We start from the raw sequence: 57671 nt of genomic DNA on the forward strand, positions 1-57671 counted from the left end.
GGGTGGGGTAGGGCGGAACTACAGCGGCATTGCCCACATGGAGCTCGAGCGTTCCTTGAATGCGGTGCAGTTCGCTTGTTGTCTGCTGGCCCGTTGGTAGAAGGTCTGCAGCGGCGAGGTCGGTTCGACCGGCTCCGGTGCGGGTGCAACCGGAAGGTCGCTCAATTCGAGCGCGGCGTCGAGAGCTTCCTCGGCCTCGACGCGTCGGGTGCGCGCCAGGTTGGACAGGGCGAGCTGGTGGATCGTCACGCGGTCACCGGACTTGCTGTCCACCGTGGCCTGCCGGGCGACGGAGGCGTCGAGTTCGTACACCTTCGAGGCCAGCTGATAGATGCTGGGACGCTCGAGCTCGGCGTCCACCAGAGCCGGCTCGGCCACGATGCGTGCAGCCGGCGGTGCGGTCTCCTCGGCGATTCGCAATGCGTGTCGTGCACCGGATTTATGGGGCTCGGCCGACGGCCGCTCGAGGAGTTGTTCGAGCTCGGCGACCTCTCGATCTGCTGCCGGATCCTTGGCCGGCGGTGCGACGAAGGGGACGATCGGCTCGAACGCGATCTTCTCCGACGACGCCGTCGCAGTCTTGGCCGGGATGAGCAGCGCCACGATTACGGTGCCGACGCCGAACATCACGGCGGCAACGACACTCGTGTGCACCACTGCGTCACCGAACGCCGCGACGGCATTGGCTTCGAGATTGTCGGCGAACCCGCTGAGGAATGCATTCTGGTCGCGGATGACGTCGGAGACGATCACCGCACCGGCCAGCGAATCCTGAGACGCGGCAAGCGCTTCCGCCGCCTGCCCGGTGTACTGTCCGTTCGGTTGCTTGCCGGGGAAGGTCTGCAGAAACCCTTCGATTCCCTGACGGTAGGACGCGGCGAGCACCGATCCGAGCACAGCGATGCCGAGCGATCCGCCGAGTTCGAGGGCGGTGTCGTTGAGGCCGCCGCCGACCCCGAGCTTGCTGTCCGGGAACTCGCCCATGATGGAGTCGGTGCAGGGCGAGACGGACAGGCCGATTGCGAGACCGAGCAGCGTCAGTACGGGAAGGAAGTCGGAGTACGTCGCCGTCGCGTCGATCCCGATGAGCGAGACGACCGACAGCGTTCCCACGACCATGCCTGCGGTGACGGTGATGCGGGGTCCCAGTTTCGGCGTGAGCCACATCGTGATTCCGGATCCGACGAAGACTGCCCCGGCCAAAGGCAGGAGGTGAATGCCGGTGGACACCGGACCGAAACCGAGAGCGAACTGGAGGTATTGCGCGACGAAGTAGATGGCACCGAAGGTGACGAGGAAGAAGATCAGCACCGCCAGGGTGGCTCCGCTGAGGACGCGGGACGAGAACATTCGGACGTCGAGCAACGGATTGGGATGGCGCAGTTCCCATCCCACGAAGCCCAGGACCGACAGCAGCCCGACGAGCGCGAAGTACAACGGCCCGACCGTCCAGCCGAAGTGCATCCCCTCGATGATGGCGTACACGATGGTCGACACGGCCAGCACCGACAGCAGACCACCGATCCAGTCGATCGCACCCGGGTCGACGGCCCGTGACGGCGGGACCAGTACGACGGCTCCGACGATGGCGGCCAACGCGATCGGAACATTGATCAGGAACGTCGAATGCCAGGTGTAGCTTTCGAGAAGCCAGCCCGCCAACAGCGGCCCTGCCGCGATCGCGAGTCCCGAGGTGGCCGCCCACACGGTGACCGCGGTGGCGCGCTCCCGCTTCGGGAAGGTCGCCACCAGCAACGACAGTGTGGCGGGCATGACGATGGCAGCGGCCACACCCATGACGATGCGGGCCAGGATCACCCCGAGGGTGGCATCGGTGAGCGCCCCGGCCACCGAACCGGCGACGAAGATGATGAGACCGATGATCAGAGCGCCACGGCGGCTGTAGCGATCTCCGATCACACCGCACAGCAACATCAACGACGCGTAGGGGACGGTGTAGCCGTCGATCACCCACTGCAGGTCGCTGCTCGTCAGGCTCAGGTCGAGTGTCATCGCCGGTGCGGCGACCAGCAGTGACGTGTTGGCCATGACCACGATCAGCAGGCTCAGGCACAGCACCACCAGCGCCGACCAGCGTCGCGGGTACGGCTTGTGCATGTCTTGGACAGGCGTCATCGCAAGCAGTGTCATCGTGTGTTCCCCCCCCGTTGGCAAAGTGCGAGACACACCTTGCACAGTGCTGTGCAGTTTAGGAAGCATCGGCTAGGATCGGCAATCTTTTGTGGCGGCAGCCACACTGGCCGCCCGCGATCGTGCTAGATGTTGTCCTGTGCGCAAGACGACGGAGTCGAGTTCGATTGCACGGGACGCAGCAGCGCCGCCCGTGCAACGCCGTGACGCCCGGTCCAACCGAGCGCGAATTCTGCACGTTGCGCAAGGGGTCCTGGCAGACAATCCCGATGCGACCATCAACGATGTCGCCGCTGCTGCAGGAGTAGTCCGGCGAACCGTGTACGCCCACTTCGCCTCTCGCGAAGCTCTGATCGACGGTATCGCCCTGGAGGCAGCGGACAGCATCTCGGCCGCACTCGGCCGGGTTCCCGCCGCGGACGAATCGGCCGTCACGGTGTTCGTCCGGCAGACACTCGCTCTGACACGCGTCGGCGATCAGTACCGACTGCTACTCGCCGTTGCGCGAACAGATCTGGGACACAACAGTATTCACGATCTCCTCGGACCGATGAGAGAATCGGCCGCCGCCGTCATCCGGCGCGGCCAGCGCGAGGGTGTGTTCTCCTCGTATCTCGCCGCAGAAGTACTGATCCTCAACATCGAGGCGATCGCACTGTCGATCCTCGATGCCACCAACGCCGGTGCGATCGGCGACCCGGCGGGAGCGACGACGACGTCGAGCCTGGTGCTGCTGGGAATCGCGCCGGACGACGCCGAACGCATCGTCGCCGACATTCGGTCGTCCGACTCGTCGGCCCGCGCCCGCTGAGAGCCTCACCTACCCCGCGAACGGCGAAGGCCCCGTTCGCACAACACATCGCGCGAACGGGGCCTTCGGCCGAAACCAGGTGGAGCTAGGGAGCCGGGACGAATCCTGCGCCGAGTCCGTTGCCCTGATCGACGTTGCGAAGGATCGCGTCGAAGTTGGTGCCGACCTCGGGTCCGAAGCACGCCACGCCGAGGTAGGCGTTGACCATGCCGACGAGGGTGTTGCCGACGACGACCGGGCTGCCCGAGTCACCTTCGACGACACACAGCTGAGCCCAGGTCTCCTGCGACTGCAGAATGTCGCCGTACGCGAGTCCGCAGGTGTTGCCGGTGGTACGGCCTTCCTTGCAGACGATGTTCGGGAACGCCGTCGGCGGGCCGACCTGAGAGATGGTCACATTGCCGACGCGGTTGATCGGTGCGACCTTGTCACGCTGGAATTCGATGAGGGCGTAGTCGTATTCCGGGTTCGAGAACGCGATGCGGCCGACCTCGCCGAGGGAGGTGTCGTATTCGGGAACGATGGAGGCACCCGCCTGGCCGCAGTGGCCGGCGGTGAAGCCGACCAGGTTTCCGTTGCGGTCGTTTCCGATCGTCGTCAGCGTGCACTCGGCCTGGCCTCCGACGATGATTCCCGAGCCGCCGCCGAGAGCAGCTGGAGCGGCCGCGGATGCGGTCCCCACGCCGACGCTGGCTACGATTGCAGCCGCCCCCACGACGACGAGCATGAATTTCTTGAACATGTACTCCCTCTCAGCGGTGTCGGCAGAACCCTAGCAACAACAGGTGTACGAACACGAGTGAGTCGTTCATACGTCCTGCTCGAGGGCGGCAAGCGTCGTGCGCGCCTCTTCGAGTTGCCGGCTCAGTTCTGCAACGCGCCGTGCGGCCTCCTCGCGCGCGTGGGAGATGACTGCCTCGACTGCGTCGCGTGCCGTGGGATCGCCCAACTCCCGAACAGCGCGGCTTACCGACTCCGGGCTCACCGGTTGCGCTTTGGTGGGCCGCTTCGCACCCTGGGTCACCGTGACCGACCAATCGTTGTCGGCCCCGGCATGAATGGTGACGCTGATTCCGCCCGGTGGCTTCTTGACTCGACGGGAAGAAGAACTCTGCGGCGACGCAGTCTTCGGTTGTTCCACCGCCTTGGGCTGTACCGGTTCTGCCTTGGGCGCCACCGCCGCGGGCGCGGGTTGCGGCTCGGCTCTTCTCACCGGCGGAGCCGCCGAGGTCTTCTTGGCAGGTACGCGCTTGGCCGGCGCAGGCGGAGTTGCCGCGTTGCGGGTGATGCGCAGTTCCTCGGCTTCGTAGGGCAATTCGTCGTTGACGCCCTTCGGGCTGATCGTGACCGTGTTGCCGTCGATCGACACGACCTTCGCCGAGGTGCCGTCGGGCAGCCCAAGGCTCGGGTTCGGTTCACGGAGATAGACGGTGGCACGACGCCCCTCGGCCAGCGCCGCCGCCAGTGTCGTCAGATTCTCGGGGGTCAACGAATCGTTCACGGCGCGCCCACGGGGTGGCATTCGACTACCGACCTTTCTCGAAAGTGTTTGCGAATACTGTCGCACAGATGCAGGTGAGATGCGGCCGGGCAGCGCAGAGCGCGTCGGATCGACGCATCGAGAGGCAATTTGTCTGTTAATCCAAGTAACTGTAACCACAAGTAACTGTTACTTGGATTAACACTTAGATTGAGGGTGACCGAGAAGGTCGATGCCTCCGACCCTATACGACAGCCGTCGCGCGCGCCGCCCGAGCACACTCCAGGTGTCGTCGACCCTCACCGAGTACCGGCCGGTAGCTGCCCGACTCTCGGGGAGATCGGCGTCCGGGAACCACCCTCGCCGAACCACCCTCGCGCGCGGTTTCTGCCGCGTAGCCTGGCGGCGTGCCTTCTTGCGGAGGTGCGGAACAGGAGTCTCGATGTACCACCTCGACGCGGACGAACAGTCGCTCAGCGACGGTCCGCACGTGTATTTGCTCGACGCCAAATCCACCCTCGAGGTGCAGGCTCTGAATCAGTGGATCGACGCCACCACACCGGACGGCGAGCCCCGTCCGCCCTCGGTTGTGCTCTCGGGTGAGGCGAGAACGTCACTGTCGGACAGTGTTCGCGGGTACGCCGACGATCCGCTGCTCATCCCGCTGCGGGTCACGTTGTCCGATCGCAAGAACGGCATTCTGCACCGCATCTTCGCGCCCCGTGGTCGGTCCAAGCCCACCCAGGTATGGCAGCGATGGGTGGCAGGCGACGACCCCGACCACTCCGCGGTACTGGTCGGGGAACCCGCGACACTCAGTGATCTGCGAGAACGGTTCGAACGCGGTGGCGGCACGTCCCTGTCGTCGTTCATTCTGCGTCAGGCCAGTCTGGCATTGGACAAGGCCGAGCGCGGCGTCATCGGCTCCGAGTACAAGATCCCGCGCTTCGTCGTCGAGGACATGACGGAGCAGAAGAAGTTCCGCGACGGGATCACCGAGCTCGCGGAAGAGGTCGGCCAGGATCGCGAGGCCGTCGACAAGCGCGTCCAGGACATCCTGGGCGAGATGGTGGCAACCGAGACCCGTCGTGCAGTCGAGATGTGGGGAACCCTCGGGGCGTACTTCTCGCGGGCGTACAAGGTGGACGTGGACCGCGATCAACTGCAGAAGGTGCGCGAGCTCAACAAGAACTATCCGTTGGTGTTCCTTCCCAACCACCGTTCCTATCTCGACCCGCTCGTGCTGCGTCCGGCGCTGCTGGCCGAAGGTCTGCCGCTCAACCACGTCATGGGCGGCATCAACGTCGGCTTCTGGCCGCTGGGTCCGATCGCCAAACGCAGTGGCGTGGTGCTCATCCAGCGGAAGTTCTCGGACGCGATCTACAAGTGGACGCTGCGCCAGTACATGAGCTTCCTGCTGAGCAAGCGGTTCAACCTCGAGTGGTACATCGAAGGCGGCCGCAGCCGCACCGGAAAGCTCCGCCCGCCGCGGTTCGGGTTGTTGACCTATCTGGTCGACGCACTCGAGACCAGCGATGCCGAGGACGTCTACCTGGTTCCGACGTCCATCACCTACGACCGCCTCCACGAGGTCGGTGCGATGGCCGAGGAGTCGCACGGAGCGAAGAAGCAGGCCGAGGGCATTCGCATGGCCATCGGCTACATCCGGGCGCAGGGCACGTTGCGCGGCAACGTGTACCTGAACTTCGGCGAGCCGATGTCGGTGGCGTCGATCGTCGCCGACAATCCCGACAAGCGGGTGGCGGTGCAGAAGATCGCGCTCGGCGTCTCCCACGCGATCAACGACGCGACTCCGGTGACGCCGGCGGCGTTGGTCACCATGGCCCTGCTCGGCATCGAGGATCGCGCTCTCAACGTCAACGAGATGTGGGCGATCATCGCCCCGCTCGCGCGCTACATCAAACGCCGCAACCTGCCCACCGCGGGCGGCGTGGACATCGCCGACGTCGATGTCGTGCGCTCGGCCGTCATCGCACAGGTCAACGCCAACGTCGTCAAGCGTTTCGACGACGGCCCCGAGCCGCTGTTCTACCTGGCCCAGGACAAGCACCTGGTGGCAGCGTTCTTCCGCAACAACGCCATCCACTTCTTCGTCATGCGCGCCATCGGCGAGTTGGTGGTGCTCCCGACCGGCGGCGATTCGACGCCGTTGACCCAGGAATCTCTGTGGCAGTCGGCACTGCAGTTGCGCGATCTGCTCAAGTTCGAGTTCTTCTTCGGCGACAAGAAGGACTTCGGCGAACGGCTCGAATCCGAGGTCGATCTCATCGATCCGGACTGGCGCACCCACATCAGCGACCCCGATTACGCTGCGCGACAACTTCAGTCGCAGGATCTGCATCTGGCGCACCGTGTGTTGCAGCCGATCTTCGAGGCCTACCAGGTGGTTGCCGATCAGCTGATGTTGCTGCCCCAGAGCGGTGAGTTCGACAAGCCGAAGTTCATCACCGAATGCCTCGGTGCTGCTCAGGCCAGACGGCTTCGTCAGCAGCTCGATCACAGCGAGTCGATCTCCGGCGAATTGTTCGACACGGCACTGCAATTGGCGGAGAATCGCGACCTGGTCGATTCGAGCGCAGACGGTATCGCCCGCCGCCGCAGGGCATTCGCGCTCGAGATCGACGAGTGGGCACGCAAGGTGCGGACGATCCGCGACATGGCGCACCGCATGCTGCGCGAGGTGGATCCGATCTCGGCCCCCGAGGAGAACAATTCATGACCGAATTCGACGATCGACTCATCGCGATCGCCGCCGCTCCACCCGGCCGAGACACCGTGGCATTCTTCGATCTCGACGGCACTCTGATCAACGGGTTCTCGGCCCGCGCAGTGTTTCTCGAACGACTCAAGACCCTGGACGTGACGGTCAAGGAACTGTGGGAGATATCGAGCGCCGTCGTCGAGATGCGGATGCGTAACTCTCCGGTCGACAACCTGATGGGCAAGGCAGTCCGCGGCCTCGAGGGCCGTCGGGAAGAAGACCTGATGGAGCAGGCGTACACGCTGTTCCGCAACGAGATCGCGCCGATGATCTACCCACAGGCCCGCGCGCTCGTCGAAGCTCATCGCCATGCCGGGCACCGATTGGTGATGGCCACCTCGGCCACGCCGTATCAGGCTCTGCCCGTGCAGCAGGACATGATGTTCGAGACTCTGCTCTGCACCACTCCGGTGGTCACCGACGGGATACTCACCGGCGAACTGGTCGGCGATTCGTTGTGGGGTCCGCGCAAGGCACAGGCCGCGATCGACTACGCCGAGCGGGAGGGCATCGCACTGGCCGGCTGCTTCGCCTACTCCAACGGCGGCGAGGACGTGCCGCTGCTCGAGGCCGTCGGGCGACCCGTCGCTCTCAATCCGGACCCGGAACTACAGCGGTACGCGGCGAAGAAGAAGTGGCCGTCGCTGACGCTGGAGAGCCCCAAGCGCGGCACCGACCTCACCTCGGCCGTACGCAGCACCGCCGCTCTCGGTTCGGTGCTGGCCAGCGCATCGATCGGACTGGGACTGGGACTGCTGACGCGCAGTCGCCGCAACGGAGCGAACATCACCAGCACCATCGCGCCGGACATCGCGTTGACCATCGCCGGCGTCAAGCTCGACGTGACCGGCACCGAGAACGCGTGGTCGGCACGCCCGGCAGTCTTCATGTTCAACCACCAGAGCACCGCCGACTCGATCATCGTCACCTCCATTCTCCGACGCGACATCACCGCGGTCGCCAAGCGAGAACTCGAACGCGACCCGCGATTCGCATTGCTGGGCAGGATCTTCGACGTCGCCTACGTCGACCGCGGCGATCCCGCTCAGGCCCGCGAGGCGATGCGCCCGGCCATCGAGAAGCTGCACAGTGGCATCTCGGTCGCCATCGCGCCCGAGGGCACGCGGATGCCGACGTCGCGTCTCGGCCGATTCAAGAAGGGCGGATTTCACCTGGCGATGCAGGCTGGAGTGCCCATCGTTCCGATCGTCATCCACAATGCGGGCGACGTGATGTGGAAAAAGGATTTCACCGTCCATTCCGGTACCGTCAAGGTCACCGTCGGCGAGCCCATTCCCACCACGGACTGGGAGCCCGAGAAGATCGACTCGTACGTCGACGATGTCCGTTCCTATTTCGACAGAACGTTGGGATATGCCTGAGAACCAGATCAACTCGGTGGTGCAAGCGGAGATCGAACGCAATCTCCTGGGGGGCACGCCGAAGTACAACCGTTCCGACATCGTCAGCAAGTCGGGGCTGCCGCTCGAGCGGGTCATCGCACTGTGGATCGGCATGGGCTTTCCCATCCACACCGACACCGAGGCCGTCGTCTACACCGACGCAGACCTCGAGGCACTGAAGCTGATCACCGGACTCACCGAACAGAAGGTCATCAAGCCCGAGATGGAAGTCGCGATTGCGCGCACTCTCGGCCAGTCGATGTCCAGGCTCGCCGAATGGCAAGTGGGCGTGGTGAACTCTCACATCCTCGAGCGCATCACCAGTAACGACGAGGACAAGAACGACATCGACGCCATCCGGCGCAACGCCAGGGACATCGCGGCCGAGACTGTGCCCACCCTCGAAGCGCTCCAGGGTTACACCTGGCGTCGGCATCTGGCCGCAGCAGCGGGCCGGTCCATCGCCGCTCCCGACGACGCCACCGACAGCCCCGTCATGGCCGTCGGCTTCGCGGATATGGTCGGCTACACCAGCCTGACGCGTCGACTCGACATCGGCGAACTGACGACACTGCTCGAGGAGTTCGAGTCGCTCGCCACCAATATCATTGCGCGCGGGCGTGGTTCGGTGATCAAGAACGTCGGCGACGAAGTGATGTTCAGCGCACAGACGCCCGAGGACGCCGCCCACATCGCCCTCGACCTGCAGGACGCGTTCGCCGAGCAGGAAGACATGCCGGACCTGCGCGTCGGGTTGGCCTGGGGACCGGTTCTCGCCCGCTACGGCGACCTGTACGGCTCGGTGGTCAACATCGCTGCGCGCCTGACCAGTTCGGCCAATCCCGGAACGACTCTCGTCGACACAGTCATGACCGAAGAGCTGCGTCACGATTCCGAGTTCTTCCTCAAATCGATTCGCTCACTACGGGTCAAGGGGTTCCACAAGCTCAAGCCCCACGGACTCAGGCGCAACAAGCGCAACGGTCAGCGCAGCGAGGAATAGAACTCGAGGTGTCGACGCGCGGCCTCGTCCCACGTCAGGCTGCGCGCCAGCGTCAGACCGGGTGACGGGTCCTGCGGGGTCGCGAGCGCACGTTCCAGTTCGGCCGCCATGGTCGCTGCCGTGGACGCGTAGGTAACACTGTCTCCGAACACTTCCCGCAGTACCGGCAGATCTCGCGCGACGACGGGAGTCGACGCCGCGAGAGCCTCCATGGCCGCCAGCCCGAAACCCTCCTTGGTGGAGAAGAACGGCAGCACAGCGGCCTGCGCCACGAGGTGCGGCAACTCGTCGTCGTCGACGGTACCGAGTATCACCGGCTCGATACCGAGTTCTGCTGCGCGCCGGTCGAACTCGGAACGGTAGTCGCGGTAGTCGAACAGCGTCTCGCCGCCGGCGAAGACCAGGCGCAGATCGTGCGCAGCAAGCCGGGCGAAGGCGTCGAGCAGATCGAGACTGCCCTTGCGTGGTTCTATACCCCCGACTGCGAGCACGTAGCGGCCGAGCTTCTCGCGCCAGTGCGATCGACCCGATTGCGCAGCCGCAGTGAACCTCTCGGCGTCGACGCCGTTGGGTATGACCGTAGGCTCGAATCCCCAACCGCGGCGAACATCGCTCGCCACTGCCGCCGACACACAGATACGCGCATACGGCGCAGTGATCGCGCGTTCGTGGCATGCGGCCAGCTCGGGCGTGGTGAACTCGTCCAGGTGATGGATGGTCCTGATGCAGCGGCCGACGGCATTGGCGGAAATGCAGTCCTGCGCGTGGACGATGTCGTACTCGTCCGGTGTGAACGCCTGCCGCAGAACATCTATCGACCGCAGAATTCGTTCTCCGACGTTCTCTTCGTCCCGGTGCTCGAACGGGACCATTCTGATGTCGACTGCGGGGTCGACGGCACGAAAGAACGTGCTGTCTCCACCGCGGCCGAGAGACCACACCGAGACGTCCTGACCGGCGCGCGCCAGTGCCTCCGCCAACGCCAGCGTGTGCACCACTCCGCCGCGCGGCTTGGACGAGTACGTCAACAGGCTGATCTTCACTGGCCCGGCTTCTCCTGCAACAGATTCGGATAGGCATCCACCCGGCGTTCCGCCAGGTGATGCAGTCCCCGGCGGGCTCGGTCGACCTCGGCGTCGACATCGATCTCGTGCACCGCGAGCCCGCCCTTGGACCAGGTCCGCGCCAATACGTCACCACCGGGACCGACGATCTTCGCCTGACCCAGAAAGCGGAGGGACCCCATCACCCCGGTCTGATTGGACGAGACCAGCACCACCTGGTTCTCGGCCGCTCGGGCTGCGTCGTACAGATCGAACAGCCGGGACTGCCGATCGTTCGGCAGCGAGGACGCCCGATCTGTGACGCTGGCGGGCCACGCCGACAGCGCCGCAATGATTCTCGCTCCGTCGAGCGCCAACGTCCGCGCCGACTCCGGGAACGTCTTGTCGTAGTCGATCAGCATCCCCATCCGCCCCACCGGGGTATCGAAGGCCTCGAAGTGGTCACCGGCCGCGTAGGCGAGCGACTCCCCGAGCGGCTGATGCACCTTGCGGTGACTACCCAGAATGCCGTCTCCCGTCAGGCAGGCGGCAGCGTTGTACCGCAGCCCTTTCGACAGCTCGGTGTACCCGATGCAGATCGTCATGTCTCCGGCCGCGGCGATGATGGCGGCCAATTCCGGACCGTCGGGATCGAGGGTGGGCGGCAGTTCCGCGGGATCCGGATTGCTCAGGCTGTTGATGTAGCCCCCGAGGGACGCGTCGGGCAGCACCAGGAGATCGATGCCTTCTCGAGCCGCACTGGAGATGATCGTGGTGATCTTCAGTACGGCCCGGTCGACATCTCTCCCGAAATGTGCTGCCAGCGCGCCGATCTTGATAGGAGCCAACGGGACTCAGACCATCTGGCTCTGCGGCTGCACTGAGCTTCGAGACTGTGCTGCACTGATCTCGAGACCGATCTGGTCGGCGAGGAACTGCGCGTCCCGGGCCACCGAGGCGAAGCGTCCCGAACCCCAGGTGTGCTGCCACGGCAGGCCGAGGAAGTACAGGCCCGGCACCGAGGTGACGCCCCGGTTGTGGTTCGGGTGCCCCTCACCGTCGAAGGTACCGACCTTCAGCCACCGGTAGTCGGTGCGAAAGCCGACCGACCAGACGACGGCGTTGATCTCGGTGGTGGCGAGGTCGAGTTCGGTGGTCTCGGTCTCCGGCCGCCACACCGGCACGTAGCGATCCTCGGTGGGGGCGCTGATTCCCTCGCGCTCGATGTAGGCGTCGATGTTGTCCTTGATGCTTTCGGCCACCCGATCCGCGGCATCGAGAGATGCCTCCAGGGTGGGTGCGAACTGCAGAACACCGTCCTCGACGCCGAGCAATCGGCCGTAGAGCTGCATCCCCTCGGTGGCGAATGCGCGCAGGTCGATGTCTCGACCACCGTCACGACCGGTGACGTAGTGGTTGGTGTTCTCGCGTTTGCCGACGCCACCGGGTTGATCTTCGATGGAGACATCGTAGACCCCCATATCGTGCAACCAGGCGACACAGTCGCGGCCGCGATAAAAGCGTGCGACGCGGGGAGCGGTGCCGGCCACCAGGTGAACACGTCGGCCGTCGAGGTGCAGGTCCTCGGCGATCTGAGCACCGGACTGTCCGGTGCCTACCACCAGCACGTCGCCGTCCGGGAACTGGTGGGATCCTCGGTAATCGGACGAGTGGATCTGGACGATGTCACGCGGTAGCTTCTCGGCGAACCGCGGGATGGTGGGGATGTGGTATCCACCGACGGCGACGACGATCTGGTCGGCATGCATGGGGCCGTCGGACGTCTGCAGGTCGAAGCCGCCATCCAGGCCCTGCAGAGCTCGGTCGACAGAAACATGTTCTCGTACAGGCGCATCGAAGCTCTCGGCGTAACGGCGCACGAAGGCGTACACCTCGTCGCGCTGCATGAACCCGTCGGGATCGTCACCGTCGTAGGAGTATCCAGGGAGTGCGCACTGCCAGTTCGGCGTGACGAGAGTGAAGTTGTCCCAGCGCGAGTCCTTCCACTCGTGCGCGATCGTGTCGCGCTCCAACACGAGGTGTTCGATGCCACGCTGCGTCAGATGCCAGCTGATCGACAGGCCGGCCTGTCCGCCGCCGACGACGATCACTCGGTGATGCTCGACGATGTCTCCGGTCACAGCAGTTCAGCTCCCGACATACTCAGTACGCGAACGGCACCGGCCTCGTACGAGGTACTGACACCGTGGATCTCTTCCATCTGCTGCGCGGCCGAGGTGCACCGCATGCCGAACTTGGCGAGAACTCGATCGCTGGCGATCGTCAACGCCTCCGACGTCCGCTGTACGAACTCCGCCACCGGGTACTCCTGCCCGGGTGTCAGATAGTCGTGCATCACCAGAGACGGTGAATAGCAGGACTGTTCGCGACCATCGGGCCATCGGACGAGGAACGACATCTCAGGCATGGATCGGCTCCTTCGTGATGGTCCGGTACACGGACGGGCGGCGATCACGAAGGTTGTACATGCCGCCGCCACGTGCCGCGCCGATGAGTGCGGCGACGTCGACGGTGGCCGTGGCCAAGCCCGGTTCGACGCCTGTTCCGGCCAGGATCTCTCCGCCGGGTCCGACGATCTTCGCGCTGCAGACGAATCGAAGCGATCCGAAGGTGCCTGCTTGATTGGCTGCGACCCAGACGATTTGATTCTCGAGAGCACGGGCTCGGTCGTAGATGTCGAACCGCTGTTTCCACCGGTCCTCTTCCATGTTCTCGACGGTTGCGGTGCGGGCCGTCGGCCAGGCGGAGATGGACGCGACGATCTCGGCACCGTCGAGCGCGAGTTCCCGTGCTGCCTCGGGGAATCCCTTGTCGTAGCAGATCTGCATGCCCATGCGGCCGATCGGAGTGTCGAAGGCGGAGTAGCTGTCTCCCGCGTCGTAGCAGAGGTTTTCACCCAGCGGCTGATGCACCTTGCGGTAGGAACCCAGAATGCCGCTGCCGTCGACCGTCACGGCGGCGTTGTAGCGGGTATCGCCGTCCTTCTCGCAGAAGCCGAACGTGATGACGGTATCGCCCGCCATGTCGATGACCCGCCTGATCTCGGGTCCGTCGAGTTCGAGGGCCGGGGGAAGTGCTTTCAGTCGACGCTGTCGCGATTCTTCGGTCTCGTCGCCGCCACCGAGGCTCGGCAGGTAGCCGCCGAGGCAGGCCTCGGGTAGGACGAGCAGTTGGCTGCCGCGGTTGCGTGATTCCTCGAGCAGGGCGGCGATGGTGGCGTAACCCTGTTCCATGTCGCGACCGAACTCGGCTGCGGCGACAGAAATGGTGACGGGCTTCGGGTGGGTGGTCATGCTTCTCCCAATCCTGTCACGGTGGACGTGACCGCGCGAGTGGTGATTCCGTCGGGCCATCGCAGCGCGACGCCCGGAATGTCGGTGAGCTCTCCGCAGACTGCGGACAGGGCAGGTCCCGACGGTGCAGTAGGTGCACCGGGACGGTCCGCGGTGATCATCGCGAACCCTGGAAAACACGTGATCCATTCACCCATCGACGCTGCGTCGGGCTTCGGTATCGAGGCGATGTCGAGTACGGCACCGGTTCCGCTCGCCTCGGCGAGCATTCCGGTGGTGCCGGCCAGGCCCGCCATCGAGACGTCCTTGGCGGCCTTGGGTGCGGTGCGGGCTACGAACGACGCCATTTCCGTCAATTCGTCGGAGTTCCGGCGAGAAGACGAATCCCATTGCTGCCCATGGTATCCGCGCCTCCACTCGCCCTCGACGTCTGCGGTGAGCGTCAACCGATCGCCGACGCTTCCGCCGCCGGCACGCACCGGTCGAGAGGTCCGCCCGAGTGCGGTGACCGACAGCGATGACGGCACCCCGGCCTGAGTGTGGCCGCCGAGTACCGGGACCTGCCATGCCGCAGAGGCATTGGCGAGACCACGGATGATGCGGGTCAGCCGACTCTGGGTGGGGGCTCCGACGGAATCGAGCATTCCGACAGCGCGCGCACCCATCGCCGACAGGTCGTTCAGATTGACCAGCGCCGCGCACCAGCCGGCCCACTCCGGATCACGATCGACCATGGAAGGGATGATGGCATCGCACGCGGCGATCATGTCGCTACCTGGTACCGGAACGCCGTCGTCGCCGCGAAAACCTCTGGCTCCGAGCCCGAGTGGCTGCGCCTTCAGAGGTGCGAGCACCCCGGCCAACATTGCCTTGGTCGACGAGACGAGTCGTTCGATGCGGTCGATCGGCCAGTACATCGCAACGTGCGGTGTGTTGGCCACCTCGACGTCGCCGCGGCGAATCCACCCGAGGCGGGTGAACAGTTGCTCGTTGCGCTTCTGCACCGTCGCGTCGAAGCGAAGTACGCCTCGACTCTCCGCATGGGCGCAGGCTGCCCGAACCAGGGCGGGCCCGACGCCGGACGTACGCGCCGCGGCGGAGACCACGAGGCGGCTCCCGGCCCACCACCCCAGATCCGTTGCGGTACAGGGTGCCAGCCGCACTCCGCCGAGCACTGTACCGTCCCGATCGGTGGCGACCAGAACGACTGCGCGGGAATCGTCGTCGACGTCGTCGTGATCGGTGCCGGCGAACAGGCCCTGCTCGGCAACGAAGGTCGCTCTCCTGAGGGCACGATAGGCGTCCAACTGCGCTGCGCTTTCGCACGGTTGGATGATGAACCTCGGCTCGACGACAGTGGTTGCAGTACCGGACAATCCGGCAAGGTCGCCCGCTTCTACGACACCGAACATGTCAGCCTCCCGCGTTCTGCAGAACGCTGCACGCACCGCATGCCGCGCAGCCTGCCTTCTGATCGGATCCGAGCATCGCCGCGGCCTGGAGTTCCTTGGCGACGCGTCGGGTGACGTTTTCGAGGACGTCCCGGTCGGGGGCACTCGCTCGGTCCACGTCCACCGCCAACGTTCCGGCGAGCGGACGGAACGGAACGACGAAGGGGTAGACACCCATGTCGATGAGTTCCGCTGCCCCGGCCACCAATTCGTCCGGATCCTCGCCGAGCCCCACCAGAATGTACGTCGAGACCTGGTTGCGTCCGAAGACACGAACCGCTTCTCTCCACGCAGCGCGGTACTCGTCCATCGAGACCGATGCCTTGCCCGGCATCCACCGGCGTCGAACGTCGTCGTCGAGGGATTCGACGTGGATGCCGATGGATTCGGCTCCGGCGTCGTACAGATCTCGAATGGTCTGCAGGTCGCCAGGAGGTTCGCACTGCACCTGGATCGGCAGCTGCGGAACCACGGCCTTGATGGCTCGCACGCATCGGGCCAAGTGACGGGCACCGCGATCCTTCGCGGCCGAGGTACCCGTCGTCATGACCATCTGCGTGACGCCGTCGAGCCGTACCGCCGCCTCGGCCACCTCGGCGAGCTGCGCCGGAGTCTTGACGGCGATGGTCTCGCCGGCTTCGAGCGACGCCTCGATGGAGCAGAAACGGCAGCGTTGATCCGCGTCGTAGCGGATGCAGGTCTGCACCACGGTGGTCGCGAGAACGCTGGAGCCGTGCAGCTTCGCGATCTTCTCGTAGGCGATACCGTCGGCGGTTTCCAGGTCGTAGAACTTCGGACGGTCGACAGCCTGCACGTCGAGCCCGATGTCGTTGCCGTCGAACAGCACTCGACCCTCTTCGAGGACGTACGGACTGAGCGGATTGCGCGGGATGGCTGCGCCGAGGCCATCGATCGTGACATGCCCGTCGTCGCTCGGCCCGGCGCCTGCCGTTCTCGAGACCGGCGTGGATCCTCGGATACCGAGCAACGCCAGATCTACACGCGTACTGACCGACACGGTGCGCTCCTAGACCATGTAGGTCGAGTTGATGATGGCACCCTTGCGCGCGTAGTGGATCAGCGCGTCCTGCACGTCCAGGGGGTGGGCCGGGATGACGCCCTCGATGAGGTCCTCTTCGCGACCGCCGTGCAGGGCCAGTCCGAAGCGGCAGCAGAACACGGTGCCACCCTCGGCGATGAAGGTCGCGAGCGAATCGTTGATGTTCTGCTCGCCCGGGAACCCGGAGTCACCGGTGGTGGGAAAGCCGCGAGTGGCAAGGCAATTGATGGCACCGGGACCGTAGAAGTACATGGCCGACTCGAAGCCCTTGCGCAGAGCGCGGGTCGCCTGGAGTACCGCGACGAACGACACCGAGGACTCGTGCGCGATGCCGTGCACCAGCGTGAAGTAGCTCTCGCCGTTCTCGGCCTTGTAATCGGGGAAGATCTTGGTGGAGCCGTAGATGTTGCTGCCCTTGGGAAGTGAAGGGTGCGGAATCTCTTCGAGGGACTTCTTGATGTTCTCGGCGATGGACTGGTCGAGATCTGACACTGGTGTCTCCTGAGGTTCGCGGAACTGGCTGAATGCAGTGGGCAACTACTCGAGATGCGGTGGACACCGATGGCCACCTGAGGAAGAGAGGTCATGTCCGGCGAGAGAGCGGATCCTCTGCGGCCGTGGAACAAGTACAAGCCCCATCCATTTCCGATTGGTCACACCCGGAACAACGCCGTGTTTCGAGGGCCTCACAGTGTTGACGTGGCGTTACGCGGATAGTGTGGAGGCTGCATCACCCATCCACCACGAACTTGACGAGGAACTCGATGATCGGCGCCGTCACCGGCTTGTTGTATGCGTTGTCCCTGGTCGTCGGTGTCTGGGTGCTCGCGAAGCTCGTCATGAACCGACCGGTTCTGCTGAAGAACAAGTCCGATCGCGCACTGTTCTGGACCATCGCGGCCACCGAGGCCGTCGTCGCGCTGCAGGCCGTCATCGGGTTCGTCATGATGTTCACCTCGGACCGCGAGATACACCGGCTGACATTCGGGTCCTACCTCGTCGGACTGCTGTTCCTTCTCCCCCTCGGCACGTGGTGGTCTCTGGGCGACCGCTCCCGCGGCGGCACTGCCGTACTCCTCGTTGCCGTCCTCACCCTCGCGGCCATGGTGCTGCGCCTGAGCCAGATTTGGGCCGGATATGCCTGACAACCTCCAGCAAGCGACGCGCACCGGATTCGGGCGCTTCCTCATCGCCGTCTACGCCGTGTTCGCCGTCGCCGCGACATCACGCTCGATCGTGCAACTCACCACGCGATTCGACGACGCACCGGTGGCGTACCTGCTCTCGGCGTTCGCTGCTGTGGTCTACATCGTCGCCACGGTAGGACTGGCACGAGCAACAGAAGCGTCTCGACGAGTGGTGACGGTCTCCTGCATCATCGAACTCGTCGGAGTCATCGGCATCGGCACGCTCAGCTACATTCAACCCCAGGACTTCCCGGAGCCGACGGTGTGGTCGCACTTCGGATCCGGATACGTCTTCATCCCGGTGGTGCTCCCCATCGCGGGACTGTGGTGGTTGCGAAAGACCCGACAGATCTAGGCGTCTGTTCTGAATTTCGCCCAATTGGCGTAAGTCTCAATACTCGACATCCCGTGCCACTGACGTCGACAACTGATCTGGATGCAGTCTGGCCATGAAGGCGAGACCGATCATCGCGGCCGACCTCCCGCTTTCGATCTCCACTCAGGGCTCCCACGACGATCGGTCTCGCCGTCGACGACATGGCGAACGGGCGAGTCGGCCATTTACGATGCAGGAGGCCGGCCGATGGGTACAAGTTGATGCACTGCTGTCCGTCGACTTCGGTTGGGAAGTCGAGATATTCGACGCGTTGCTCGTGACCGGAACCTGAGCCACGGCGACCATCATCCTGAAACGCGCGCGGCCGCACCTATCACACACCACTGACAGGTTTTCGATCACGAATAGTCAAGTAGCGCAATAGTTTTCCATTCAACGAAGGTTGTTGGTCGAACGCACGTTCGATACACTTCATGGCATGACCACAGCGATCTGGCAACTGAGCGAGGCAGAACTCCTCGCCGACGCCGCCGCGGTCTCCCACCAGATCCAGCTCCTCGAAGCCCGCCGCATCGCTCTCGTCGCCGACATCGACACCCGCGTCTCCCGCGAAAAACTCGGCTTCCCCGGACCCGCAGGCTGGCTGACCTCCACCACCCTGCTCTCACCGTCCAAGGCCACCAAGATCGTCGCCCTCGCCCGCGGACTGAAGAACTTCCCCGACATCGCCGACGCCGTGAACACCGGAGTCATGACCATCGACCACGCCGCCCTGATCCTCACCTTCGCCGAAACCCCACCCAAGAACCTCCCCCAAAAAGGCCAGGACATAGCGCGGAAAGCGATGATCACCGCTGCGACCGGGCCTGGTGCACGCACCGGCCGCATCCGAGAAGCGATCACCAAACTCCACGACACCTACGGCGGCAAGACACCACCCGCCGACGACACCGACCGCAACGAACTCTTCGCCTCCAAGACCTTGAACGGGCGGCTGGTACTCAAAGGAGACTTCGACGCGATCACCGGCGAGAAACTTCTCACCGCACTCTCCCCGCTGACCGAACCCCGCCCCGACCCCGACGGCACCGAGACACCCAAAACCGGAGACGACCGCAGCCCCGCCAAGCGTCGCGCCGACGCCTTCGGACACATCCTCGACCAATACCTCGCCTCGAGTAACCGCCCCACCGAAGGCGGTGAGAGACCGCACCTGAACCTGCACATCAGCCTGCGCGATCTCACCGACCTCCGCGACAGTGCTGACGTCGATGACATCGCCGACGACGAGAACACCCGCGCTGCAGACGAATCCGACACAGATCCAGTTACCGCAGATCGTGGCGCGTACCGGGACCTGTTCGGTGACGGCACTACCGTCGGGTGGCTACCCTGGATGGGACCACTGTCGCGCAACACCTCCCGGCAACTCGCCTGCGACTGTGTCCTGACCGCCATCGTCATGGACGAGACGGGTTCCCCGATCAACCTTGCCCGCACCGCACGCACCGTCACCGCCAAACAGAAGAAGGCGCTCATCGCCCGAGACCACACCTGCGCCTTCCCCGGCTGCGGCAAACCCGCCGCCTGGACAGAAGCGCATCACATCCGGCACTGGGCCGATGGTGGCCCCACCGACATGAACAACCTCGTCCTCCTGTGCGGATTCCACCACCGACTCCTCCACCACTCCGATTGGGAAGTGTTCATCGGCACCGACGGCCACCCGTGGTTCGTGCCACCGGCCACCGTCGACCCGTACCGACAACCCCGACCATCCCACGCCCGAGCAGGCCCCCACATCGCCTGACCCGCGCACCACACAAGCCCGCAGACGACCCCAGCCCCGCACCGAGAACACGGTGCGGGGCTGGAAGAGACTGTCGTGCAGCTAGTTCGACGAAGATCCGTCAGCTCAGCGCCGCCAGGTTCGCAACGGATTTCTTCACATCGGTATCGAGTGCTCGCGCCACCACCGATCCCACCGGACCGAACAGCACACCCCCGCCGAACTTCGCATCGAGCGTCAGCTCCGATCCACCCTCGGCCTCACGTACATGGACCGTCAGCGAGATTCGCACTCCACCCTTACCTCGGCCGGACATCTCGATCAGCTTGGGTTCGTCGTACTCCGTGAAGGTCCAGTTGATCGTGTTCTTGAAGCCCTTCACCTTCACCAGTGACTCCACTTCGGTGCCCTTGCCGACCTTCTTGGGCGGTGGGCTGCACCATCCACCGTGGATGGTCATCCACTCGTCGAACCGATCGAGTGCGGAAGCTTTGTCCCACGCACCCTGCGGATTCTCGGGCATCTGTACTGAGACACTGATCGTCGCCATAAGAAAAGAGCCTGTCACAACTCCCCCCCATCTTCAGACGGCGGCCGTTAACCTGAGACGATGGCCACCCTCGAGATCGATGGTCGCAAGGTCTCCGTCACCAACCTCGACAAAGTGCTGTTCCCCGAAACAGGGACCACCAAAGGCAACATCATCGAGTACTACGTTGCCATCGCGCCTGCGATGCTTCCTCACCTCGTGGGCCGAGCGGTGACCCGTAAGCGTTGGCCCAACGGCGTGGACCAGTCGTCGTTCTTCGAGAAGAACCTCGCCGCCTCCGCACCCGACTGGCTCGATCGGCGTTCGATGCAGCATTCCGACCGCGTCGTCACCTACCCATTGTTCTCCACTGCAGCCGATCTGGCCTGGCTCGGTCAACAAGCGGCCATCGAAGCGCACGTGCCACAGTGGCGGTTCGACGGCACCGAAGCCGGACCGGCCACCCGCATGGTCTTCGACCTCGATCCCGGTGACGACGTGGATCTCGCGCGATGTGCCGAAGTAGCCTGCGAGATAAGGGATCTGATCGGCGATATCGGGATGACCGCATATCCGGTCACCAGCGGCAGCAAGGGAATCCACCTGTACGTGCCGCTTGAGAAACCGCTGTCGACCTCCGGCGCGTCCACGGTCGCCAAACGTGTTGCCACGCTGCTCGAAGAGCGCTCGCCGGACCGGGTCACGGCCACGATGGCAAAGGCGAAGCGAACCGGGAGGGTGTTCGTGGACTGGAGCCAGAACAACGGCAAGAAGACCACGGTCGCCCCGTACTCTCTCCGTGGACGAGCACTCCCCACGGTCGCGGCACCACGCACCTGGGACGAGCTGGAAGCATCGGGGCTGCAACAACTTCGATTCGAAGAGGTCCTCGAGCGATTCCAGGATTTCGGCGATTTTCTCGCAGAGCTGGACCCCACCGTCGACTCGGCACCCGAAAGTAGTTCTGCCACGGACAAACTCGTCAAGTACCGCAGCATGCGTAGCGCCGACAAGACCCCCGAACCGATACCGGCCGCCACCGAACCGCAGGGCAACAACGACACGTTCGTGATCCAGGAACACCATGCCCGACGGCTGCACTACGACTTCCGACTCGAGCACGACGGCGTCCTGGTCTCGTGGGCCGTCCCGAAGAACATCCCGGTGGACCCGAAGCAGAACCGGCTGGCGGTACACACCGAGGACCACCCACTCGAATACGCGTCGTTCTCCGGTCGGATACCCAAGGGCGAGTACGGCGGCGGTGACGTCTCGATCTGGGACAGCGGAACCTACGAACTCGAGAAATGGCGAGAGGACGAGGTCATCGTCGTTCTGCACGGAAAGAAGGCGACCGGGCGCTTCGCCCTGATCCGCACCAAGGGCAATCAGTGGCTCATGCATCTGATGAAGGACGCACCCGACAAGCCCGAGCCGAAGAACATCTCGCCGATGCTCGCCACCGCCGGCGACATCCTCGATCTCCCGGACGACGAGTGGTCGTTCGAGGGCAAGTGGGACGGGTTCCGCATCATCGCAGAACTGACGCACGGTTCGATGACGCTGCGCACGCGAAGCGGTAACGACTACACCGAAAAGTTCGGCGCACTCCAATCTTTCGCAGATGACCTGGCCGAGCACGACGCCATCGTCGACGGAGAAGTCGTGGTATTCGACGACGACGGGGTCAGCAGCTTCGAGAAACTGCAGAACGCCACCCGTGACCAGATCCGATTCATCGCGTTCGATCTGCTTCACCTCGACGGCACGTCACTGCTGCGCAAGAAGTACTCGGATCGACGACGGCTGCTCGAACTACTGACCACAGGACTCGACTCGGTGCTGGTGCCACCGCGGCTGACGGGGACCGCTGCGGACGCCATCGCCGAAAGCAGAGAACGAGGCTGGGAAGGCGTCGTCGCCAAACGAACCGACTCCGTCTATCAACCCGGCAAGCGCGCCCACACCTGGATCAAGCACAAGAACTGGCGGACTCAGGAGATCGTGATCGGCGGGTGGCGTCGGGGGCAGGGTCGTCGTTCCGGTGGGTTCGGCTCACTCCTGATGGGCATTCCCGACGGGGACGGATTGCGATACGTAGGGCGCGTCGGAACCGGGTTCGACGACCGTGCGCTCGATACGCTCGCTGCCCTCCTCGCGCCACTCGAGGCGTCGGACAGTCCCTTCTCCTCGGTGCTGCCCGCGGCCGATCGGAACGGAGCGGTGTGGGTCGAGCCGGTGCTCGTCGGCGAGGTGCGGTACTACGAGGCCACGGAATCCGGCCATCTGCGGCATCCGAGCTGGCGCGGTCTCCGCCCGGACAAGGAACCGAAGGCGGTGCATCGGGAATGACGAGAAATGCCTCGGGTGAAAAACTTGGACCCGGTCGGAAAAACCAGGATAGGTAACGTTCGGTTGCCATAAAATGAGCCGATGCGTACCGTTGCGCCCATCGTTTCCGGGGGGAGCGTAACAACTCGAGCATCATCAGCTATAACGGTTTGCGGGCCGGCTCTACGGGGGCTTGCCAGATCGCCGCAGCGCTCGTCGCTTCGGTTCAGGCACGGAGGGGTTTACCACATGCGGGTTCTCAAGTTGGCAGGCGCTGTCAGCATGACGGCGGTTGCAGTTCTGTGTTCGTCACTCGTCGGCGCAGGTCAAGCTGCTGCTACGCCGCTGTACCCGACGCCGATCGCCGACGGCTTCTACGCACCGCCAGCCGATCTCGATGCGCTCGCTCCGGGCGACGTGATCTCCAGCCGCCCGATGCCACCGCCGCCCGGATTCTTCGGCGTGGACGTGTGGCAGTTGAAATTCCGCTCCACCAATTCGGCCGGCGATCCCATCGCCGCAATCAATACCGTCTTGGTTCCACAAAACAAAGCACCGAACGGCCCTTTACTTTCTTACCAACACATCATCAATGCACTCGGTCTCGAATGTGCACCTTCACAAGCGCTCTGGACCAACGATCCCAATTTGATGATTCGTGAGGCGCCCGCTCTGAACGCAGTACTGCAGCGCGGGTGGACGGTCGTCATCGCCGATCACCTCGGACCCAACAGCGCATACGGTGCCGCCAAGCTCGGCGGGCAGATCGTGCTCGACAGCATTCGCGCCACTCAGCGCTTCGATCCCATCCAGGTTCAGCAGAGCCCCGTTGCGTTGGCCGGCTACTCCGGCGGCGGAATGGCCACGGCATGGGCAGCCGCGCTTCAGAACGACTACGCGCCCGAGCTGAACATCGTCGGCAGCGCGAACGGTGGCGCTCCGATGAACCTCGAGCGGATGGCCCGCGATCTCGGTTTCGCCCCGCACCCCATGTTCGGTCTGGCGTTCGCTGCCGCGCTCGGTATCGAACGCGAGTACCCCACCCGCATCCCGATCAGCTCTCAGCTCAACCCGCTCGGCAAGGAGATCGAGAACAAGATCCAGAACGGGTGCACCAACGACATCATCGCCGCGGGCGCGGGTAAGAGCGCCATGGAGGTCGCAGGCACGCTGGACCTCATCAACAGTCCGGAAGCGATCGCCGCCGTCAACGACAACAGCGTCGAGCTGTATCCCGGTGTACCGAAGGCACCGTACTTCGAGTGGCACAGCCCCACCGATGCGTTGATCCCGGTCAGCGCCATCGACAACACGATCGCCCGATACTGCCGCGCCGGAGTGCTCGTGACCGAGGTGAAGGTGCCCAGCAACGATCACCTGACCGCTGCCGTACTCGGCCTGCCACAGGCCCTCGAGTGGATCGACCAGCGATTCGCGGGAGTGCCGGCCACGAGCAACTGCTGATCGCGCCGCCCGTCCCCTGGCACATGATCGACGCATCAGTGGGTCGGTTAGGCTAACCTCGCCAAGTTCAGTTGCGAGGAGATCACATGAAGAAGACCGTCCAGCTCGTGGCCGCCGGTGCGTCCGTCCTGGCACTGGCAGCCGGCTGTTCGTCCGATGCCGACACCGACGCATCCGGTGGCCCCGGTAGCGCTGCCGGCTTCCCCGTCACCATCGAGCACCGTTTCGGTGAGACCGTCATCGACGCCGAGCCCACCCGTGTCGTGACGATTGGGTTCAACGAGCAGGACTTCGCGCTCGCGCTGGGCGTCAAGCCCGTCGCGACACGCGGCAACCTGAGCTACGACTACCGACAGCGCCCATGGGCTCTAGCAGCCCTGGGCGGAACCGAGATTCCCGAAGTCGGCAGTACCGACCTCAACCTGGAGCAGATCGCGGCGCAAGCACCCGACCTGATCCTCGGCCCGTACTCCTTCATCGACCAGGGCCAGTACGACATCCTGTCCGGGATGGCCCCCACGATCGCCGACATCGGCGGCTACGACGACGTACCCGCCGCAACCTGGCAGCAGGAGTTCGCCGTGGTCGGCGAAGCCCTCGGCAAGTCGCAGGAAGCCCAGGATCGAACGGCCGAGCTGGAGCAGAAGTTCGCCGACACCGAAGCCGCGAACCCCCAATTCACCGGCAAGTCACTGTCTCTCGCGTTCGTCATGGACGACGGCAGCTACCTGCTTCTCGGCAAGGACGACATCCGCGCCCTGTTCTTCACCGACCTCGGATTCGAGATTCCCGACGCCTCCGAGACCATCAGTGCGGAGAACCTCGATCGACTCGACACCGACGTCCTCGTCATCGCCGGCCAGAGCCGCGAGCAGCTGCAGGCCAACCCTCTGCTCGCCGCCCTCGATGTCGTCCGGCAGGACCGGACCGCCTACATCGGCTCCTTCAGTACGGACCTACCCTCGGCCCTCGGATACTCGAGCCCACTGTCGCTGGACTACGCGATCGACGGATTCACCCCGATGCTCGCCGCCGCAACCGACGACGACCCAGCAACCGTGGTCCCGGACCCGGTTTCGTAGGGTCACTCCGCAGGCTCCGATCCCGGCTTCGCAGGCTCACTCCGCCTGCGCGAATTGCGTCCGATGCAGCTCCTCGTAGCGGCCTCCTGCTGCGAGGAGCTCGTCGTGGGTGCCGCGCTCGGCGACTCTTCCGTCCTCGATCACCAGGATCACGTCCGCAGCTCGGATGGTCGACAGCCGGTGCGCGATGACAACCGATGTCTTGCCTTCCAGCGCCTCGGCCAACGCGGCCTGCACCGCGGCCTCCGACGTGGAGTCCAACGATGCCGTTGCCTCGTCGAGGATGACCACTCGCGGCTGTGCGATCAGCAGCCGCGCGATCGTCAGACGCTGACGCTCACCACCGGAGAGTCGATACCCGCGCTCGCCGACGACGGTGTCCAGACCGTCGGGCAGGGAGCGCACGAGGTCCGCGAGCCGCGCCCTCGAGAGCGCATCCCACAGTTCGTCGTCTGTGGCGTTGGGACGCGGCAGCAACAGATTCGACCGAATGCTCTCGTGGAACAGGTGCCCGTCCTGGGTCACCATTCCCACTGTGCCGCGGACGGATTCGGCCGTCAGGTCCCGCACATCGACGCCGCCGAGCCGGACCGAGCCGCCGTCGACGTCGTAGAGCCGTGCGATCAACTGCGCGATCGTGGACTTGCCTGCACCGGATGTGCCGACCAGCGCGACCATCTGGCCGGGTTCGGCTCGGAACGACACACCGTGCAGAACCTCCTCTCCCCCGCGCGAATCCAAGGTGGCGACCTCCTCGAGCGAGGCGAGCGATACTTTGTCCGCGGACGGGTACGCGAACCTGACATCATCGAGTTCGACGGCCACCGGCCCGGGCGGTAGCGCTGTCGCGTCGGGCTTGTCGGCGATCAACGGAACGAGGTCGAGGACCTCGAATACTCGCTCGAAGCTCACCAACGCGCTCATGACCTCCACGCGGGCGCTGGCCAGCGCGGTCAGGGGTGAGTACAGCCGGGCCAACAGAAGTGACAGTGCCACAACCGAACCCGGGTCCAGAGTCCCGCGGAGGGCGTAGAAGCCGCCCAATCCGTACACCACGGCGAGCGCCAGTGCCGAGACCAGTGTCAGCGCGGTGACGAACACCGTCTGCACCATGGCACTGCGCACTCCGATATCGCGCACCCTGGCCGCCCGGACCGCGAACTCGACCGATTCCTGTTCGGGATGCCCGAACAACTTCACCAGGGTTGCTCCCGGTGCCGAGAAACGCTCGGTCATCTGCGTACTCATCGCCGAATTGTGCGCTGCGGCTTCTCGTTGCAGCCGCGCGAGGCGTCGACCCATCCGGCGCGCAGGAAGTACGAACACCGGCAGCAGGACCAGTGCGAGAAGGGTGATCTGCCAGGAGATTCCGATCATGACCACCAACGTCAGTACCAGGGTCACGAGATTGCTGACGACACCGGACAGGGTGGTGCTGAATGCGCGCTGCGCTCCGATCACGTCGTTGTTGAGTCGACTCACCAACGCACCGGTGCGGGTTCGAGTGAAGAATGCGATCGGCATCCGCTGCACGTGGTCGAACACTGCCGTCCGCAGATCCAGGATCAGGCTCTCGCCGATGTTCGCCGAGAGCCATCGGTTGACCAGACCGACCACAGCGTCCACCAGAGCGATCCCTGCGATCGCCGATGCAAGCAGTACCACCACGCGTAGCTCTCGCCCGTCGACGATCGCATTGACCACCCGCCCCGCCAAGACCGGAGTCGCCACTGCAAGAACGGCCAGAGCCACGCTGAGCACCAGAAACCCGCCGAGTGCGCGGCGATGCGGTGCCGCGAACGTCAGGATCCTGCGGGCCGTCTCCTTCGAGAACGACGACTGGGTGTCGGGCCTGTTCATCGTGCGATACATCTGATTCCAGGCGGTCATCTCCATGCTCATCCCACCAACGTAGAACCTCGACACGACTCGAGGTCAAGCGCGGCACCCGAGACCGACGGGAGGGGCAGGCGGCCGAGCCACCTGCCCCTCCCACGACGATCACCGCGGCGCTATGCCGCAGCAGTTGCCGTCGCCGGCTCCAGCGCGAGCGCGAGAATATCCGCGACGTCGGTCATCGGACGAACATCCAACGCCTCCAACACCTCTGCGGGTACGTCGTCCAGGTCCGGCTCGTTGCGCGCCGGAATGAACACGGTCTTCAGTCCCGCACGCTGCGCAGCCAGCAACTTCTGCTTCACCCCGCCGATCGGCAGCACCCGACCGTTCAACGTGACCTCACCGGTCATGCCGACATCCGAGCGCACCGGACGCCCGGTGGCCATCGACACCAGGGCGGTCACCATCGTCACACCGGCCGAAGGACCGTCCTTCGGCACCGCGCCCGCCGGAACGTGCACGTGAATTCTCCGATCCAGAGATTCCTGCGTGACGCCGAATTGCGCTGCGTGCGAGCGCACGTAGGACAGAGCGATCTGTGCGGACTCCTTCATCACGTCACCGAGCTGGCCGGTGAGCTCGAGCCTGGAGTCGCCTTCGGTCGCCGCGGCCTCGATGAACAGCACATCTCCGCCGAGTCCGGTGGCCGCGAGACCCGTTGCCACTCCTGGTACTTCGGTGCGCTCGTGCGCCTCGGGTGTGAACCGCGGGCGACCGAGGTACGGCACCAGGTCCGGCTCGTCGATCTTCAGGACACCGGTGGTGCCCACCAACTTCGTCGCCACCTTGCGAAGCGCCTTGGCCAGCAATCGCTCGAGTTGCCGCACACCCGGCTCACGGGTGTAGTCGGCCGCGATCTTGCGCAGCGCGGCGTCGGTGACCGTCACCTCCTCGGATGTGATTGCCGCCCTGTCCATCTGACGGGGAAGCAGGTAGTTCCGGGCGATGACGACCTTGTCGTCCTCGGTGTAGCCGTCGATGGTCACCAATTCCATGCGGTCGAGCAACGGCCCGGGAATCTGGTCGATCACATTGGCGGTAGCGAGAAAGACCACGTCGGACAGGTCGAGGTCCAGATCGAGATAGTGATCACGGAACGTGTGATTCTGCGCCGGGTCCAGCACCTCGAGCAACGCAGCACTGGGGTCGCCGCGATAGTCCGAGCCGACCTTGTCGATCTCGTCCAGCAGGACAACCGGATTCATCGATCCCGCCTCGCCGATGGCCCGCACGATCCGGCCCGGCAGCGCGCCGACGTAAGTACGACGGTGCCCACGGATCTCGGCCTCGTCACGGACGCCGCCGAGAGCGACACGTACGAACTTCCGACCGAGTGCACGTGCGACCGACTCACCGAGTGAGGTCTTGCCGACTCCGGGCGGACCTGCGAGCACCATGACGGCACCGGACCCACGCCCACCGACCGACTGCAGTCCACGCTCGGAGCGACGGGCCCGGACGGCCAGGTATTCGACGATACGATCCTTCACGTCGTCGAGTCCGTGGTGGTCGGCATCGAGAACCGCACGCGCCGAATCGATGTCGTTGTTGTCGGTCGTGGTGTTGTTCCACGGCAGATCCAGCACGGTATCGAGCCAGGTGCGGATCCAGCCCGACTCGGGGCTCTGATCGCTGGCCCGCTCGAGTTTGCCGACCTCACGCAGCGCCTGTTCGCGCACCTTCTCGGGTAGATCCGCTGCCTCGACGCGGCCGCGGTAGCCGTCGGCACCGTCGGGCTCGTCCTCGCCGAGTTCCTTGCGGATGGCCGCCAACTGCTGCCGGAGCAGGAACTCCTTCTGAGTCTTCTCCATGCCCTCGCGGACGTCACCGGAGATCTTGTCGTTGACCTCGACTTCGGCGAGATGAGCCTTGGTCCACTCGATGAGTGAGGTCAGACGCGTTGCCACGTCCGGGGTTTCGAGAAGGTCCCGTTTCTGCACGTCGGTGAGGTACGACGCGTAGCCGGCCGTGTCGGCGATCGCGCCCGGGTCGGTGAGTTTGTTGACCGAGTCGATCACCTGCCACGCATCTCGGCGCTGCAGCATCGCAACGACGAGTTGCTTGTACTCGGCCGCCAGGGCTTTGAGGTCGTCACTCGGGGGCACATCTGCAACGGTCTCGGCCTCGACCCACAGGGCGGCACCGGGTCCGCTGACTCCGTGGCCGATGTGCGCGCGGCGCGTGGCCTTGATGACAGCGGCCGGGCGGCCGTCTGCGAGGCGTCCCATCTGCACGATCGTGGCGAGGACTCCGTATGCGGCGTAGCGGTCCTCGAGACGCGGCGCGACGAGCAGCGTGCCGTCGTTGCTCGCCTTTGCGGCGTCGACGGCGGCACGCGCTGCCTCGTCGAGTTCTACGGGCACCACCATGCCGGGCAGGACGATCGGGTCGGTCAGGAACAGTACGGGGACACGAACGGTTTCGGTCACTTCTCCTCCAAAGGATTGAGCTATAGAGGCTCAACTTCGAAAGCAGTAGTGATGTTCCCGCCGATGTTCCTTGTTCTCCGTGGGCAGAACGCCGACCGCCCCGCACCGGTTACTTCAGCGCGCTGACCAGCTTCTCCGCGAGGGGACGCGTCGACGCCGGGTTCTGACCCGTGTACAGGTTCCGGTCGACGACGACCTTCGGTGCCCACGCGTCGGTGGAGTCGAACTTCGCGCCGTTCTCGCGCAACCGGGACTCGAGCAACCACGGGGCCTTGTCGGCGAGACCTGCTTGGGTCTCCTCTTCGTCGGTGAATCCGGTGAGCTCGTACCCGTCGAACGCCCAGGTTCCGTCGCTGCGGACGGCGGGGAGCAGGGCGGCAGGCGCGTGGCACACCGCAGAGACCACCTTGTTCGAGTCGAGGAAGTCGATCACCAGTGCCCCGAAGCTCTCGGAGACGGCCAGGTCCTCCATCGGCCCGTGACCACCGGGCACGAAGACGACGTCGAAGTCGGACGCCTTCTGCTCCTCCAGCTTTGCGGGCGAGGACAGGATCGACTCGATAGAGGCGAGGTAGCTCTTCTGATCCGCCACCTTCTCCTCGTCGCCGCCGTTGGCATCGACGGCCAAGCTGCCCTCGTCGACGACCGGAGCCTTACCGCCCGGCGTCGCGACCGTGATATCCCAGCCTGCGTCGACGAACGTGCGATGGGACTCGACGAGCTCCTCGGCCCAGTACCCGGTGGGGTGCTTGCTTCCGTCGTTCAGGGTCCAGTGGTCGGCAGCGGTGACTGCGAACAGCAATGTTGTCATGGTCGAACAACCTCTCGTCGTCGGTATCTGGTCCTGCATGCCACGCGGGAGCCCGATCGAAACCCTCACCGACTCGGAGTCGAACCGATCACCACGACGGCATCGAGTGCCTCGGATTCGTCGATGCGACCGGTGAAGCCGGCGTCGACTACAGCTCGTAGCGTCGAATGTGCCAGTGCTGCACTGGTTTCGACGAGGAGGTAGCCGCCGGGAGCCAGCCACTGCGGCGCACCGACCGCGACCCGACAATGAATCCCGGCACCGTCCGAACCACCGTCGAGCGCGATGTGCGGCTCGTGGATGCGCGCCTCTCGTGGCATCAGCCCGATGTCGGCCGTCGGAACGTAGGGCGCGTTGACGACGATCGCGTCGAATCTGCCGCGCATCTCCGGCGGCAGGGCGTCGTACAGGTCGCCGCGATGTACGTGACCGACCGGTGCCGTGCCCACGCCTGCGGCGACATTGCGCGATGCACACCGAACCGCCACCGCGTCGACATCGGCAGCATGCAACTCGGTGACACCGTCGACCGACAGGCCTATCGCCCCGGATCCACAGCACAGGTCCAGTAACACCGAAGGATGCAGCGCTGCAGCACATTCAACGAGAAATTCGGTTCGCCGGCGAGGCACGAACACCCCCGGTTCGACGGCGATGCGCCGACCACAGAACGCGACCCAGCCGACGACATGCTCGAGCGGTTCGCCGGCGACGCGGCGTGCGAGCATTGCGGTCAGCTCCGCCGGGGTCGACGCGGACTCGACGAGAATGTCTGCTTCCTCGTCGGCGAACACGCATCCGGCTCTGCGCAGCGAGGACACCACCTCGCCGTACTCGAGTTCCGACATCGACCGTGCCTTCCGGAGTGCTTTCCGCCCGCCTGCCCGCCCGCTGAAATACTGTAGCCCGGTATGTCGCACGACAGGACGAACTGGGAAGCCGCTGTTCGACGGATGTGCTTGGCCCTGCCCGAGACCTACGAGGAACAGGCATGGGTCGGGACACGCTGGCGAGTTCGCGGGCGCACCTTCGCCCACGTTCTCGAGATCCTCGACGGCGCCCCGCCTGCATCCGCCGCAGCCGCCGGCACCGACGGTCCGGCTCACGTGCTGATCTTTCGCTCCAGCGGAATCGAACTCGACGCACTGTCCGCCCGTGCCGGGTTCTTCAAGCCCGGATGGGGTCCGCAGATCATCGGAATGCTGCTCGACGAGTCCGTGGACCGGACCGAACTCGGCGAACTGATCACCGAGAGTTACTGCGATCGCGCCCCGAAGAAGCTCATCGCACTGCTGAATCGACCGGAGTGACTGCCGCGAACAAACTCGCTTGACGCTGCCTCGCGTCGGGGGACAGAGTGGCCGCATGCGCGCGCCCGAGAACTTGCTGGCCGATTGCGGCAGTTGTTTCGGACTCTGTTGCGTCGCTCTGCCCTTCGCGAAGTCGTCGGACTTCGCTGTCGACAAGGCCGCCGGCGAGCCGTGCCGGAACCTCCTCGGGGACTCGCGGTGCGGCATTCATTCGACGTTGCGGGAGAAAGGCTTTCCCGGGTGCGCGGTGTACGACTGCTTCGGTGCGGGCCAGAAGGTATCGCAGTCCTCGTTCGCCGGACGCGACTGGCGGCAGCAACCGTCGAACTCGTCGGAGATGTTCGCGGTGTTCCCGATCATGCGTGATCTGCACGAACTGCTGTGGTACCTCGCGGATGTGCGTGACCGGGATTCGACCTCGCCGCTGCACAATCGGATCGGCCACGAGTACGACGAACTGGAGGCGCTGACCGAGTCGGCTCCCGAGGTTCTACTGTCGGTCGACGTCTCCGGGCTGCGTTCGCGAATCAACGAGTTGCTGATCGAGGCAAGCGATCTGGTTCGAACCGAAGTGAAGGGCAAGAAGAAGAACTACCGCGGCCGCGACCTGATCGGCGCACAGCTTGCCGGCGCGGACCTGCGCGGACCTGCGCGGAGCGAGCCTGCGCGGTACGTATCTCATCGGGGCCGACCTGCGCAGGGCGGACCTGCGTCTGGCCGACATGATCGGCGCGGATCTCCGGGGTGCCGACCTCCGCGGCACGGACATGCTCGGCAGCATCTATGCCACGCAGTTCCAGATCGGCACGGCACGTGGTGACCGAGCAACACGGCTACCCGAATCCTTGGCCCGTCCCAGTCATTGGGCCTGAACTTCAGCCGAGCGAGCGACCGGTCTGCTCCAACGCCGCTTGGACGACCGTCAACGCCTTGGGACCGACACCGTGCAGTTTCTTCAGCTCGGCCGCGGGCACCCCCGCAAGATCGTCCAGGCACATGTATCCCGCCGCGCGGAATGCCCGAGACGCAGGATTTCCGGTGCCCTTCGGAAAGTCCGGACGTTCGTCGGCTTCTGCTCTGCTCACGGGCAAAGTCTAAAACAGACCGGTAACCTGGCGGCGTGCCCGAAAACAAGCAGAGACGCGTTGTCATCACCGGTGCGAACACCGGTATCGGCTACTACACCGCCCTGGAGTTGGCGAAGCGCGGCGACCACGTAACGCTCGCGTGCCGCAACAAGGACAAGGCCGATGCCGCCGCGGCCAAAATTTCGGCGGAGACACCCCGCGGAACCGTCGACACCGCCACCCTGAACCTCGCGGACCTGGCCTCGGTGCGTGAATACGCCGCGTCGGCACCGGAGTCGATCGACGTGCTGATCAACAATGCGGGCGTCATGATGCCGTCAATGCGGACCGAGACGGCGGACGGCTTCGAGCTCCAGCTCGGCACCAATCACCTAGGCCACTTCGCCTTGACCGGCCTGCTGTTCCCCAAGCTCGCTGCGGACGCGAAGATCACCACGATCGCATCCGTCGCACACCGGCAGGGACCCAAGCTCGATTTCGACAATCTTCAGCTCGAGCGTGGGTACAACCCTCAGCGTGGATACGCCAATTCCAAGCTTGCGAACATCCTGTTCGCTCTGGAACTCCAGCGCCGGATCGACAAGGCCGGACTGAAGATCACCAGCAATGCCGCGCACCCCGGAATCTCGGCCACCGAGCTGTACTCGAGCCCCGACGGGCTGGGCAGCAACAAGATCCTGTCCACCCTCGCTCCGATCGGACTGAAGATCTTCTCGCAATCCGCCAGTGCCGGAGCACGTCCCACGCTCTACGCCGTCGACGTTGCGGGTGGCGGCACGTACAGCGGCCCCAAATCCCTGTTCGAGACGCGCGGCAAGCCGGGCCCGGCGAGCATGACCAAGACCGCACAGGACCCGGCTCTTGCCGCGAAGCTGTGGGACGCCAGCGAGAAATTGACGGGAGTCGGCTACCCGTTCTGACGGGGAACCGTCACCGGGCGGGTTCGGGCAGAGAAAGTCCGCGCTCGCTCATGACAGCACGAGCGAATTGAGCTCTACATCGTCTCGAGCATCGTCCGATTTCCACCGTCCGCTTTCGCTCGGTACATGAGAGAGTCCGCCGCGCGCGTCGCGTCGTTGACCACATCGACCCCTGATGACCATGCCTCCGAATCAGGAGCGATCACGACAGCGCCGGCACTGACCGTGACCGGTATCGGATCCGAGCAGTCCGTCAGCGTGCCGCTCACGTCGAGCACCAGGTCCCACAACTGCTCTGCCTCGCCGACGAGGACGGCCACGAACTCCTCGCCCCCGGTTCTCGCCACCACCCCCACCTTCCCGAGGTGGTCGCGGAGTCGGTCGGCAACGAGGACGATGACGGCATCGCCCTGGTCGTGTCCATAGCGGTCGTTGACGCTCTTGAACCGATCGATATCGACCAGAACGAGAACGAAAGCCAACTGCTCGCGGTGGGCGACCATGCGCAGATCTTCGATGGCATTCTGCAGTCCGCGTCTGTTCTTCATTCGGGTCAGCGGATCGATCTCGGACTGCCGCGCATCCTCGCACACCAACGACCAGGCGATCTGGGCGAAGATCGGGACACCCGACGTCGCCCCTGCGGCCACCAGCACGGCGGCGATCGCATCCCACGGACCCCACAAGCCCTGCACATACGCGGCCGCCCCGATGTAGACGATCACCAGATTGGCGAACACAAGGTGCGCGACGAGCAGTCTCGGTCCGAGGAAGAAGGTGCACATCGACCCGGTCAGCGCGAAGAGGAACGTGCCGATCAGCGCCGACGTGGGGACATCGAGAAGAATCACCGACGCAAGACCGACGTCGCCGAAAACCAGGAAAGCCACCAGTTGCCACTTGCGGTCCGGTAGCGGCCCGACCAGCAACCACAGGATCGCGGCGAACTGCAGAACCAGAATGAAGATCACGTAGGCAACCGGACCCGATCCGGTCGGCCCGTTCGGTGACGCCAACATCAGCGTCGACACGGCGGCGTACAGAGCCACACAGCTCGCGAACACGACTCGGATCAGTCGGTGCAGCGGACGAGTCGACTTGTGCACGAAAATCCAGTCGAAATCGTGCGGGGCAGCGAACCAGTGGCGAAGAACCTGAGCCGCACTGGGCTGAGGCCCGAGCGGCGGAGCGGTGATACTCGAGATCGACCTCGGCGGCGAGGGCGTGCTCGACCGTTTGCGGTGGCGACTACGCGCCTGCCCGTGCGCCCGCGTCGAACGTGGTTGTACCGGCGCATTCGATCGCTCGCCGTGCCGCGATGCGGGCGATCGAAAGTCTTCGTACATGAGGCTCCCTCGAGAAACGACCTGCCCAGGTCCGAAAGCGTACCGATCACCGTTTCGACTCGCCCGAAATCTTCCGATCCGGTCTCGGGCGGCGGATCGGGGAGTGGAGCCGAGGGCATCCATCACGATGTGGACGTCTTCCCACACACAAAAAGGGAGACACCCACTACTGACGGCGGTCGGGGGCGACAGCAGTAGCGGGTGTCTCATTGAGCATTCGCAGCCCCTCTCGAGGTGGATGGGTGCCGGATGAGAAATCTTTTCGAAGTTTTTCCACCATCCGGGGAATAGCCTGTGACCATGCCTTTCACCGCAGCGAATCACTACGACTTCACCGGCGACGACATCACCGGGACCGTCGATGCCCATCGATCCGCAGGCGTCTGGGCGGCGCAGCTCGTTCTGAGCGGACAGACGTTCGAGTCCACCGACGTCACCCGATCGGACCTGGGTTTCGAGATTCGCACCGTCGTCGACAATCTTTCGGACGGTAACCGGACCCACCTGCTTGTCGTATTACCGCGCGTGACCATCGACTCCGACGACGACCTACCCGTCACCTTCACCTCCTACGCGGTGCTCTACACGGTTCACGGTGGATCGACCGAGGTGCACGGTGCGGCCGAGTCCTACGACGTGCGGCTGCTCAGCGGAACCGCGTCCCTCGTCGGTTAGTCCGGACCGGGAACAGCCCTCGTCGCATTCGGGTTGTTCCACGTAGTCGATTCGAGCGCCAAGACTTTCGTGCCATCAGGAGCAGACGTGATCGAAATTCTCACCCCACGCGAGGTTCCTCTCGGCGGCCCGCGCGCCCTGAAGGTTCGGCGCACGCTCCCGCAACGGCAGCGTTCACTGATCGGCGCGTGGTGCTTCGCGGACCACTACGGCCCCGACACCTCGTCGATGGACGTGCCACCCCATCCACACACCGGACTCCAGACCGTGAGCTGGTTGTTCTCCGGCGAGATCGAACACCGCGACAGCGTCGGATCACATGCCATGGTGCGGCCGGGTGAGCTGAATCTGATGACGGCCGGCTACGGCATCAGTCACTCCGAGACCTCCACCCCGGAGACCGAGATTCTGCACGGCATGCAGCTGTGGGTTGCCCTGCCGGCTCGATCGCGCTTCACCGCGCCCACTTTCGAGCACCACGTGCCACCGACCCACACGAGCCAGGGGCTGACCGCACGAGTGTTCCTCGGCTCGCTGCTCGGTGAGACCTCGCCGGTGGAGACGTTCACCCCGCTCCTCGGAGCCGAAATGGTGCTCGACGCCGGAGCCCGCGTCACCCTCGACGTCGACTCGACGTTCGAGCACGGCGTCATCGTCGATCAGGGCACCGTGACGATGGACGAGACCGTCCTTGCAGCAGCCGAATTGGGCTACCGCGAACCGGGCAGTTCGACGCTCGATCTCCACAACCCGACCCGAGAGCCGGTGCGACTGCTGCTGCTCGGTGGACCGCCGTTCGGCGAGCAGATCGTCATGTGGTGGAACTTCGTCGGCCGCAGCCACGAGGACGTCGTCGAGTACCGGGCCGCCTACGAGCGCGAGAGCGAGCAGTTCGGCACCGTCGAGGGGTATCCGGGATCTCGACTGCACGCGCCACCTCTGCCCAACAGCCGGATGCAACCTCGCGGCTGAATCACATTGCTATGCAGCAGGAGCCGTGGGTAGTACCCGCTTGATGACGTCGGTGAGCGTGACGATGCCGAGGAACCGTCCACCGGTCTCCACGACCGCCAGCTGCACGCTGCGGTTGCGCATCTGCCGTAGCAACTCGTACACCGGTGTCGATCCGTCGACCGTGTAGGCCTCCCGCGCGTAGTCGGCCGCCGGCTCCCCGACGTCGGCCAGCAACGTGTCTCTCACATGGACGACGCCGGGCGTCGCGCCGGAGCTGTCGGTGAGCAGTACCCGAAGGTGACCGGAACGCAGCGCGGCCGCCTGCACATCGGAGACGGTGGCACCGTGCGGCACCGAGGTCGCCTCGGAGTCGGGCACCGTGATCGTCTCGACGGTCAGTGTCTCGAGTTCGATCACCCGGGTGATCTGGGTTTGCAGTTCCGGTTCCAGTACACCGACCTGCGACGAGTACTCGACGAGATTGCGGATGGTCTCGGCGTCGCGTCCGCCGACCGCGGCGCTCTCCACCGGCTCCACTCCCGACCGTTCGACGAGCTTGTTGGCGATCTTGTTGACCCACACCAGGAACAGCCGGAAGGGGCGGATGAACGCCCGAGACGGTAGCCCGATGATGGTGGCAGCGAGTTCGGGATGCGCGATGGCCCAGGACTTGGGGGCCATCTCACCGATCACCAGATGCAGGAACGTGACGAGCAACAGCGACAGCGCGAACGCGGCGGTTCCGGCCAACCAACCCGGCACACCCCACGAGGTGAACACCGGCCCCAGCCAGGAATCGACGGCGGGCTTGGTGACGGCACCGAGAGCGAAGGTGCAGGCAGTGATGCCCAGCTGCGCGCCCGCCAACATGATCGTCAACTCGTTCATTCCGCGCAGCGCCGCCCGCACCGATCGGCTCGTTCCGGCTTTCTCCTCCAGTCGGTGCCTTCGGGCACCGAGCAGAGCGAACTCGATGACGACGAAGAACGCACTCAGCGCGATGAGCGCGACCGTCACGGCGACGACGACCCATGCGTTCATCGGTCCGCCTCCTCGTCCGACTCCTGCGAATCCTCGCTGCCGTCCGGCGAATTCTCGTGGAGTCTGATTCTCAGCTCACTCGGCACGTGCCGATCGACCTCGAGCACCTCCACCTCCAACGACGGACGCGGCGGCACCTCTTCCATGAGGTCGGCCCCGAACACCGCGAGGTCGATCCGCACCGTGTCTCCGACCTCGGGCAGATTTCCGCCCTCTGCGATGAGCAGGCCGGCAAGTGTCTCGTAATCGCCTCGCGGCAACAGCATGTCGCGACCGATGGTGCGTTCGACCTCGTCGACGTGGACGTCGCCGTCCATGAGCCACACTCCGTCTTTCCGAACCTCGACGCCGACGATGTCCTCGTCGTGCTCGTCGGTGATCTCGCCGACCAGCTCCTCGGCGAGATCCTCGATGGTCAGCACACCGGCGAATCCGCCGTATTCATCGATCACGCATGCCAATTCGTTCTTCGTGCTCGACAACAGCTCCAAGGCATCCTCGAGCGGCATCAGCTCCGGCACGATCAGCGGTGCTCGCATGATCTCGGTGACCGAACGGCTGTCGTCGGGGGCAGCGGCCAACACCTCGGCCAGCTGCACCACACCGATCGGCTCGTCGCGGTCGCCGATCACCGGGTAGCGCGTGTGCGCACGCACCATCCGCGCCCGCATCTCGCCGATGGCGGTGGCGGGGGTGACTGCGTCCACCCGACTACGCGGGATCATGGCGTGCTCGACGTCGCGTTCCGGAAAGTCCAGGATGCGGTCGAGCAGCAACGACAGATCCTCGGTGAGATCTCCGCTGGCCCGGGAATCGTCGATGATGCTCTCGAGATCCTTGGCGGTGGCACTGCTGTCCACGTCGTGCACCGGTTCGACGCGCAGCAGACGCAGCATCGCGTTGGAGGACTTGTCGAAGAAGGTGATCAGCCAACCGAACGCAGCCAGGTAGATCAGCGTCGACCGGGCGAGGCGTCGGGACAGCGGATCGGGGTTCGCAATCGCGAGATTCTTCGGATAGAGCTCGCCGAAGATCATCTGCACGACGGTCGCGAGCACGAGAGCGCCCACCGTGCCGATCGAAATTCCCACCGCGATGGGAACTCCGGCGCTGCTCAGCAGCTCGCCCAGCGATTCGCCGATGAACGGCTCGGCCACGTAGCCGACCATCAGACCGGTGACCGTGATGCCGAGCTGCGCGCCCGACAGCATGAACGAGGTGCGCTTGGTGACCTTCAGTGCCCGCTCGGCCGACGCGTCGCCCTTCTCGGCTCCGGTACGGAGCGTCGCCCGGTCGACGGACATGTAGGCGAACTCCTGAGCCACGAAGTATCCGTTGGCCGCGATGATCGCGGCGGTGAGTACGAAGCCGAGGAGCAACGACAACAGCGCGGTGATCACCATGCGATCACTCGAAATCGGACGGCCGAAGCAGTGACCTCTGATGGAGCAGCGGCCACGGGCGGCCTAGGGGGATCTATGGAGTGCACAGTGCTCTCGACGCCTCCGGTATCGGACAATCCCGAAATGAGTGGGATGTCGCGATCCTACCGAGTACCGGTGGACGATTCCGACGTCCAGGCGAATGAGCGATCAGAACAGAGTGGGAACCGCGTCGTCGGACGTCGACGTCTCGCGCGCAGCCGGGGCCTGGACCGGAGACGAGGGAACTGCATCCGCCGGGGCCGGTGTCGATTTGTCGGTCACGTTCTTGGCCGGCGCTGTCGGACCGCCTGCGGCCACGGCGCGTGCCGCCTCCCCTGCCAAGGCGTCGGCTGCTTCGTTGAAGTGATTGCCGACGTGTCCGCGGACCCACCGGAACCGGACCGGACCTTCGCGTTCGGTGATGGCTCGCTCGATGCTCTGCACGAGCTCGAGGTTGCGTACCGGGGAACCGCCCGCAGTTTTCCAGCCCTTGCGCTTCCAGCCTGCGAGCCACTCGGACGCGCACTTGATGGCGTATTGCGAATCGGATTCGATCAACAGCGGCTCGGGGCCGGGGTGCGCCAGCACCGCCTCCAGCAGGGCCCTGAGCTCGGCGACCTGGTTGGTGCCCGAGGGCTCACCGCCGGAGTTGCTCGGCCCCGTGTGGTTGACCCACGCCCACCCGATTGCTCCGCCGGGGTTACGCAGACACGAGCCGTCCGTACTCACGATGATCACGGTCTCAGACCCTACGTCGGGGCACCGACAAAGCCCGGGTGACTCGCGCACGAACGCCGCGGGACTTGCCCGATGGGTCCGAGGCACGACCGACCCCGCGTATCAGGGCACGCGGGCGACCCTCGATTTCCTACCGTCCACGGTGAGCAACACGAACGCCAGTCCTGCCAACACGGCGATCACGGCCGAGAACAGTACCCCCGCCGCCACCAGCCCCCACTCGCTCGCCGCAGCTCCCGCGCCGATGACCGGGACCGAAATGGCGACGTAGAGCACCACGAAGAACGTCGACGTCACTTCTGCTCGACGGTGCGGCGGAAGTTCCGCGTCGACGGCCGACATGCCGTTGCTGAACGTCACACCCTGCCCCACTCCGCACAGCACAGCCGCAACGATCAGCACCGTCAGCGATGCCACCAGCAACGACACTGCCAGGCACACCAATCCGAGCATCAGGACCACGCAACCCCACCGCTGCGCCGACGTCGGGTCGGCCTTGCGCACGGTGATCTGCGCGGTCGCCGATGCGGCGAAGACTGCGAACACCACGGCACCCGTCACCGCGTGGTTGTCGATCTGCAGCACGCCGGCGATGAATCCCGGTGAGACCGCGGTGAACAGTCCGAGTACCGCGAACCCGGCGAAGCCACCGATCGAGGCGCGCAGAAACGTGCCGCGGACATCCGCCGGTACGGACAAGCGCTGCATGTGCGGCCGGGCACCGCGTGCGACCCTGACGGTCTCGGGCGCGAGGAACACCGCCACCGCTGCCACGACGAGCAGGACGATATCGACGAAGAACGTCAGGCGCAGCGGTTGGGGAAGGTACTCGGCCAACAGTCCCGCAACCGACGGGCCGAGGCCGAGTCCGCCGATGTTGGCCGCGGTGGCGATGGCCGGGGCTCGGTCGCGCCACTTGTCCGGTACCAGTTCGATCAAGGTCACCGTCGCGGTGCCCACGAAGATTCCTGCCGATATTCCGGACAGCAGGCGCCCGATCACCAGGGCCGTCAACGACTCGGCGAACACGAACACCACGGCGCTGACCAGTCCGAAAGCGATGGCGGCCAACAGCATCGGCCGACGCCCGAGCGAATCGGACCAGCGGCCGAAGGCCAGCAGGGCACCGAGTACACCGACCGCGTACGCCGCGAACACCAGGGTGACGACGAAGACGGAGAAGCCGAACTCGATCTCGTACAGCGCATAGAGCGGCGTCGGCATCGTCGTGCCCATCATCGCCACGACGAACGCGTAGGCAACTCCGACGAACGCGGCTGCGCGCGATCGAGTCACGAAGAACCTCCTGATGGTGTCGATGGAACCGGACGCGGCGAGGGAGTCCGTGCGGTGATCCCGCGTTCCGCGGGGCACTATGTATCTTGCCGTCGGTACTGCGATCGTGCCGATCGACGCCCCGCCGAGGACCCATTCGGGCCACACGGCCACGACCCTTCGGAGGTGAAGAACCGATGCCCGACGACGCCGGTTCCGATGGGGTGGTCCGACTCGTCACCTCCGAACAACGGATCGACGTTCGGATGTCGGTGTCGCCGCTGCGTCGGGGCCGAGGTGATCCCACGTACGAGTCGACGCCCGACGGCGGGATCTGGCGCACGTCGCGCATGAGCTCCGGTCCGGTGACGTACCGCCTGACCCAGACCTCGCCGACGAGTGCCCAGGTTCGAGCGTGGGGCCCCGGTGCACCCGACCTGTTGGACGCGGCACCCGCGCTCCTCGGAGTGGACGACGATGCCTCCACGTTCGCACCCGAGCATCCGATTCTCCAGGAAGCCCACCGGCGGCTGCCGCACCTGCGACTGGGTAGAACGGGGCTGGTGCTCGAGGCCCTGATCCCGGCGATCATCGAGCAACGAGTACACGGACTTTCGGCCTTCGGGTCGTGGCGTTACCTGGTGACCAAGTTCGGCGAGAAGGCACCGGGTCCGACGCCGAAGCCGATGTTCGTCTTCCCGACACCCGACGTGTGGCGCCGCATCCCGTCGTGGGAGTACCACCGCGCCAACGTCGACCCGGCCCGGTCCAAGACCGTCGTCCGCGTTGCCTGCGCGGCCGGTCGTCTGGAGGAGGCGACGGGAATGACACCCGAGGACGCTGCGCGCAGGCTGCGGGCCATCCCGGGCGTCGGCGTCTGGACGGCGGCCGAGACCGCGCAACGCGCCCTCGGGGATCCCGACGCATTGTCGGTGGGCGACTATCACCTGGCGTCCGTGGTGGGCTGGTCGCTGTTGGGTAGGCCGATCGACGACGCGGAGATGGTCGAGTATCTCCGGCCCCTGGCACCGCACAGGCATCGCGCGATCCGGCTGCTGTATCTGAGCGGCAAGGCCACCAAGCCCAAGTTCGGTCCTCGCACCGCGCTGGTGGATCACACGTGGCACTGAGCCTTCGCTGCTCGTACAGTCGAGTTGTTCGCCAACGTAAGGGGTTTGTCTGTGGTTGCCATCGGTAGTTCCGATCTGGAGATCTTTCCGCTCGCACTGGGCGGGAACACGTTCGGCTGGACCAGCGACGAGGCCGAGTCGTTCGAGATCCTCGACGCGTTCACCGCAGGCGGAGGCAACTTCGTCGACACCGCAGATTCGTACTCGGCATTCGCCGACGGCAACTCCGGCGGTGAGTCCGAAACGATCATCGGCAAGTGGACCAGAGCCCGCGGAAACCGGGACGATGTCGTCATCGCCACCAAGGTCAGCCAACATCCCGAGTTCCGCGGACTGGCCCCGGAGAACATCCGTGCCGCCGCAGACGCGTCGCTGGCTCGGCTGCAGACCGACCGAATCGACGTCTACTACGCGCACTACGACGACGAGAAGACTCCGCTGGTCGAGTCCCTCGCCGCGTTCGACGCATTGGTACGGGCAGGCAAGGTGCGGTACGTGGCCATCTCGAACTACACCCCGGCGCGGGTGCGTGAATGGCTCGACCTCGCCCGAGACAACGGTTTCGCGGCACCGATCGCACTGCAGCCGCACTACAACCTGGTCGCCCGCCGTGACTACGAAGGCGAGCTGCAGAATCTGGCCGTCGAGAACGATCTCGGCGTGTTTCCCTACTTCTCCCTCGCCGCCGGATTCCTCACCGGTAAGTACCGCACCCGAGAGGACCTGGCCGGCAAGCAACGCGAACGTCTGACCACGGGGTACTTCTCGGACGCCGGTCTCGACGTGGTGCAGGGCCTACGTGAGATCGCCGAATCACGTTCGGCGGAGATTTCGAGCGTGGCCCTCGCGTGGCTGCTCGCGCGACCGGGCGTCACCGCCCCGATCGCCAGCGCGAGCAGAATCTCCCAGCTACCGGCTCTGCTCGACGCACCCGCATTGGCTCTGACCAGCCAGGAAGTGGAGAAGCTGACCGTACTGTCCGACGCCGTGGCATAGGACACGAAAGTTGTAGTCAGCAACCGGGAACAGAACGAGTACCCCGGTTGCTGAACGTCGGGTGGCCCAAGCACCGAACACGACAGCAGCCGAGACACCCGTAGCACCAGCGACGAACACCTCTCCCGAGCCGACGTCGAAGGAACGCCTGCGGGTGATCCTGGTTCTCGGCGCACTCATCGCGCTCGGTCCGCTGACCATCGACATGTATCTGCCGGCTCTTCCGGCCATCGCCGACGACCTGAACACCCCGTCGTCGGCGGTGCAGCTCACCCTCGCAGGCACGTTGATCGGCCTCGCCCTCGGACAGCTCGTCATCGGGCCGCTCTCGGACATCGTCGGCCGACGACTACCGCTCATCGTCGGTACCGGAGTGCACATCCTGGCCTCCGTCGCCTGCATCGTGGCTCCCAACATCGCCGTTCTCGGTGGCCTACGCGTCGTGCAGGGTCTCGGTGCCGCCGCCGCTGCAGTGGTCGCGATGGCCATCGTGCGAGACCTGTTCAGCGGCCGCGCGGCCGCAACCGTGTTGTCCCGGCTGATGCTCGTCATGGGCGTCGCACCCGTGCTGGCACCCTCGCTCGGCGGTGCCGTGCTGCTGGTGGGGTCGTGGCGTCTCGTGTTCGCCGCGCTGGCAATCATGGGTGTCGCCCTGATGACACTGGCGATCGTGTCGCTACGCGAGACGCTGCCGCCCGAGCGTCGGCGTGCGAGCGGAGTCATGCCGGTGTTGCGCACCTACCGCTCTCTGCTGCGCGACGCCCAGTTCGTGGTGCTCGTTCTCGTCGCGGCCCTCGCGATGTCCTCGTTGTTCGCGTACATCGCCGGTTCGTCGTTCGTTCTGCAGGAGGAATTCGGCCTCGACGAGCAGCAGTTCGCCATCGTCTTCGCCGCCGGTGCGATCTCGCTCATCGGTGCATCTCAGCTCAACGTCCTCCTGCTCGGACGCTTCGCTCCGGTGCAGATCGTGCTGGCCGCACTGTCGTTCGCCGTGCTCGCGGGCGGCGTCATGGCCGTGCTGGCGATCGCCGAGATCGGTGGGATGGCCGGCTTCGTGATTCCGCTGTGGTTCGTGCTCGGTGCCGTCGGATTCGTCATGCCCAACGCACCTGCGCTCGCGCTGTCCAGGCACGGTGAGGCCGCAGGCGGTGCCGCTGCCCTTCTCGGAGCAGCTCAGTTCGGGCTCGGTGCCATCGTCGCGCCGATCGTCGGTGCCCTCGGAAACGACGCCGTTGCCGTGTCCACCACGATGGTCGCGACCTCTGCCGCCGCACTGGCAGCTCTGGGTGTCATCACCGCACGCACGTCGTCGCGACTGTGAGCTCGGAGCGGGCCACCACCCGCTAGGGTTTCCGCCATGGCCGAACGTGAACGTGATGCGCACGGTAAGCCCCTGAACGCCAGGCCTCGGGACGGTCTCGGGCGGCCCCTCGCTCGCGGCGGCAACGGAACCCCACGCGTGCCCGACGACCTCCGGCTTCCGCCCGCCGCCGCACTCGTCGAAGCCCAGAGATTCCTCGACGCGAACATGCCGTTCCATGCGCACGAGGTACTGGAAGGCACGTGGAAGAGCTGCTCGCCCGACGAGCGTCCGTTGTGGCAGGGCCTGGCCCAACTCGCCGTCGGTTTGACCCATCTGATGCGTGGCAACCGCGTCGGTGCCGGTTCGCTGCTCCGGCAAGGACACGACCGGCTCATCGGTTTCGAGGCCGACCCTCCGCATCGTGTCGATGTCGCCGGTCTGCTGACCTGGTCCGAGGGCCTGCTCGGCGAGCTCGAGACCGGAAGGTTACCGGCCTCTCCCGGCATTCCGGCGCTGCGCACCACCGACCGAACCGATCCCGACGGGGGCGTCCTGGCGTCCGATTCCGGCTCGAGCTAACCTGAGCAAGGTTAGGTAAGGCTAGGACAATCCGATCGGAAGTGGGGTCGCCGGCATGAGCGTGTTCGGACCGCTGAGACTCGTGCACCGCGAGACGATCAGCCCGGCCCAGCTCGGACGCACTCTCTGCACCGAGGTAGCCGAACAGGTCCCGTACTGGGTCGCCGTCCTGACCCCGGCGGAGCGACCGTTGCTCACCGAACAGTTCACGACATTCGAGCAGACGTCGATGACGTTCGCACTGCCCGACGGTCCGCATCGCCGCCGCGTTCTGCTGCTGGCCGCCCTGGGCTCGGCCGTATCCACGTGGCAGAGAAACAACCGTCGCGGCTCCTCGGCCGGCGCGCTGGTCGACCTCGATCTCGATCGCACCGGTGCCGTTCACCCGGTCCGACTCCCCGCGGTCCACACCGACGCCCTCACCGTGCCCTCCCACGCCGAACACCTTCTCGACGATGTCGCGAGGCGGCTCGCCCTGGTGCCGAACGCCGGCCGCGACTACGCGCTGACCCGCAACTATCCCGCGCTGGCCTGCCGCGCGGGAGCGCAGATCATCGTTCGCGACTCTGCCCTGGCCGAGCCCAGCCGCGACCACGCCATCGACATCGGAATCACGGTGACCGACACAGGCATTGCCCTGGCACGAATCACCTGGGCGCACGGCCTGCAGGGAGCCGACGAGCTGATCCGACTGTGGTCGGACGCCGTTCGCCAGTTGGCGACGACGACGCCCGCTGCTACAGGCTCTTCAGCAGCCTGACGTCGTCTTCGATCCCCTCGGGCGGAGTCTCGAGGATCACCGGCGCGTCGGCCGCCAGCGCGACGGCCGTCAGGATCTCGGCGTCGATCGTTCCGGTGCCCAGATTCGCGTGCCGGTCTCGCGCCGAGTCGAATTCGTCGCGTGAATTGTTCAGATGCACCAGATCGATTCGTCCGGTGATGGCCTTGATTCGGTCGACCACGTCGACCAGATCCTCACCCCCGGCCCACGCATGGCAGGTGTCCAGACAGAATCCGGCACCGAATTCACCGATCGCGTCCCACAACCGGGCGATGTCGTCGAAGTGGCGTGCCATCGCGGAGTCTCCGCCCGCGGTGTTCTCGACGAAGATCGGCACAGCGAAGCCACCCTGCTCCGCCTGGCGCTCGAACAGCTTGCGCCAGTTGTCGATTCCCTTCGCGGTGTCCTCGCCCTCACGAACGTGGCCGCCGTGGACGACCAGACCGATGGCCCCGATCTCGGCCGCAGCAGCAGCCTGCTCGACGACGGCCTTGCGCGAGGGAATGCGGATCCGATTGTTCAAACTCGCCACGTTGAGCACGTAGGACGAGTGCACCACCACGTCGACGTCGCCGGTCAACAGCGCCTCGCCCTGGGGGTGCGGGGAAAGTTTGTTCCACTTCTGCGGATCGGTGAGGAACATCTGGACGAGGTCGACGCCGAGCGCCTCGGCGGTACCGAGAGGGTCGCTGCTGTCGCGGACGTGGGCTCCGATGCGCATGACGCCCATCATAGGGGTGGTGTTCAGGGTCTCCCCTGATAGCGACGGGCGCGGAACGCTGGAACACTGGCACGCATGAGCGACATTGCCGCACGTGCGGTCGACGTATCGAAGGTTTACGGATCCGGGGACACCCAGGTTCACGCACTGTCGGGGGTGAGCGTCGACTTCGCGCGCGGCGAATTCACCGCCATCATGGGACCGTCGGGTTCGGGCAAGTCGACGCTGATGCACTGCCTGGCCGGATTGGACAACGCATCCTCGGGCACGGTGACCATCGGCGACACCGAGTTGACGGCACTCTCCGACAAGGAGATGACCGGATTGCGCAGGGACCGAATCGGATTCGTGTTCCAGGCGTTCAATCTGGTGCCGACACTGACCGCGCTGGAGAACATCACGTTGCCGCTCGACATCGCGGGCCGCGCAGCGGACCAGGCCTGGCTCGACACCGTGGTCGACAAATTGGGCCTGCGCGACCGCCTCGATCACCGTCCCAGCGAACTCTCGGGCGGGCAGCAGCAGCGAGTGGCGTGCGCGCGTGCGCTGGCGGGCAGGCCCGACATCGTGTTCGGCGACGAGCCGACCGGTAACCTGGATTCTCGCTCGTCCGGCGAGGTGCTGTCGATTCTGCGCACTGCCGCAGACGAATTCGACCAGACCGTCGTCATCGTCACGCACGATCCACGCGCGGCCAGCTACGCCGACCGCGTCGTGTTCCTCGCCGACGGTGCGGTCATCGATCAGCTGAACTCGCCCACGGCCGACGCCGTACTCGAACGGATGAAGAAGCTGGAGACGGTCCGATAATGGCGCATTCCGTTTCCAACAAACCTCCTCGACAAAAGCCGTCGGGCAATCCCATGCGCAAGGTGTCGTTGAGAAACCTTGCAGCACACAAGGTTCGGTTGGCGTTGACCGTGCTGTCCGTCGTGCTCGGCACGGCGTTCGTCGCGGGTTCGTTCGTCTTCACCGACACCCTCCAGCGCACCTTCTCCTCGCTGTTCGCCGACACCGCACAGGGCGCGGACGTTCGAGTGAGCCCCGAGGACGCGCGCTCTTCCGGCGTGCCGAACGAGGACATCGCAGCAATCTCGGCGTTGCCGAACGTGCGCGCCGTGTCCCCGTACGTCGGCGGACAGTTGGTACTGCTGGGCTCGGACGGTGCCGCCGTCCAGTCCGGCGGCGCACCGACCATCGGTGAGTCGTACCTCCCGGACGACCAACGACTCGGCGATCCGACCACCTTCGTCGACGGTTCGGCTCCCACCGCTCCCGGCCAGATCGCCATCAATGCCGGTGGCGCCGAGCGCGCAGGCCTGAAAGTGGGTGACGCAACCCAGGTCCTCGTGCCGTCCAAGGGCATCACCGACGTCACCGTCAGCGGAATCTATTCCACGGCAACCGAATCCGGCGGCTACATCGGAATCCAGTTCGTGCAGAGCCAGGCGAACGAGCTGTTCACCGACGGCGCTCACGTGCAGTACATCGACGTCGCGGGCAACGATCTCGCCGCACAGGGATTGGGTCAGAGCGATCTTCGCGACGAGATCGCCGCGGCATTTCCCGATCTGAAGGTCCAGACCGCCGCGGACGTACAGGCCGAGACTCAGGCCGAGGTCGAGTCCGCGCTGTCGTTCATCAACTACTTCCTGCTCGCCTTCGGCGGGATCGCCCTGCTGGTCGGCACCTTCATCATCTACAACACGTTCTCGATGATCGTCGCGCAACGCGTCCGCGAACTGGCACTGCTGCGCGCCATCGGAGCCAGCCGCGGACAGGTCAGCCGGTCGGTCGTCCTCGAAGCCCTCGTCGTGGGCGTCATCGGCAGCGTCCTGGGCTTCGTCGGCGGAGTCGGGCTCGCCTACGGCCTACGAGCACTGCTGAACGCCTTCGACCTGGGCCTGCCGTCGGGACCGCTGGCACTGGAGCCGCGCACCGTCGTCGTCGCCTTCGCCGTCGGAATCCTCGTCACCGTGCTGAGCGCGTACGCACCGGCCCGACGAGCGGCCAAGATTCCGCCGGTCGCCGCGATGCGAGAGGAGTTCGCCTCTGCGGGCGACACCCTGCGCACCCGGACTTTCGTGGGCGTCGGCCTGGGAATCGCAGGCGCAGCCGCACTGATCATCGGCGCGCAGTCGACCGGCGGCGCTGCCGCTGCCACGGTCGGCGCGGGAGCCGTCGCGCTGATCGTCGCCACCGCACTGGCCGCACCGTCGCTGTCACGGCCGGTGGTCGGCGCGCTGGGTGCCGTCATCACCCGTCCGTTCGGCGCGATCGGACGCTTGGCCAGGACCAACTCGGTACGCAACCCGCGACGCACCGCGGCCACCGCCTTCGCCCTGATGCTCGGACTCATGCTCGTCACCGTCATCGGCGTGCTCGGATCCACCGCCAAGGCCAGTGTCGACTCACTCGTGGACACCGGCGTCGAGGCGGACTACATCCTGTCCGGTCCGCAGTCGATCGGTGTTCCGACCGGTGCAACGACTGCAGCACAGCAGGTGACCGGCGTGGACCGCACAGCGGTACTGCACCCTGTATTCGTCACCATCGCCGGCCAGGAGGAGTACGGCGCCGCCATCGACGGCTCACCCGAGGGACTGCTCGAGCTGTCGATGGTTCAGGGCACTGCAGACCTCGACAGCGAGGGATTCTCGGTGTCGGAGACCGAAGCGGCGACGCGCGGGTGGACGGTCGGAACCGAGGTCACCTTCGACACCGTGGACGGGGCGTCGGTCCCGGTGACCGTCACCGGCGTGTTCACCGACAATCCGCTCATCGGGAGTTGGATCGTCTCGGGCGACATCTACCAGGAGGTGACGCCGTCCATCACCCGGTCCGACATCCTGGTTCTGGTCAAGGCCACGCCCGGAACAGACCTGGACACGCTGCGGTCCGACCTCGAGGCCGCGACCAAGCCGTTCGTCGTCGTCCAGGTCCAGGACGTGGAGGAGTTCAAGGGTAGCCAGGGTCAACAGATCGACACCCTGCTCGCCGTTCTGTACGGATTGCTGGCACTGGCCGTCGTGATCGCCGTGCTCGGCATCGTCAACACGCTGGCCCTGTCGGTCGTCGAGCGGCGTCGGGAGATCGGCATGCTGCGCGCGATAGGCATGCAGCGGCCTCAGGTACGACGCATCATCTATCTCGAGTCGCTGCTCATCGCACTGTTCGGCGCGATCGTGGGCGTCGTCCTCGGCATCGCGTTCGGGTGGGGATTCGTGCAGACTCTCCGCGACGAGGGCCTGGGCACCATGACCGTGCCGTGGGGCCAGGTGGTGGCGATGCTGCTCGGATCCGCTGTCGTCGGTGTGTTGGCGGCGCTGTGGCCCGCCGTTCGAGCAGCACGCACGAAGCCTCTCGAGGCCATCGCGGACCTGTAGGGGCGTACCCGAAACCGACCGGACATTCCGCAACGTCACCCGATTGTTGTGGAATGTCCGGTTTTCCGCTTGCGTAAAAAGGCTGTTCACGTCTACCTTTGGAGCGGTAAAACAGTCTCGGAGCCGGTTTAGAGGTATCAAACCGACTTCGCAATCACGGGTCGGGCTCGTGCAAGGAGAATCATGTCTATTCAGGACATCGATGCGCCGACCCGACTGTCGCTGGCCCCGCTGTGTCGGCCGGAACGTCGCGACACCCTGATGGCCCGCTACCGCGAGGTGGCCCACGCTCTGCCGCACGCCATCGCACTCGACGTCGACGGCACCTCACTCACCTTCGACGAGCTCCTGCATCGCGCCTACTCGTCGGCACGGAAGATCGCCACGCTCTTTCCCACCGATTCTCGGCCGCTCGCCGTGGAGACCGACGCGACGACGCATTCGATCGAGTTGATGCTCGCCGTCGTCGCAGCGGGCCATCCCCTGGTTCCACTGGACCCCATGCTTCCCGCCGAGCGTCGCGCCACGATCATCGACCAAGCGGGCGCGACAGCGTTGGACCCCGCCACCGTCGCCGCAGCCATCGACTCCTGTGTTCCACTGCCGACGCTGTCGGGCGACCACACTGCGGTGATCAATTACACCTCGGGATCCACCGGCACCGCCAAGGGTGTGATCCTCAGCCACCGCATGTGTCTGACCAAGGCATACGAGGTCGCCACCGCGTTGGCACTGAGCCCACACGACCGCGTCGGAAACTCCCTTCCGGTCAGCTTCGGTGCCGGCTTGAACACCCTGTTCGCGGGGTTGCTCAGCGGTGCCGCCGTGTACTGCCGCGACCCCAGGTCCGGTGTCCCCAGCAGCACCGTCGAGTGGGCAGCCGAGCATTCCCTGACCACGCTGCATTGCTCGTCGTCGCTGCTGCGCGCAGTCTCCGGAGCCGATCACGGACCCATCGGGCGCGGGGCCGTGTCCACGCTGCGGGTGGTCGTCACGTACGGGGAATCCCTGCACTCCGACGATGCCGACGGCTTTCGGCGGCGATTCGACAGCCGCGCAACGGTGGTCAACTGGTACGCGACCACCGAAGCCGGTGCCGTCGCGTACAGCGAATACCCGCCCGAACGAGCGCTGCCGTCGGGCTTTCTCCCTGCAGGCAGGCCCATCACGGGCAAGCTCGTCGAAGTCGTGACCTCCGACGGTTCCACGTGTGCACCGGACGTGATCGGCGAAGTACGGGTGACGGCGAGCTGCCTGGCCGACGGCTACCTCGGCGGCGCCGGTCTGGACTCCCAACGATTCACCGCCCTCGGCGACGGACTGTTCCGGTATCGCACCGGCGATCTGGGCCGACTCGACGACCACGGGACGCTGCACCTGGCCGGACGCATCGACGACGCGGTCAAGGTGCGCGGATACCTGGTGGAGCCGGCCGAGGTCGAGGCAGCACTGCGCGCCATGCCGGAGATCGGCGACGCAGCGGTGATCGGTCGGACCTCCGGCACCGACACCGACCTGGTCGCCTACGTGTGCTCGGCTCGTTCCGGTCGGCGACCCTCCGTGGGCGAGATTCGAGCGTCGCTGCGCCGGACGCTGCCGGAATGGATGGTCCCCACCCACATCGTCGCGCTCGACGCGATGCCGCGAAACGAGCGCGGCAAGCTCGACCGAAGTGCACTGCCCGAGCCCGCCGATCGACGCGTCGAGCGCACGGCGGTCGGCCCGACCGAGTACATCGTGGCCGAGGCCGCGCGCACCGCGATCGGGCTGGACACCATCGGCCGGGACGAGGATTTCCTGGCGCTGGGCGGCAACTCGCTGACCACAACGGCGATGCTGGCTCACCTTCGTGAGAGCCTGAAGATCGATCTGACGCCGGAGGACGTGTTCACGGCGACCACCGTTCGAGCATTGGCCGTGACAGTCGATGCTCGCCTGGAGGAAGCAGCGACTGCGCGTCGGCGTACAACCGGCGAACACGATGTCCTCGTGCCGCTGCGCACCGAGGGCAGCAAGGCACCGATCTTCCTGATCGGCGGTGCAGGCGTCGGTGCGATGGCCTTTCTCAACCTCGTCAAGCACATCGACGAGGACCGCCCGGTGTATGCGCTGCAGGCGCACGGCCGAGGCAAGCGCGGACGCCCGGACCGAACGATTCGGCGAACCGCGAAGCGCTACGTCGACGCTGTTCGTACGGTCCAACCCGAGGGCCCGTTCCATCTGGTCGGTCACTCGCTCGGCGGCTGGATCGCCATCGCGATGGCGGAGGAGATCCGAGACTCCGGCCTCGGCTCCCCGCACCTGCTGCTTCTCGACACGCGGCTGTTCCGGCATCTGCTGGACAGGTTGCCCGGTGGTACCGAGGTTCCGGCTGCGCCGCCTGCTCGTACGCGAGAAGAAGCAGGCTTCCACCTCGGTCGCATCGGCACCGCCGCCCTCTGGGTACGGATGCGGTTCGCCGGGCTGCTGCGGTACCCGACGACAATGGAATGGTTGGTCTTCGCAAGCATCGGGTACGTGGCGTTGAACAAGCACGTGCCGACACCGTGGTCGGGTTCGATGACCGTGGTTCGCACAGCGGAGAACGTGAAGGATCTCAGGTCGTGGCAGGCGGTCGGCCGTGGTGAGCTGAGCTTCGTCGACATCCCCGGAGATCACGTCGACATGTTGCGCGAACCGATGGCCGAACACTTGGCCGAGACGATCGCGAACACCTTCGACGAGGCGGGGCTCGCGCGCTGACCGAGGGTCTGTCGCAGTGTCGGCTCAGCTTGTACGTTTGTGCCAGCGGCTCGCCGAGCCACGCGACGACCCGGGAATCACACGACGAGGAGGTCGACCATGAGTTCATCGTACGAATTGCAGTCGGTAGAACTACACAAGGACGTCCTGCGATACGTGGACATGGGCGACGGCCCTCCCGTGATTCTGGTGCACGGCCTGCTCGGATCGCATCAGTCCTGGGGCACGCAGCTCGAGCGTCTGTCGCAGAAGTATCGGGTCGTCGCGCCCGACCTGTTCGGCCACGGTGAATCCGACAAGCCCACCGGCGACTACTCGCTGAGTTCGCACTCGGCCACCATTCGCGACCTCATGGATCACCTGAACATCGACTCGGCCCCGATGGTCGGTCACTCGCTCGGCGGCGGCATCGTCATGCAGCTGACGTACCTCTTCCCCGAGCGGGTCGATCGCCTGGCGCTGGTCAGCAGCGGCGGCCTCGGCCCGGAAGTGAGCCTGCTCCTCAAGGCCGCGACGCTGCCCGGCAGTGAGCTGGTACTGCCACTGCTCGCATCGGACTGGTTCCGCAAGAACACCGAGGGCGCGCTTGCGCAGCTGGGCAGATGGGGTCTGCCGGTCAAGCCGGGTCCCAGCATGGCCGAGACCTGGCGGTCGTTCCGGTCCGTGGCCGACCGCTCCACCCGCGGCGCATTTCTGGCGTCGACGCGTGCCGTGGTGGGCCCGCGTGGTCAGACCGTCAGCGCCAAGCAACATTTCGAGAAGTTCGAGTCGATTCCGTCGCTGCTCGTCTGGGGCGGCAAGGACCGGATGATTCCCGCCAAGCACGCCGACAACATTCGACGCGAGGTCCCGAACAGTCGCGTCGAGATCTTTCCCGACGCCGGCCACTTTCCCCAGCTCGACGAGCCGGACTTCTTCTTCCGACTGCTCGACGAATTCCTGGACTCCAACCGGACCGAGAAGAGCGCAGCCGAGGCGATCGCCCCGGCGGCTGTTCCGTTGCAGCACCCGTGAGCGTGACCCCGATGTTCCCGCTCGGCAGCGTGCTGCTCCCCGGCGAACGTCTGCCACTGCACATCTTCGAGCCGCGCTACCAGGCTCTGGTGCACGACTGCCTGAAGCAAGAAGATCCGAGCTTCGGTGTGGTGCTCATCGCGCGTGGGCACGAGGCCGGCGGCGGCGACGTACGGCACGACGTGGCGACGACCGCACACATCATCGGGCACGAGTCCATCGGCAACGGCCGATACCTGCTCGAGTGCGTCGGCGGTGAACGGATCAGGATCGACGCCTGGCTGCCGGACGATCCGTACCCACTGGCCGACGTCCGAGCGTGGCCGGACGAGGACACCGACGCGGTGATCGCCGACACCGAATTCGACGCCACCTGGGCGCGGGTCGAAGATCTCTACGAGCTGATCGGTCGACTCGAATCGGCGGAAAGCGTTGTCACACCCGGTGTTCCGGACTTCCTGGGCCTGCCCATCTCGGCCGCCGAGAAGATCTGGTCGCTGGCAGCACTGATTCCGATGGGTCAATCCGATCGACTGGACATCCTGTCTGCGCCGGACGCCCGAGCACGCATGACCGCTCTCGACGACGCCATCGAGAATGTGACCGCTGTCGTGCAGTTCAGACTGCAGCCCTGATCGACGAACCCCGCGGCACCACAGACGAGGGCACCACAGACGAGTCAGGCCCGACATCATCGATGTCGGGCCTGACTCGTGTAGTAGCGGGGACAGGATTTGAACCTGCGACCTCTGGGTTATGAGCCCAGCGAGCTACCGAGCTGCTCCACCCCGCGTCGGGTGTTCACCACGCTACATGCCATCTCGGCAGTCTCCCAATCGCCTGGTCAGCCGCACGCTCTACGGTTCAGGTATGCCCACCGAGCCTTCTCCTGTCCTGACCTTTCCGCACGCGGCGGTCGCCCAGATCACCTTGAGCAACCCGCCGGTGAACGCGCTGACCCGACCGGCGACGCGTCGACTGCGCGCCGTCCTTCGAGAGTTGGCCGACGATGCCGCGGTTCGGGCGGTCGTTCTCACCGGCGACCGGGTGTTCAGCGCCGGTTCGGACATCACCGAGATGCCCGAGATGCAGAACGACGGTGACGTGCTGGCCCGCAAGAGCAATCTCGAGAACGCCACCCTGGAATTGCTCGACGAGCTGCCGCTGCCCACCGTCGCGGCAATTGACGGATTCGCGTTGGGCGGCGGTCTCGAGCTGGCGATGTGCTGCGACCTCGTCGTCGCCGACGCGGGAGCTCGACTCGGACTCCCGGAGATCGACCTCGGTGTGATCCCCAGCAGCGGCGGCTCCATGCGTGCGCTGCGTCGGGTGGGTCAGGCCCGCGCCGCCGAGCTGGTGTTGCTCGGCGAGCCCGTATCGGCCGAGACTGCTCTGGAGTGGGGCCTGATCAATCGCGTCGCTCCGCGTGGACAGTCCTTGTCGATGGCCCTGGACTTGGCGCAGGCGCTGGCGCGAAAATCCCGCTCTGCTGTTCGAGCGAACAAGCAGGCCCTCGCGCTCACGTTCGGAGAGTCCCCCGGCCTACCGGCGCGACGGGCGTTGCCGGTGTTCGAGGAGGCGTTCGAGTCGGCGGACGGCAGGGAGGGTGTGCGCGCGTTCCTCGCCAAGGAGTCACCCGACTTCGGATAGGCGGCGCTTGGCCAGAATCGTTGCGCCGGTGACGATCTCCCATCCGATGATGGTGTAGACCGAAATGCGCTCGAATGTTCCGCCGCCGAGGATTCCGGTGTCGGCGAGAAACAGGGCCAGCCCCACCAGGCCTGCCACTCCTGCGGTTGCACTGCTCACGGTGTACCAACGCGGCGCGGCGACGCGGCCGCCGTATCGGCCCGCCGCCAGCAGTACCAGATTGCCGCCGACGATCGCCATGCCCGCACCCACCGCATGGGGCGTCGAGGCCCCGTCGACGGAGGCGTGAGCGAGCCCGACGACGATGCTGCCGACACCGTGCACAACGGAGGTGCCGACCACGATCCACCGCGCGCGGCCCTCGAAGAGAACCGCCAGTCCCAGCCCCGCCAGGACGAACAACGTGCCGTCGACGACGAAGCCGGTGTTCATCACCGCGTGCAGCGGCGAGATGTCCGGGATACCGAGGTCGCTGATGTTGTTGCGGGAGTAGCTGTACGGCCGATCGGTCCACCCCAGCGCGGCGACGGCCTCGGCGGCCAGATAGGTCACCCCGCCGACGAGGAACGCACCAGCGGCCAGGACGGTCGTTCTCTTCACAGCTGTACGACCCATCTCGGCTCGACCCCGATGGGTCATTCGCAGGCTCCACTCCCGGAGCCCCGATACACCTGGCGTGTACCGATTGGTACAGTACCGGCTCATGAGCGATCGCCACAACGTGGTGCCGATACTCGCAGGGGTGTTCCGCGACCACGGATTCGACGGATCGTCCCTCGCGGTCATCAGCAAACGGACCGGCCTGGGGAAAGGCAGCCTCTACCACTACTTTCCGCGGGGAAAGCAGGAGATGGCCGAGGCCGTCCTCGACGACGTCGAACTGTGGTTCCACCACAACGTGTTCGAGCCGTTGCGACACGGCACCGATGCCGCGTCGACCACCCACGAGATGTTCGAGCAGACCGCTCGATACTTCCGGTCCAATCGACTGGTGTGCCTGTTCGGAGCGTTCACACTCGGTCTCGACCGTGCCGTGTTCTCGGGCCGCGTCGCAACGCATTTCACCCACTGGATCGACGCACTCACTCCGGTACTGAGCCGTCTGGGACACGGCGACTCGGCCGCCGAACTGGCCGAGGAGATCGTGGCCGGAATACAGGGCGCGTTGGTGCTCTCGCGCGCCTCCGACGACGCCACCCGGTTCGATCGACTGCTGGCGCGCCTGGAAGCCTCGGCGGCGCGGGTTCCTGCAGGGGTGAACGCATGACGCCCGAGCCCCCGACACCGAAGCCTGCACCCGAGCTGAGGAAGTTCGGGGTACGAGAACTGTTGCGGCTCATCGTCATCGGCTCTGTGTTGGCGTACTTCCAATTCGTCGCGATCGGCCGCTGGGTGCGCGCGCCGCGGCGCGGGTGGCCGCTGCACGCCTCGGAGGCCGTCGTCGACGCCTTCTTCGTTCTCGGTCCCACCTTCGTCAAGGTCGGGCAGTTGATGGGGTCCTCACCGGGGCTGTTTCCCAAGGTCCTCGCCGACACCTGTCTGCGCTGCCTCGACGAGGTGCCACCGTTCCCCGGGGCACAGGCGCGCGCCGTGATCGAGGCCGATCTGGGCCGCGGAATCGACGAGCTGTTCTCCTCGTTCGACGACGTGCCGCTCTCGTCCGCCTCGGTCGCTCAGGTGCATCTGTGTGTGCGCCGCGACAACGGCCGTGAAGTGGTCATGAAGGTGCAACGGCGAGGCATCTACCACCGAATGAAGATCGACCTGCGTATCGCGTACCTCATCGCCCGCGGACTCGAGAAGTTCATTCCGTTCTTCGCCACGGCCAATGCGTCGGCCATCATCGTCGACTTGCACGCTGCCACGTTCGCCGAACTCGACAGCGCCGTGGAAGCCAAGCGTCAGGACAGCTTTCGCGCGGCAATCGGCGCGTTCGGCGACAACGAGCACGTCACCGCTCCCGAGGTTTTCCTCGACTACTGCGGTGGCCGTGTCATCTGCATGGAGCGCATGCACGGTTCACCACTCGACCGCTACGAGCCGGGGGATCAGTCCGAGCTCATCGTTCGTCGCGCAGCCAAGGTCTGGATGGAAGCCCTTGTGCTGCACGGCCTGTTCCACGGCGACGTGCATGCGGGCAACGTCTGGGTTCTCGACGACGGCAGGGTGGCGTTCCTCGACTTCGGAGTCATGGGCGAGGTGGACGAGCAGTGGCGCGCGCTACTGCTCGACCTGTTCCACG

53 protein-coding genes and 1 tRNA gene (1 of these 54 running past the window's edge) are annotated in these 57671 nt (G+C 65.4%); 28 read left to right on the plus strand and 26 right to left on the minus strand.

The genetic code is table 11. From position 1 onward, the window contains the following. Window positions 1-18: 18 nt before the first annotated feature. Window positions 19-2151 (minus strand): MFS transporter, encoded by a 2133-nt coding sequence (locus CH296_RS08245; protein WP_094684479.1) that lies wholly within the window; start codon window positions 2149-2151, stop codon window positions 19-21. Between the two features lie 139 nt (window positions 2152-2290). Between CH296_RS08245 and CH296_RS08250 the strand changes: the two genes are divergently transcribed. Continuing rightward, window positions 2291-2962, plus strand: a complete 672-nt coding sequence (locus tag CH296_RS08250; protein WP_052049897.1) for a TetR/AcrR family transcriptional regulator — start codon at window positions 2291-2293, stop codon at window positions 2960-2962. 85 nt (window positions 2963-3047) lie between these two features. Here CH296_RS08250 and CH296_RS08255 read toward each other — a convergent pair whose 3' ends face one another. Together CH296_RS08255 and CH296_RS08260 are read right to left on the minus strand one after the other, a co-directional pair. Next, window positions 3048-3704, minus strand: coding sequence for a hypothetical protein (locus CH296_RS08255; protein WP_032396769.1), 657 nt, complete (start codon window positions 3702-3704; stop codon window positions 3048-3050). A 66-nt stretch (window positions 3705-3770) separates the two neighbouring features. Next, window positions 3771-4484 (minus strand): DUF6319 family protein, encoded by a 714-nt coding sequence (locus CH296_RS08260; RefSeq protein ID WP_094629175.1) that lies wholly within the window; start codon window positions 4482-4484, stop codon window positions 3771-3773. A 400-nt stretch (window positions 4485-4884) separates the two neighbouring features. On the opposite strand from CH296_RS08260, the gene CH296_RS08265 reads away from it, so the two are divergent. The 3 genes from CH296_RS08265 to CH296_RS08275 are packed head-to-tail and all read left to right on the plus strand — an operon-like array spanning window position 4885 to window position 9630. Beyond that, on the plus strand, window positions 4885-7182 hold the full coding sequence (locus CH296_RS08265) for a glycerol-3-phosphate 1-O-acyltransferase (RefSeq protein ID WP_094684480.1): 2298 nt from the start codon (window positions 4885-4887) through the stop codon (window positions 7180-7182). Beyond that, window positions 7179-8606 carry an HAD-IB family hydrolase gene (locus CH296_RS08270; protein ID WP_032396772.1) on the plus strand — a complete coding sequence of 476 codons (1428 nt, stop codon included), beginning with the start codon at window positions 7179-7181 and terminating at the stop codon, window positions 8604-8606. The genes CH296_RS08265 and CH296_RS08270 overlap by 4 nt, the downstream gene beginning before the upstream one ends. Beyond that, complete coding sequence (locus CH296_RS08275; protein WP_094684481.1) at window positions 8599-9630, plus strand: adenylate/guanylate cyclase domain-containing protein; 1032 nt, start codon at window positions 8599-8601, stop codon at window positions 9628-9630. Before CH296_RS08270 ends, CH296_RS08275 begins: the two co-directional genes overlap by 8 nt. Here the strand turns inward: CH296_RS08275 and CH296_RS08280 are convergent. From CH296_RS08280 to CH296_RS08315, 8 genes are read right to left on the minus strand one after another with little or no spacing between them, the layout of a single operon-like run. Next, window positions 9612-10673, minus strand: coding sequence for an MSMEG_0565 family glycosyltransferase (locus tag CH296_RS08280; RefSeq protein WP_094684482.1), 1062 nt, complete (start codon window positions 10671-10673; stop codon window positions 9612-9614). The two genes, CH296_RS08275 and CH296_RS08280, sit on opposite strands and share 19 nt — an antisense overlap. Beyond that, window positions 10670-11521: a carbon-nitrogen hydrolase family protein gene (locus CH296_RS08285; RefSeq protein ID WP_032396775.1), complete on the minus strand. Its 852-nt coding sequence runs from the start codon at window positions 11519-11521 to the stop codon at window positions 10670-10672. The genes CH296_RS08280 and CH296_RS08285 overlap by 4 nt, the downstream gene beginning before the upstream one ends. Window positions 11522-11527: 6 nt before the next feature. Next, window positions 11528-12802 carry an MSMEG_0569 family flavin-dependent oxidoreductase gene (locus tag CH296_RS08290; RefSeq protein ID WP_094684585.1) on the minus strand — a complete coding sequence of 425 codons (1275 nt, stop codon included), beginning with the start codon at window positions 12800-12802 and terminating at the stop codon, window positions 11528-11530. 8 nt (window positions 12803-12810) lie between these two features. Then, on the minus strand, window positions 12811-13101 hold the full coding sequence (locus CH296_RS08295; protein WP_032396776.1) for an MSMEG_0570 family nitrogen starvation response protein: 291 nt from the start codon (window positions 13099-13101) through the stop codon (window positions 12811-12813). Beyond that, on the minus strand, window positions 13094-13987 hold the full coding sequence (locus CH296_RS08300) for a carbon-nitrogen hydrolase family protein (protein WP_094629172.1): 894 nt from the start codon (window positions 13985-13987) through the stop codon (window positions 13094-13096). Before CH296_RS08300 ends, CH296_RS08295 begins: the two co-directional genes overlap by 8 nt. Next, window positions 13984-15399, minus strand: coding sequence for an MSMEG_0567/sll0787 family protein (locus tag CH296_RS08305; RefSeq protein WP_094646422.1), 1416 nt, complete (start codon window positions 15397-15399; stop codon window positions 13984-13986). The genes CH296_RS08300 and CH296_RS08305 overlap by 4 nt, the downstream gene beginning before the upstream one ends. Before the next feature lies 1 nt (window position 15400). Then, window positions 15401-16456 (minus strand): MSMEG_0568 family radical SAM protein, encoded by a 1056-nt coding sequence (locus CH296_RS08310; protein ID WP_094684483.1) that lies wholly within the window; start codon window positions 16454-16456, stop codon window positions 15401-15403. A 9-nt stretch (window positions 16457-16465) separates the two neighbouring features. Further along, the gene (locus CH296_RS08315) at window positions 16466-16990 is read right to left on the minus strand and encodes an MSMEG_0572/Sll0783 family nitrogen starvation response protein (RefSeq protein WP_027495238.1); all 525 of its coding nucleotides are present in this window, start codon (window positions 16988-16990) and stop codon (window positions 16466-16468) included. A 272-nt stretch (window positions 16991-17262) separates the two neighbouring features. Between CH296_RS08315 and CH296_RS08320 the strand changes: the two genes are divergently transcribed. The 3 genes from CH296_RS08320 to CH296_RS08330 all read left to right on the plus strand — a co-directional run bounded on the left by CH296_RS08320 (window position 17263) and on the right by CH296_RS08330 (window position 19832). Next, window positions 17263-17643, plus strand: a complete 381-nt coding sequence (locus CH296_RS08320; RefSeq protein WP_045197472.1) for a hypothetical protein — start codon at window positions 17263-17265, stop codon at window positions 17641-17643. Further along, a complete protein-coding gene (locus CH296_RS08325) occupies window positions 17636-18040 on the plus strand; it encodes a hypothetical protein (RefSeq protein WP_094684484.1) in 405 nt (134 codons plus the stop codon). Before CH296_RS08320 ends, CH296_RS08325 begins: the two co-directional genes overlap by 8 nt. A 460-nt stretch (window positions 18041-18500) precedes the next feature. Further along, window positions 18501-19832: an HNH endonuclease signature motif containing protein gene (locus CH296_RS08330; RefSeq protein ID WP_094684485.1), complete on the plus strand. Its 1332-nt coding sequence runs from the start codon at window positions 18501-18503 to the stop codon at window positions 19830-19832. 100 nt (window positions 19833-19932) lie between these two features. Here CH296_RS08330 and CH296_RS08335 read toward each other — a convergent pair whose 3' ends face one another. Further along, the gene (locus CH296_RS08335) at window positions 19933-20361 is read right to left on the minus strand and encodes an SRPBCC family protein (protein ID WP_032396781.1); all 429 of its coding nucleotides are present in this window, start codon (window positions 20359-20361) and stop codon (window positions 19933-19935) included. A gap of 60 nt (window positions 20362-20421) precedes the next feature. Between CH296_RS08335 and CH296_RS08340 the strand changes: the two genes are divergently transcribed. The 3 genes from CH296_RS08340 (at window position 20422) to CH296_RS08350 (ending at window position 25217) form a co-directional block, all read left to right on the plus strand. Then, the gene (locus tag CH296_RS08340; protein WP_094629169.1) at window positions 20422-22692 is read left to right on the plus strand and encodes an ATP-dependent DNA ligase; all 2271 of its coding nucleotides are present in this window, start codon (window positions 20422-20424) and stop codon (window positions 22690-22692) included. Window positions 22693-22920: 228 nt separating this feature from the next. After that, entirely contained in the window at window positions 22921-24135 is a 1215-nt protein-coding gene (locus CH296_RS08345) for a lipase family protein (protein ID WP_094684486.1), read from the plus strand. An 86-nt stretch (window positions 24136-24221) separates the two neighbouring features. After that, window positions 24222-25217: an iron-siderophore ABC transporter substrate-binding protein gene (locus CH296_RS08350; RefSeq protein WP_094684487.1), complete on the plus strand. Its 996-nt coding sequence runs from the start codon at window positions 24222-24224 to the stop codon at window positions 25215-25217. Between the two features lie 36 nt (window positions 25218-25253). On the opposite strand, the gene CH296_RS08355 is transcribed toward CH296_RS08350, so the two are convergent. The 4 genes from CH296_RS08355 to CH296_RS08370 all read right to left on the minus strand — a co-directional run bounded on the left by CH296_RS08355 (window position 25254) and on the right by CH296_RS08370 (window position 31204). Further along, window positions 25254-27119 carry an ABC transporter ATP-binding protein gene (locus CH296_RS08355; protein ID WP_094684488.1) on the minus strand — a complete coding sequence of 622 codons (1866 nt, stop codon included), beginning with the start codon at window positions 27117-27119 and terminating at the stop codon, window positions 25254-25256. A gap of 110 nt (window positions 27120-27229) precedes the next feature. Further along, entirely contained in the window at window positions 27230-29545 is a 2316-nt protein-coding gene (gene lon, locus CH296_RS08360) for an endopeptidase La (RefSeq protein ID WP_094684489.1), read from the minus strand. Window positions 29546-29654: 109 nt separating this feature from the next. Further along, on the minus strand, window positions 29655-30356 hold the full coding sequence (locus CH296_RS08365) for a type 1 glutamine amidotransferase domain-containing protein (protein ID WP_032396787.1): 702 nt from the start codon (window positions 30354-30356) through the stop codon (window positions 29655-29657). A 65-nt stretch (window positions 30357-30421) separates the two neighbouring features. Beyond that, on the minus strand, window positions 30422-31204 hold the full coding sequence (locus tag CH296_RS08370; protein ID WP_094684490.1) for a putative protein N(5)-glutamine methyltransferase: 783 nt from the start codon (window positions 31202-31204) through the stop codon (window positions 30422-30424). 63 nt (window positions 31205-31267) lie between these two features. On the opposite strand from CH296_RS08370, the gene CH296_RS08375 reads away from it, so the two are divergent. Then, entirely contained in the window at window positions 31268-31666 is a 399-nt protein-coding gene (locus CH296_RS08375) for an MmcQ/YjbR family DNA-binding protein (protein WP_045197485.1), read from the plus strand. A 207-nt stretch (window positions 31667-31873) separates the two neighbouring features. Here the strand turns inward: CH296_RS08375 and CH296_RS29775 are convergent, their stop codons facing one another. Then, window positions 31874-32026, minus strand: coding sequence for a hypothetical protein (locus tag CH296_RS29775; RefSeq protein WP_306436976.1), 153 nt, complete (start codon window positions 32024-32026; stop codon window positions 31874-31876). Window positions 32027-32289: 263 nt separating this feature from the next. On the opposite strand from CH296_RS29775, the gene CH296_RS29780 reads away from it, so the two are divergent. Beyond that, on the plus strand, window positions 32290-32538 hold the full coding sequence (locus tag CH296_RS29780; protein WP_306436977.1) for a pentapeptide repeat-containing protein: 249 nt from the start codon (window positions 32290-32292) through the stop codon (window positions 32536-32538). A 3-nt stretch (window positions 32539-32541) separates the two neighbouring features. Here the strand turns inward: CH296_RS29780 and CH296_RS08385 are convergent, their stop codons facing one another. Further along, complete coding sequence (locus CH296_RS08385; protein ID WP_094646136.1) at window positions 32542-32751, minus strand: DNA-binding protein; 210 nt, start codon at window positions 32749-32751, stop codon at window positions 32542-32544. A gap of 35 nt (window positions 32752-32786) precedes the next feature. Between CH296_RS08385 and CH296_RS08390 the strand changes: the two genes are divergently transcribed. Next, the gene (locus CH296_RS08390; RefSeq protein ID WP_094684491.1) at window positions 32787-33674 is read left to right on the plus strand and encodes an oxidoreductase; all 888 of its coding nucleotides are present in this window, start codon (window positions 32787-32789) and stop codon (window positions 33672-33674) included. Window positions 33675-33748: 74 nt separating this feature from the next. Here the strand turns inward: CH296_RS08390 and CH296_RS28875 are convergent, their stop codons facing one another. After that, window positions 33749-34780: a GGDEF domain-containing protein gene (locus CH296_RS28875; RefSeq protein ID WP_179277669.1), complete on the minus strand. Its 1032-nt coding sequence runs from the start codon at window positions 34778-34780 to the stop codon at window positions 33749-33751. 540 nt (window positions 34781-35320) lie between these two features. Between CH296_RS28875 and CH296_RS28570 the strand changes: the two genes are divergently transcribed. Continuing rightward, window positions 35321-35695 carry a hypothetical protein gene (locus tag CH296_RS28570; RefSeq protein WP_143546341.1) on the plus strand — a complete coding sequence of 125 codons (375 nt, stop codon included), beginning with the start codon at window positions 35321-35323 and terminating at the stop codon, window positions 35693-35695. 87 nt (window positions 35696-35782) lie between these two features. Then, window positions 35783-36667 (plus strand): pirin family protein, encoded by an 885-nt coding sequence (locus CH296_RS08400; protein WP_094684493.1) that lies wholly within the window; start codon window positions 35783-35785, stop codon window positions 36665-36667. Window positions 36668-36676: 9 nt separating this feature from the next. Here the strand turns inward: CH296_RS08400 and CH296_RS08405 are convergent, their stop codons facing one another. The 4 genes from CH296_RS08405 to CH296_RS08420 all read right to left on the minus strand — a co-directional run bounded on the left by CH296_RS08405 (window position 36677) and on the right by CH296_RS08420 (window position 41148). After that, window positions 36677-37690 carry a hemolysin family protein gene (locus CH296_RS08405; RefSeq protein WP_094646140.1) on the minus strand — a complete coding sequence of 338 codons (1014 nt, stop codon included), beginning with the start codon at window positions 37688-37690 and terminating at the stop codon, window positions 36677-36679. Then, the gene (locus tag CH296_RS08410; protein WP_094646423.1) at window positions 37687-39090 is read right to left on the minus strand and encodes a hemolysin family protein; all 1404 of its coding nucleotides are present in this window, start codon (window positions 39088-39090) and stop codon (window positions 37687-37689) included. Before CH296_RS08410 ends, CH296_RS08405 begins: the two co-directional genes overlap by 4 nt. 192 nt (window positions 39091-39282) lie before the next feature. Further along, the gene (locus CH296_RS08415) at window positions 39283-39852 is read right to left on the minus strand and encodes a ribonuclease H (RefSeq protein ID WP_094684494.1); all 570 of its coding nucleotides are present in this window, start codon (window positions 39850-39852) and stop codon (window positions 39283-39285) included. Between the two features lie 102 nt (window positions 39853-39954). Beyond that, on the minus strand, window positions 39955-41148 hold the full coding sequence (locus tag CH296_RS08420) for an MFS transporter (protein ID WP_094684586.1): 1194 nt from the start codon (window positions 41146-41148) through the stop codon (window positions 39955-39957). A 176-nt stretch (window positions 41149-41324) separates the two neighbouring features. On the opposite strand from CH296_RS08420, the gene CH296_RS08425 reads away from it, so the two are divergent. The 5 genes from CH296_RS08425 (at window position 41325) to CH296_RS08445 (ending at window position 45895) form a co-directional block, all read left to right on the plus strand. Continuing rightward, entirely contained in the window at window positions 41325-42257 is a 933-nt protein-coding gene (locus CH296_RS08425; RefSeq protein ID WP_094682504.1) for a DNA-3-methyladenine glycosylase, read from the plus strand. A 51-nt stretch (window positions 42258-42308) separates the two neighbouring features. Next, a complete protein-coding gene (locus tag CH296_RS08430) occupies window positions 42309-43253 on the plus strand; it encodes an aldo/keto reductase (RefSeq protein WP_094684495.1) in 945 nt (314 codons plus the stop codon). 61 nt (window positions 43254-43314) lie between these two features. Further along, complete coding sequence (locus CH296_RS08435) at window positions 43315-44574, plus strand: multidrug effflux MFS transporter (protein ID WP_032396799.1); 1260 nt, start codon at window positions 43315-43317, stop codon at window positions 44572-44574. Window positions 44575-44610: 36 nt separating this feature from the next. Further along, window positions 44611-45135, plus strand: coding sequence for a DUF309 domain-containing protein (locus CH296_RS08440; RefSeq protein WP_045197506.1), 525 nt, complete (start codon window positions 44611-44613; stop codon window positions 45133-45135). Between the two features lie 55 nt (window positions 45136-45190). Further along, a complete protein-coding gene (locus tag CH296_RS08445) occupies window positions 45191-45895 on the plus strand; it encodes a hypothetical protein (protein WP_094684496.1) in 705 nt (234 codons plus the stop codon). Here the strand turns inward: CH296_RS08445 and CH296_RS08450 are convergent. Next, a complete protein-coding gene (locus CH296_RS08450) occupies window positions 45873-46637 on the minus strand; it encodes a deoxyribonuclease IV (protein ID WP_045200588.1) in 765 nt (254 codons plus the stop codon). The genes CH296_RS08445 and CH296_RS08450 overlap by 23 nt on opposite strands. 75 nt (window positions 46638-46712) lie before the next feature. Here CH296_RS08450 and CH296_RS08455 point away from each other — a divergent pair, with 75 nt between their 5' ends. From CH296_RS08455 to CH296_RS08475, 5 genes are all read left to right on the plus strand, one after another. Further along, entirely contained in the window at window positions 46713-47447 is a 735-nt protein-coding gene (locus CH296_RS08455) for an ABC transporter ATP-binding protein (RefSeq protein ID WP_032396800.1), read from the plus strand. A gap of 53 nt (window positions 47448-47500) precedes the next feature. Next, window positions 47501-50023, plus strand: a complete 2523-nt coding sequence (locus CH296_RS08460; protein WP_032396801.1) for an ABC transporter permease — start codon at window positions 47501-47503, stop codon at window positions 50021-50023. A 183-nt stretch (window positions 50024-50206) separates the two neighbouring features. Continuing rightward, window positions 50207-52765 (plus strand): alpha/beta fold hydrolase, encoded by a 2559-nt coding sequence (locus tag CH296_RS08465; RefSeq protein ID WP_094646144.1) that lies wholly within the window; start codon window positions 50207-50209, stop codon window positions 52763-52765. A gap of 99 nt (window positions 52766-52864) precedes the next feature. Continuing rightward, a complete protein-coding gene (locus CH296_RS08470; protein ID WP_045197511.1) occupies window positions 52865-53779 on the plus strand; it encodes an alpha/beta fold hydrolase in 915 nt (304 codons plus the stop codon). Then, window positions 53776-54414, plus strand: a complete 639-nt coding sequence (locus CH296_RS08475) for an LON peptidase substrate-binding domain-containing protein (RefSeq protein ID WP_032396804.1) — start codon at window positions 53776-53778, stop codon at window positions 54412-54414. The genes CH296_RS08470 and CH296_RS08475 overlap by 4 nt, the downstream gene beginning before the upstream one ends. Before the next feature lie 84 nt (window positions 54415-54498). On the opposite strand, the gene CH296_RS08480 is transcribed toward CH296_RS08475, so the two are convergent. After that, window positions 54499-54572 (minus strand) — tRNA-Met (locus CH296_RS08480). A gap of 77 nt (window positions 54573-54649) precedes the next feature. On the opposite strand from CH296_RS08480, the gene CH296_RS08485 reads away from it, so the two are divergent. Continuing rightward, the gene (locus CH296_RS08485) at window positions 54650-55429 is read left to right on the plus strand and encodes an enoyl-CoA hydratase/isomerase family protein (protein WP_179277670.1); all 780 of its coding nucleotides are present in this window, start codon (window positions 54650-54652) and stop codon (window positions 55427-55429) included. Here CH296_RS08485 and CH296_RS08490 read toward each other — a convergent pair. Then, on the minus strand, window positions 55412-56029 hold the full coding sequence (locus tag CH296_RS08490; protein WP_179277671.1) for a DUF998 domain-containing protein: 618 nt from the start codon (window positions 56027-56029) through the stop codon (window positions 55412-55414). The two genes, CH296_RS08485 and CH296_RS08490, sit on opposite strands and share 18 nt — an antisense overlap. A gap of 103 nt (window positions 56030-56132) precedes the next feature. Here CH296_RS08490 and CH296_RS08495 point away from each other — a divergent pair, with 103 nt between their 5' ends. Both CH296_RS08495 and CH296_RS08500 read left to right on the plus strand, forming a co-directional pair. Beyond that, complete coding sequence (locus tag CH296_RS08495) at window positions 56133-56696, plus strand: TetR/AcrR family transcriptional regulator (RefSeq protein ID WP_176459200.1); 564 nt, start codon at window positions 56133-56135, stop codon at window positions 56694-56696. Beyond that, window positions 56693-57671 carry the 5' portion of an AarF/ABC1/UbiB kinase family protein gene (locus CH296_RS08500; protein WP_094684499.1) on the plus strand. The gene runs 377 nt beyond the window's last position, so the window shows 979 of its 1356 coding nt (coding positions 1-979); the start codon lies at window positions 56693-56695; its stop codon lies beyond the right edge, outside the window. The genes CH296_RS08495 and CH296_RS08500 overlap by 4 nt, the downstream gene beginning before the upstream one ends.

The organism is Rhodococcus sp. 14-2496-1d, from assembly GCF_002259365.1.
In the GTDB taxonomy this organism is placed as follows: Bacteria; Actinomycetota; Actinomycetes; order Mycobacteriales; family Mycobacteriaceae; genus Rhodococcoides.

Bases quoted from the DNA above. Each gene is read 5' to 3' on its own strand.
- CH296_RS08245 (WP_094684479.1), bottom strand. From the start codon at position 2,151: ATGACACTGCTTGCGATGACGCCTGTCCAAGACATGCACAAGCCGTAC.
- CH296_RS08255 (WP_032396769.1), bottom strand. From the start codon at position 3,704: ATGTTCAAGAAATTCATGCTCGTCGTCGTGGGGGCGGCTGCAATCGTA.
- CH296_RS08260 (WP_094629175.1), bottom strand. From the start codon at position 4,484: ATGCCACCCCGTGGGCGCGCCGTGAACGATTCGTTGACCCCCGAGAAT.
- CH296_RS08265 (WP_094684480.1), top strand. From the start codon at position 4,885: ATGTACCACCTCGACGCGGACGAACAGTCGCTCAGCGACGGTCCGCAC.
- CH296_RS08270 (WP_032396772.1), top strand. From the start codon at position 7,179: ATGACCGAATTCGACGATCGACTCATCGCGATCGCCGCCGCTCCACCC.
- CH296_RS08275 (WP_094684481.1), top strand. From the start codon at position 8,599: ATGCCTGAGAACCAGATCAACTCGGTGGTGCAAGCGGAGATCGAACGC.
- CH296_RS08295 (WP_032396776.1), bottom strand. From the start codon at position 13,101: ATGCCTGAGATGTCGTTCCTCGTCCGATGGCCCGATGGTCGCGAACAG.
- CH296_RS08300 (WP_094629172.1), bottom strand. From the start codon at position 13,987: ATGACCACCCACCCGAAGCCCGTCACCATTTCTGTCGCCGCAGCCGAG.
- CH296_RS08305 (WP_094646422.1), bottom strand. From the start codon at position 15,399: ATGTTCGGTGTCGTAGAAGCGGGCGACCTTGCCGGATTGTCCGGTACT.
- CH296_RS08320 (WP_045197472.1), top strand. From the start codon at position 17,263: ATGATCGGCGCCGTCACCGGCTTGTTGTATGCGTTGTCCCTGGTCGTC.
- CH296_RS08325 (WP_094684484.1), top strand. From the start codon at position 17,636: ATGCCTGACAACCTCCAGCAAGCGACGCGCACCGGATTCGGGCGCTTC.
- CH296_RS08330 (WP_094684485.1), top strand. From the start codon at position 18,501: ATGACCACAGCGATCTGGCAACTGAGCGAGGCAGAACTCCTCGCCGAC.
- CH296_RS08335 (WP_032396781.1), bottom strand. From the start codon at position 20,361: ATGGCGACGATCAGTGTCTCAGTACAGATGCCCGAGAATCCGCAGGGT.
- CH296_RS08340 (WP_094629169.1), top strand. From the start codon at position 20,422: ATGGCCACCCTCGAGATCGATGGTCGCAAGGTCTCCGTCACCAACCTC.
- CH296_RS08345 (WP_094684486.1), top strand. From the start codon at position 22,921: ATGCGGGTTCTCAAGTTGGCAGGCGCTGTCAGCATGACGGCGGTTGCA.
- CH296_RS08350 (WP_094684487.1), top strand. From the start codon at position 24,222: ATGAAGAAGACCGTCCAGCTCGTGGCCGCCGGTGCGTCCGTCCTGGCA.
- CH296_RS08355 (WP_094684488.1), bottom strand. From the start codon at position 27,119: ATGAGCATGGAGATGACCGCCTGGAATCAGATGTATCGCACGATGAAC.
- CH296_RS08365 (WP_032396787.1), bottom strand. From the start codon at position 30,356: ATGACAACATTGCTGTTCGCAGTCACCGCTGCCGACCACTGGACCCTG.
- CH296_RS08370 (WP_094684490.1), bottom strand. From the start codon at position 31,204: ATGTCGGAACTCGAGTACGGCGAGGTGGTGTCCTCGCTGCGCAGAGCC.
- CH296_RS08375 (WP_045197485.1), top strand. From the start codon at position 31,268: ATGTCGCACGACAGGACGAACTGGGAAGCCGCTGTTCGACGGATGTGC.
- CH296_RS29775 (WP_306436976.1), bottom strand. From the start codon at position 32,026: ATGATCGGGAACACCGCGAACATCTCCGACGAGTTCGACGGTTGCTGC.
- CH296_RS28570 (WP_143546341.1), top strand. From the start codon at position 35,321: ATGCCTTTCACCGCAGCGAATCACTACGACTTCACCGGCGACGACATC.
- CH296_RS08405 (WP_094646140.1), bottom strand. From the start codon at position 37,690: ATGAACGCATGGGTCGTCGTCGCCGTGACGGTCGCGCTCATCGCGCTG.
- CH296_RS08425 (WP_094682504.1), top strand. From the start codon at position 41,325: ATGCCCGACGACGCCGGTTCCGATGGGGTGGTCCGACTCGTCACCTCC.
- CH296_RS08440 (WP_045197506.1), top strand. From the start codon at position 44,611: ATGGCCGAACGTGAACGTGATGCGCACGGTAAGCCCCTGAACGCCAGG.
- CH296_RS08445 (WP_094684496.1), top strand. From the start codon at position 45,191: ATGAGCGTGTTCGGACCGCTGAGACTCGTGCACCGCGAGACGATCAGC.
- CH296_RS08450 (WP_045200588.1), bottom strand. From the start codon at position 46,637: ATGCGCATCGGAGCCCACGTCCGCGACAGCAGCGACCCTCTCGGTACC.
- CH296_RS08455 (WP_032396800.1), top strand. From the start codon at position 46,713: ATGAGCGACATTGCCGCACGTGCGGTCGACGTATCGAAGGTTTACGGA.
- CH296_RS08460 (WP_032396801.1), top strand. From the start codon at position 47,501: ATGCGCAAGGTGTCGTTGAGAAACCTTGCAGCACACAAGGTTCGGTTG.
- CH296_RS08465 (WP_094646144.1), top strand. From the start codon at position 50,207: ATGTCTATTCAGGACATCGATGCGCCGACCCGACTGTCGCTGGCCCCG.
- CH296_RS08470 (WP_045197511.1), top strand. From the start codon at position 52,865: ATGAGTTCATCGTACGAATTGCAGTCGGTAGAACTACACAAGGACGTC.
- CH296_RS08485 (WP_179277670.1), top strand. From the start codon at position 54,650: ATGCCCACCGAGCCTTCTCCTGTCCTGACCTTTCCGCACGCGGCGGTC.
- CH296_RS08495 (WP_176459200.1), top strand. From the start codon at position 56,133: ATGAGCGATCGCCACAACGTGGTGCCGATACTCGCAGGGGTGTTCCGC.